Origin of the sequence: Bacillus cereus group sp. BfR-BA-01347, from assembly GCF_022663835.1 — a bacterium.
GTDB classification, from domain to species: domain Bacteria; phylum Bacillota; class Bacilli; order Bacillales; family Bacillaceae_G; genus Bacillus_A; species Bacillus_A thuringiensis_K.
This window is the reverse complement of sequence record NZ_JAKUGG010000001.1, coordinates 461,373-519,043: the sequence shown is the minus strand read 5'-3', so window position 1 is coordinate 519,043 and position 57,671 is coordinate 461,373. Positions and strand designations below refer to the sequence as shown.

Here is a 57,671-nt window from a genome sequence, read left to right as displayed (position 1 = left end):
TATACTTCGGTTTAACCACCTTACTGCATCTAAAACGACTACAATTGATTTCACTTCCAGAAAAGGAGCTAAAATTGGCGAGACACACGCGTCTAACACTTCAATTGGATGTGCAACACCTGTCGTTTCTATATAAATCACATCTGGTCTTTCTTGTTGGTATAACGAATGTAATTGTATTTCAAGCTCTTCTTTTAACGTACAACAAATACAGCCTTTAAGAAGTTCTCTTAAAACATTCTCTTTTCCAATAATATCTGTATCTACCGAGTATTCACCAATTTCATTCATTAATACTGCAACTTTTCTATTCTTCTTTTTCTCTGCTAACAATAAATTTTGTAATAATGTTGATTTTCCACTACCTAAAAAACCACCTAATATATGAATCTCCACTTTATTCATTCAACCGACCATCCATTTCTTTACTTCAAATGTATTCAAAGCGTAATAATTACGATTTATATTTATCATTTTATTAAAAGAATGACCATTTGTAAATATAAGAGATTCACTGTTCATTTACTTCATATGCAACTCTTACTCCAGACTCAATTGCCCCTTGCATCCATCCATGTGTTAATGTCGTATGCTCTCCTGCAAAATGTACTTTTCCAGATGGTGGTGTAATATACGGAAATAACTCGAGCTCTTGGCCTGGTTCGAAAGCTGTAAATGCACCGCAAGAATACGGATTTTTACTCCAGCTAAAAGATGTTCCAGTGACAAACTCACTATAGACGATGTCACCGTATATTTCTGCTAAATTTTTTAATGCGTAACGAATGCGTTCCCTATTCGGTAAACTATCCCATGTTAACGCCTCATCTGCCCACGTATAACTCGCTAAAACGGTAGCTGCTCCTGGTGTCTGAATGCCATAACTCGGATAATATGTAAACCGTATCGGTAAATCGGTAATAGATTTACCGCCACACTGTCCCGCTTTCTCCCAAAATCTACTTTTAAACTCTATCGCAATTTTCGTTGCAGCAATATAATTTAATTCACGAATTGCTCGTCTTTTATAATAAGAAAATAGATTGTAAGGCTGAATTTCAACAAAACGTAAAGCTGAAAATGGGATAGTAACAATTGCAACATCACCTGTAACCATGAATCTCTCTATAGTTTGTTCATGGTTTACTTGCATCATCACTTTGCTATTTTCTTGTATAATTTTTTCAACCTTATACCGCATAAATATATTCTCATTTAACTGCGATAAAAATGCTTTTGGTAATGCATCCATCCCGCCCGTTATCTCATAATATTTCGTCGTTGAAGTAAAGAAGACCATTTCTCGTAATACTTCAATTAAAGACATTCCCATATACGCTTCCATATCAAGAAGTACACCGATCATATCTATTGCACCGTCTGAATAATATTCAGTTAAAAATGTGCCGAGCGAATATGCTTTATACTTTTTCTCAACAATACTCCAATTCTTATTAGGATCTTTCTTAATATAATTTAGAATCGGCTCTAATACATCTAACATTAACTCTTCTGCCGTTTTACTTTTTTCGCTCTCTAAAATAGGATATCTAAGTATACTTGGATTTTTTTCGAATATGCTCAATCTCGTTTTAATATTATTCGTATAAATAATATCTGAAACGGTTTTATTTATAAAAAGATTTAACGGCAATTTGAATTTACGAATGTAAGCTAAAGTTAACTTGTGTGTATCAGGAATCCGCATTGGTCCTGCATTAAAATATAAACCTCTGCTAAACGGTTCACGGATCGTATATATTCTTCCGCCTATTCGATTATTCGCTTCTAAAATTGTTACTTTATGCCCTGCTTCTTTCAATAACGATGCTGCAACTAAACCTGAAATTCCTGCACCAACAATAATAATCTGCTTTGGATTCTTCGTTTTAACGAGCCCCACATTAATAATATGAAGCATTCTTTCCATCGTTAATGGCTGCATCATGGTCTTTTCCCCTTCAATAAAGGATTTTATTGCATTATATTCGGTTAACTTACTTCCTATGTTTCATGCAAGAAACTACACGGATACATTTTCAAATACTTGAATATCTTTTATAAAATGTAATAAACTAGATATGACTCTATAGAAGTAAGACGTATTATCTTACATAATAAAATCAATGAAATTGCGAGGAATTTTGAAATGAAAAAAGGTATTAACCGTGTTGTATTAGTAGGAACAGGAGCAGTTGGATGTAGTTATGCTTACTGCATGATTAACCAGGCCGTAGCTGAAGAATTTGTTTTAGTCGATGTAAATGAGGCAAAAGCTGAAGGGGAAGCAATGGATTTAAGTCATGCTGTTCCATTCGCCCCAGCTCCAACTAGGGTATGGAAAGGCAGCTACGAAGATTGTAAAGATGCTGACCTTGTAGTTATTACAGCTGGATTACCACAAAAGCCAGGCGAAACACGTTTAGATTTAGTTGAGAAAAATGCCAAAATCTTCAAACAAATCGTTCGCAGTATTATGGATAGCGGATTTGATGGCATCTTCTTAATCGCAACAAACCCTGTAGATATTTTAACTTACGTAACTTGGAAAGAATCTGGTTTACCGAAAGAACGTGTAATCGGTTCTGGTACAACGCTTGATTCTGCTCGTTTCCGCTATATGTTAGGTGAGTACTTCGATATTGGTCCACACAACATTCACGCTTATATTATCGGAGAACACGGCGATACTGAACTTCCCGTTTGGAGCCATGTTTCCGTTGGTATCCAAAAACTACAAACACTGCTTGAAAAAGACAACACGTATAATCAAGAAGATTTAGACAAAATTTTCATAAACGTCCGTGATGCTGCTTACCATATTATTGAGCGTAAAGGTGCAACTTACTATGGTATCGGTATGTCGCTTCTACGTGTTACAAAAGCAATTTTAAATGATGAAAATAGTGTATTAACTGTATCGGCTTACTTAGAAGGTCAATACGGTCAAAAAGATGTGTATATCGGGGTACCTGCTGTTTTAAATCGCGGCGGTGTTCGTGAAATTTTAGAGGTTGAATTAAGTGAAGACGAAGAATTAAAATTCGATCACTCTGTTCAAGTATTGAAAGAAACAATGGCTCCGGTTCTTTAATGAAAATAAAAAAGCAATCCAATTTATTTTGGATTGCTTTTTATTTTCATTATCTCCTATGACTTTTTAGTGATTTTCTATCATTTCTTATTTTTTAATCGCATCCTCATTATTTATATCAAGTACATCTAATAAAAAGATAAAGATTGGTATCCCGATAATAAGCCCCCATATTCCGAGGAAATGCTCTGAGAAGATGAGAATCATAAATGTATAAAAGATTGGTAAATTTGTTTTTGCAGACATAAACTTCGGATTTAAAAAATAACTTTCAAGAGCATGGATGACTGTAATGAACACAAGTATGTATACTACGTACATAACTCCACCTACGTTGTAAGCAATGATACAAAGTGGAAACAAAGAAATAATCACACCTGCAACAGGAATCAATCCTAGTAGAAAAATCATAACAGCTAATACAAGAAGCTGCGGAAATCCTAAAACAATTAATGCAATGACAGTAAGAATACAATTTACAACCGCAATTAAAAACTGTGCTTCAATTACTTTGCCGAACGATCTTGCAAATCTTTCACCAAAATATGCAATTTCCTCATAAAACATTTTTAACTTACTATCTTTAAACTTAGATGTAAATGTAATAATACGCTCTTTTTCTAATAAGAAAAATAAGCTTAAAATTAGAGATAATAATATTTGTAAACTTACCTTCCCTATATTTGCTATCGATTGATAGATGACATCTACACCTTGTTCTATATATTTTGATACTTCCATCCCATTAATTGTCGAAAGTGCATATTTAACGATTTCATTATCAGGTGGATTTTGAAAAAATAGTTTAAATTGGTAAATTAATTGTGAAATTTGTATCGTTAGCACAGGTAAATATTTATACAATGTCGTGCCAATAAAGGAAACTAATATGATATACAAACAGGCAATAACAATTTTCCGGTCCACTTTCAATTTCTTTGAAATAAAACGTTGGAATCGATCCATTAAAAATGTCAGTATAAACGTAATTAATATTAAGTTGATCATACTTTTTAATCCATATAATACTAACGCTAATATTATTAAAACGAGAAACCGTTGAAACCCTCTACTTCGAAAGAAATTTTTCACTTCATTCATTAAGATTTAACCTCCCCCTTCAATGGATGGAAATTGAATATATTACATTTTATGAACTTCTATAGACAATCTTTCTTACTAATTAAGAAGAATCCTTTTTTTATTCTTATATTGTTAGATTCTATTTATATTAGCCCGCTTACTTACTTCAGTTGAGCTCTTTTTTTCGTTTAACCTTTTACAATTTAGGTGCTTTTCTATTTTTAGACTGCTGTTCATACGCATATCCAATATTGAAAAGCTCTTTTTCACCAAACTGTTTCCCTACAAACACTACACCGATTGGTTCTCCATTTTTATCATATCCAGCAGGAACCGCTAATTCCGGATAACCAGCTACAGCTGATAGAAGAACTTCATCGTTATTAATCATAACTAGAGCATCCAAACCTTTTTCTACTAAATACCTATCTAGCTCTTTTCTTGCATTTTCTTGACTCGTTTGCACTACGTTTTCAAACTCTTCTTTCGTTATAACAGATTTTTCAGACCCTTCAATTAATGTTTGTCCGTATTTTATTCGTCCTTTACTATCCTTTTTATTAAACGCTATAATCTCTTCTAACGATTTTACCGGTACATTCTTTTGCTGTGAAAGATAGTCGTTTACATTATGCTTGAACTCATATTCTAATGTTTGCAAATTATCTACACCCTCAGCACTTAACTGGATATTATCAGTTAATATCGCACCTGCATCTTGAAGGTCTTTTCTAATTTTTTCTGCTACTGCTTTTCTATTTTCATCTTGTTGGTGTACAGAAAAAAGAAGCCCTATCTTTTTCCCTTTTAATCCATCTATCGATAAATCCTTTGTATAATCAATTCTTTCTTTATCTTTCATTTTTTCTGTCATAACATCTTTTTCGTCATAACCTATCATTGCATTAAATAACGTTGCTGCATCTTTTACCGTTCTTGCCATAGGTCCTGCTGTATCAAGAGTTTCAGCTAACGGAATAATTCCTGTTCTGCTTACCATACCTAAAGATGGACGTAACCCAACTACTGATTGCTGCGCCGCGGGTGCAACAATCGATCCCGTCGTTTCTGTTCCAATTGCAAGCGGCGCAAAATCTGCTGCAACTACTGTAGCAGATCCTGAACTTGATCCTGAAGTATCGAATGTAATCGGACCGTACGGGTTTAAATTTTGTCCTTTCTTCCCGCTATACCCGCTTGGCATTGTAAAAGATAAATAGTTCGCCCACTCAGACATATTCGCTTTTCCTAAAACAAATGCTCCTTCTTCTTTCAACTGCTTCACAATTGTTGCGTCTTGATCTGCAATCCAATCTTTTAATACATAAGTTCCTGCACTAGTCGGCATCACTTTTTCCGTCTGTACATTATCTTTTACAACGACAGGAATACCATATAAATTCGAATTTTTGTTTCTACCCCGCTCTTGATCTAACTTTCTTGCTTCTTCCATCGCATTAGGATTTATCTCTGTAACAGAATTTAATGTTATTCCATTTTGATCATGTTCTTGTATTCTAAAGAGATAAATACTCGTTAATTCTTCATATGACAACTTTCCATCATCAATCATTTTTTGAAGCTCATCTACAGTCGCATTTACGACTTCTTTTTCTTTTATCTTTACATTTTCTATATTGATTCCTTTAAGCTGATTATGTATCGGTTGTAGCACTCTTTCTTTATCATATACAATACGCTCAGGTTCCTTTGGAAAATAATTTTTATACACGTAATATCCACCGGCACACGCTAATAAGACAATGCCTCCAGTGATAGACAGCGTTACCTTTACCCATTTCTTCATGTTGCTTCCTCCACTCTATAAGATGCTTAGCTATACAAAAAAGAGAGTTACCTTTTACTTAACTCTCTCCAATCAAAATGCTAAATGAAAAAATGAAAGATTTCAATCTAATTACTTCTTTTTTTGCATTTGCTTTGCTAACATTTCTTTCACTTGATTATACGTTAATCCTGAATTTTTATTTAAACGCTTTACTTCCTCAACATCAGTACCTACCACTGTATATTTTTTCTCATCATTCATTTTTCTAATTCCCTTCTCACCGTATTATTTCTTATATTTCTTCCCTAAATGCGCATAAATTAACACCACTACAAAAAAGAAAGCTGTTTTTAAGTACAGCTTCCTTCTCGTTACATATTGTATTTCTTAATAAAATTTCACTACATCTTCAGTAGGCAAGAACGTTCTTTCTGCTGGTTGTTCGTTTGGTTCACCAAATGGCATTTGACCTACTAAGCTCCACTCTGCCGGAATGTTCCAAGTTTCTTTCACTTCAGCATCTACGATTGGGTTGTAATGTTGTAATGACGCCCCAATTCCTTCAGCAGATAATAGCATCCACACAGTATGTTGTAACATCGCATTTCCTTGATGAGACCAGAATGGGAACTGATCTTTATATAATGGTGCATTTTCTTGCATTTTTTCTACAGTTGCTTGATCTTCAAAGAATAGAACTGTTCCTACACCTGCATGAAAACCTTTTAGTCTTTCTACAGTCGCTTCAAAGTTTTCTGCTGGTACACGGGCTCTTAGTGTTTCTTTAACGATATCCCAAAACTTTTCATGCTCTCCATCCATTAATACAACCATACGACCACTTTGCATATTGAAAGATGTTGGTGCGTGTAAAGCTGTTTTTAACACTTCTTCAATTCTTTCTTTCGTAATTGCATCGTTTTTTGCTACTTTACGAATTGAACGGCGGTTCACGATTGCTTCTTTTAAGTTTGTTGTAGTTGCTGACATTTTAATTCCTCCAAATGTTTGTTTTATAATTTATTTTGTTATTTCATAACAAGCGAATTAGCAATATCCATCGGTATTACATTGCATACCTTCAAATGAATTTGTTTTATCCTTTTCAATTTCTTTATCAATGACCCTTTCTAGTGTTTCTTTACTAGCAAGCCCTTGAATGACTTCATCTCCAATCATGACAGTTGGAACGGCCATAATATTCGCTTCATCATATGCGTGTTGAATTGCTTCTTGATGCTTTTCTTTATATTTACGAGTTACTAAAGCATCTTTAAATTCCGCCTCAGGAAGTCCTACTTCTACCGCTAATTTTGTTAACACATCAATATCTTCAATGTTTTGCTCTTCTTGGAAAAATGCTGTGAATACGCGGTGATGATACTCATTACCTAGTCCACGTTCTTTCGCAAATTGACATCCTTCGAAAGCTAAATGTGTATATGGATGTGGTGAAACACGTGGCAAGCGCATATCAATTCCTAACTTCTTCGCTGTCGGAAGAATGAAAGCATCCCATGAACCTAATTTTTCTGGTTCATTCCATGGATCTATTTTTGAATATGGACTTGGACGTAATTCAAATGGCATCCATTCAATCTCTACATCTTTCTCTTTCGCTACCTCATCTAATGGACCTTTTGCTAAAAAACAAAACGGACATATAAAATCTGAGTATACTTTCATTTTTACAGTCATAACTTTTACACCTTTCCTTTATAGTTGTAATCAAATCAGTTACATTAATGATAAAAAAATATAAATATGATTTAAGCATTCATTTTTTCTTGCAAAGTTTCAAACAACTGCCCCATCGTAATATTTCTCAAAACTTCTTCCATCGCGGATTGTGCTTGAATTAAAATAATTTCTAACACCGCTTGAATATTCGCCCCAATTGGACAATCTGGATTCGGTTGCTCGTGAATATGAAATAGCTTGTCTTCTTCGACTACGTTCACTGCATGATACACATTTAACAATGTGATTTCATGTAAATCCTTTAGTAATCCCGCGCCACCCGGTCCACGATTTACGTAAACAAAGCCAGCTTGTTTCAAGTACGACATGATTTTACGAATGACTACTGGATTTGTATTGACACTCTCAGCCATATAGTCTGAAGTACAAAGTGAAGATGGATTGTTTTTCAAAATAGATAAAATATGAACAGCTATGGAAAAGCGGCTACTAATTTTCATCGTAATCACCACCTCGATGTAATCATTATAGTTACAACTGAAAAATAAGTCAATCCTTTTCATAGATTTTTTATAAGTAAATTAAAAAGTGTCCCATTATGATATATGAGACACCTCTTTTTATTCTGCAAATAGCGATTGAAATTCTTCAATAAATAGCTGCACAGCGATTGAAGAATCCTTTAATGAAGGAACAGCTAATGCAATTTCTCTCCATACTTGTGGTTCCAATTCTCTCGTTTGCACATTTTTTGGTAAATTCGTTAAAGATAATTCAGCTAATATTGCAATGCCCAATCCTTCTTGAATCATATTTAAAGCTGTAGTAACTGTCGAAATTACATATTCAGCCCGAAGTGGTACGTTTGCTTGTTTAAACATATCAATAATGGGTGGTTCATACCCACCCTTACATAATATGATCGGTTCATTCTCTAAATCACAAATTGTAAGAGCGTCCTTCTTACAGAGAGGATGATCCTCTCTTAAGATAGCAACCATTTTCCCCTTCGTTAATAGAACAATCTCCATATCTTTATTAGGCAAAATAACAATCCCTATATCAATAACCCTCGATACTAACCAATCTTCAACTTCTTTAATCGTTCCTTCACAAAGAACTACTTCTAAGTTCGGATACTTCTCCTTAAAAAGGTTTATCATTTTGGGTAAGAAATGTGCAGAAGCACTCGGAAAACTACCAATTCGAATCGTTCCAACTTCGTGTCCTTTCTCCATCGCAACTTCTTGTTCAATCTTCTCTACACCGTTCAAAATCTCTCTAATATGTACAAGAATCCTGTTTCCTACATCCGTAACGAGGAGCCCTTTTCGTTTATCACGTATAAGAATCGTAACTCCTAACTCTGACTCAATACTTGAAATGGCATGACTTACAGCTGGCTGCGTCATATTTAACACCCTAGCAGCCTTCGTAAAACTACCTAACTCAACAGTTTTTATTAATACTTGCAGTTGTGTAATGGTCATAACTAATCACTTATACTCCTCATAAAAAAGATTCATTTTATTTATTACAGTCGATATCATATCATAGTGAAATGAATAACAACAAGGAGGTCTTACCGTGACACAGCTTTCTCGAACTAAGACGGCCATAATCCTTACCTTTCTCGTTTTCATGTGGGGAATCAATTGGCCTTTATCTAAGTTTGCCCTGCATTATACACCACCTGTTTTATTTGCAGGCGTTCGAACTTTAATTGGAGGATTCATTTTACTCCTGTTCGCATTACCGAAATACAAAGAGTTACATTTAAAAGAAACGTGGCATTTATACGTTATTTCTTCCTTACTTAACATCATTATATTTTATGGATTACAAACTGTCGGCCTTCAATATATGCCTGCTGGGTTATTTTCCGCCATTGTATTTCTACAGCCAGTCTTACTCGGTATTTTCTCGTGGATATGGCTTGAAGAATCAATGTACGGCTTAAAAATTTTCGGGCTTGTTCTCGGATTTATTGGTGTAGGTGTTATTAGCTCTAGCAGTTTAACTGGACATATTTCTATTATTGGAATCCTTCTCGCGTTAGGATGCGCTATTGGCTGGGCACTTGGCACAGTATTCATTAAGAAGACTGGTCACCGTGTTAATGCCATTTGGATGGTAACACTTCAGCTTATTATTGGTGGCCTTTGCTTAATTGGATTTGGTTCAGAGTTTGAAAGCTGGTCTAGTATCGCTTGGAGTATGCCATTTGTTAGCGTACTTCTCTTTATTTCATTCTTTGTTATTGCAATGGGGTGGCTTGCATACTTCACACTTGTTGGAGCTGGTGAAGCAAGTAAAGTTGGGGCTTATACATTCCTCATTCCACTAATCGCTATTATTGTAAGTTCAATTTTCTTACATGAGGCTATTACCATTAGCTTATTCATCGGACTATTATTTATTGTTGTGAGTATTTGTTTTGTAAATATGAAACCGAAAACACTTGCTGTAAGGCAGCAAGTTGAATTGAAATAAACGTAAGAAAGAGCCTACTGTTTGTAGGCTCTTTCTTACGTCTTACTTTTTACGACGTACTACAAAAACACACGCACTTACCGACGATACAATCGCCAAAATAGACAAGACAATTGCTATTACTTGCATATTACTAGTGCCTTCATTCTTTTCTACACTAGACACTTCACCATGTTCTCCTGTTAATGACGTACCTTTTGCAATTGTAGTAAGTGAATGTGGTTTTTCAGCTTTTTCATCGCCTGTCCATTCAACAATTTCTCCGTCTTTATATTGTTGATATGCATCCCAAGCTATTTTTTGTTCTTTATCCGGATTTTTAGCGACGAAAGTAAATCGCTGGAACTGACCGGGTAAAATCCCTTCTCCTGTTGCTTCCCATACTACATTTTTAACTTTTCCGGCTGTATCTTTTTGCTCCTCAACTTTCCATCCTGGCACTGGTTCATACTGTTGGAACTCCACTTCAGACGGTATTTTCAGTGTAACTTTTGTCGTTGCTACATTTTTTTCAACTGGTACTTTTATCGTATAAGTCTCCCAAGAACCAATGTCAGAAGTTGCTGGTTTTACCGTGACGTGCGCACTAACAGGTAACGAAAACATTCCCATTGCAATAATTGTTGCGATCATTGTTGTTCCTAATTTTTTTATACGTTTCATTTTCTATTTACTCCTTTTCATCTATAACATCTGTTTATCATGCTGCTCGCTAGCAGCATGATTGGTACAATTTTATCTGCCACCTACAATAAATTTAAAATCTGTATCGAAACTATCAAGAGATTTTGTTAATCCATGAACATGTATATTCCAGTTTCCTGTCATGTTAATATACATACCTTCTGCTTCATATTCTCCCGGTGAAACTACTGAAACTTTAAATGAACCTTTTCCCATGTTCATATCTAATGATTGAGTCGTCAATATCATTTGTTCCATATCAGTAACAGGCTGTCCCTTTTCATCCTTTAGTTTAATATGGAATTTATTTTGTCCTACCTTATTCGGACTTACATTTAGCGTAAGTTCATATCCATTATCTAATTGCTTACTCTCTGTAAATGGTCCAGTAGGAGGCATCGGTGGTGTCTGTACGTTTGTCATAAAAGCTACGATTACGAAAATGATAATTCCAATGACAAACTCTACTTTCACCGTAGCTCCTAATCCTTGCTGCGCTCTTATTCTCCCTTTCACATATTGAATAATTCCCAATATCCCCATGAAAATAAATAATAGTATCTTTGCTAATAAAGCCAATCCATACTTCGTATCAAATAATGAGTGGATTGTTGGAATAAAAAATGTACTGTTAAAAAGGCCTGTTATTAAAATCACGATGACAGCACCTGTTGCCCACGGTGAAAAACGCTTAATCATATCCCAATACATATGCCACTTGTTATCCTCTTTACGTAAAAGAAGAATAATAGATGATAAACCACCAACCCATAATGAAGCTGCTAATAAATGTAGAAAATCCATAACGACAGCAATGTCTTTAAACTTTAAACCGTATGCGTGACTATTAAAGGCCTTCATAACAAGTAACCCTATAAACAATAGTATTGGAATACTCCATACTTTAAACGACGAAAACTTCTCATGCTTCACCGCAAAATACGTAACAATTATAAGCGTACTAATGAGAACCATTTGAGTAATCCATACATAACCAAAAACAGAAAGCTGTAATGTTTCTTTTAATAGTAAAGGATTGAATGCTTCTAGCCATGAAACATCAGCATTTATTTTCGCTTGCAGTGGTAGAGTGAATAACAAGCTAATCAATATCCCAAATAAAGAGATCCATATTATGTTCTTACTCCTTGATCGAACCGAGGTTGCATTGCCTTTATACATAATAAGATTAAAGAATAGCACTCCTATAAATAGTGAGAAACTTGTATATAAAATTCCACGTTCCATAATCATATCGATTTGCGGAACATACCCCATCTCTTCCACTTGTACATCGTCTGTTTCCGCTTCCGCTAATCCAATACGGAATGGAATAACCCCTTGAATTGGATGTCCATCAGCTGAAATAGCTTTCCACTGAATAGAGTAGAGACCATTTTTGAGGTTTTCTTTTAATCCGGCTTCTAATAGTTTTTTATTTTTTTTATCAATATGAGCATCTTTTAAATCGACTCTTTTACCTGATGTATCTCTCACGTACAATGTATTAAAATGTGAAACTTGTATGTCCTCATCGAATTCAATTTTTACAACAGATGGTGCTTTCTTCCATGTTTCATTTTCAGTAGGATTTGATTTCACAACGTACGCATGAGCAGATGTACTTTGCGGTATCAATATGATAAGCACACACACAAGTAATAGCCATGTCCCTAATCTTCTCATTACTTTCACACTCATTTCACTTCTTTCTTCCTCATCGATCTATTTTCATTACTTTAACTTCCGAAGTTTGATTCTCGGGCGAAATATTAACCTGATTAAATATAAACTTCTATAAAGTATAACTCTTATTTCTCTTCCACCTCTAAACTTCTAATATAATAGTAACTATCACTATAGATACAACTTACATTTTTAAAGTCGATTGTTATTATATCATAAAATATATTTATGTAAGTTATCAAAGAAGAAAAGTTATCGTGAATCATTTGTGAAGAAAATGTGAAATGCATAAATAAAAAGGTGTTACGTAATAACGTAACACCTTTTTAAAAATATCCTTCTTCTATTTCTCTTCCGGATAATCACAATACTCGATAATCGTTCCTTCTGTATCCGCTGGGTTAAGATATATTAATCTTCTACCGTGCTTATTAATCCGAAGTGTATGCTCTAATGTCCGAATACCTTGTTCTTTTAACTCTTCTAGAGCCACATCTAAATCATCGACACGATACGCAACGTGATGAACACCTTTACCTTTTTGTTTAATAAAACGGGCAATTGGAGATGTCGTATTATTCGTCGGTGCAAGTAATTCAATTCTATCTCCATCCACTTCAAGAATGGCTACTTCGCTTTCCACACCAGGAGCTTCACTTACGTAACGATCTATTAATTCTCCTGATAGAACCTGTTCATAAAAACGTATCGTACTATCTATATCACGAACTGCGATTCCGATATGATCAATTGTTTTTTTCATTTTATTTCCCCTACTACTTTATTTTTTCTCATTATTAATAGTAACAAAAAAAGCTATAGAAACAAGTCTATAACTTTTTTTATTTAACCTATTTTCTTATCCGCTCTAGTTGCTGGTTGAACTTGATTTTTCACTTTTAAAATGCTAATGCCATATCCGATAAATCCACCGATAATCGCTGGGAAGATCCAGCCTAATCCTACTTCCTGCATCGGAAGGAATTTAGTGAACACTTGGCTTACTACTTCAATGTTAACTCCAGCTGCACTTAATCCATCAAATAAGCTGATGATAAATGTTACGATTAAGCTTACTTGATAAACTTCAGCTCTTCCTTTAAATAATGAATGGAAGAATGTTAAGAAAATCAATACGATTGCTAGTGGATAAATTGCTGTTAATACTGGAACAGAAACTGCGATCAATTGTGTTAATCCTACGTTTGCAACAATTGCACTAAATACACATAGCGTAATTGCAATTGCTTTGTAAGGAACATTTGGGAATAACTTATGGAAGAATGAAGAACATGCTGATACAAGTCCCACACTAGTTGTTAAACAAGCTACTGTAATCATTAATCCTAATAATACTCCGCCATATGATCCGAAATAGTAGTTAGAAACTTTCGCTAATACTTCTCCGCCGTTCTCTAAATGTCCAAGCTTTGCAACACTTGAAGCACCCATATAAGAAAGTGCTGTATAGATAATTGCTAAAATAGATGCTGCAATAATTGTCGCTTTTGCACAAACGACCATAATTTGTGTTTTCGTTTTCGCACCTTTTTCTTTAATAGCATTGATGATGATAATCCCGAATACGAATGATGCGAGCGTATCCATCGTTAAGTATCCTTCTTGGAATCCTTTAAAGAATGCATGTGATGTATAAGCTTCCACTGGTGCTTGCATATCTCCAATCGGATGTATAAAAGCAACGATTACTAAAATACCGATGAAAGTCAACTTAATTGGCGTTAAGATTTTTCCAACAATATCGACAATTTTCGCGGGATTTAGCGAAAAAAAACAAGTGATACTAAAGAATATAATTGTGAAAAGAATTAAAGGTGTAGAACCTACTCCTTCTGGCATAAACGGCTTAAGACCAATTTCATAAGAAACATTTCCTGTTCTTGGTATTGCAAATAACGGACCAATCGCTAAGTATAAAACTGTCGTAAACACAATCCCAAACACTGGGTGAGCACGACTAGCTAACGACTGCAAATCATCTTTACCTGAAAAACCAAATGCTAGTACACCTAGTAATGGTAATCCAACACCAGTTACTAAAAATCCAGCGTTAGCAATCCATACATTCTCTCCAGCTGATTGACCAAGCATCGCTGGAAAAATTAAATTTCCCGCTCCAAAAAATAGTGCAAATAACATTAATCCAATAACTACTATGAACGAAAACGGTACTTTATTCGCCATAATATAACCCCCATTCAAGTTTCCTTATCTCATTTTCCAATTTTAACTAATTGAATTTTCTGAATATTTAATTTAAGTATCAACTATTCTTGAATTCATTATAGTTTGCTATATAATATTTTGCAATACTATTTTCGAACTTTTCTTTTATTTTATAAATATACATTTTTTAACATGAAAAATAGACTAAAAAACCAACATGGTCATCCATGTTGGTTTTTCCATTTACTATCATGAATTAAAATTTTGCTGCTACTTTTTTAACGTTTTCTAGACCTTCTTCAACAATTTGTTGTGAACGATCTGGATATTGATTGTGTCCTTCAATTACAACTGTCTCTGGATTTGTAATTCCCCAGAATCCAAGTACAGTTGTTACGTAATTAACTGCCATTTCCATAGGAGCCATTTGTTCTGAAGAGTAATCTGAACCACGAGCACCTAACACAACTACTTTCTTACCACCAACTAAACCTTCTGGGCCATTTGCTGTATATTTAAACGTTTTTCCAGCTTGAGATAAGTATGAAATATATGTGATTAATGGTGCTGGTACTGTAAAGTTCCATAATGGGAATGCAAATACAACCTTATCAGCTTCTAAAAACTGATTTAAATATTGATCTACTGTAGCAACTGCCTTCTCCTCTTCAGCTGTTAACTCCATACCTTGGCTACGTTTATATCCACCTGAAATCGCAATATTTCCGTAATAAGGAAGATCTAATGCAAATAAATCTAATTCCGTAATTTCTGTATTTGGATTTGCTTCTTTATAAGTACTTACAAATGTTTCATACATTTTTGAACTAACTGCTTGCTCCGCTGGACGATCGTTTGCTTTTACAAATAATACTTTCGACATTTTTTTATTCCCCTCTACAGTCGTATTTTCTTCTTTTTTACCAAATAATGAGCTAAATAGTCCCATTTTCTTCACCTAATCTTTCTTTTCATATTCATTATTCATCATCATAAAAATTCTTATTCTAAGAAAAAGTTCCAATAGATACCTTAAGTTACACTATTGTACTTTTTGTTATTTAATTACTTTATATAAGTTATTTTAATATAGTTACTAACTTTAGTCAATTAACTTTTAATAAAAAATAAAATCTCAACTTAAAAACATTAAGTGAAATACAATTGAACACCAAATACATCTTTATTACTTGTATAATAAACTTAGAGAGGAAAATTCATAGATAGAAAGGATTTATTCATGAGCACTATAGAAAAGATTCAAACTTTTATTATTCTTTTTGCTGTTACATGCGGCATCGTACTCGGACAATTTAATATGATACATACGTATTCAGACAAGTTTATTGTTCCCTTCTTATTCTTCATGCTATATGGATTATTCCTCAGCATCCCATTAAAAGAAATAAAAAACGGATTTCGCAATTTAAAATTTGCTGGAACAAGTCTTACTATTAACTTCTTATGGACCCCTTTACTCGCTTGGGGATTAGGAGCACTATTTCTTTCAGATCATCCAGCACTTTGGGTTGGATTTATAATGTTAATGGTTACTCCATGCACAGATTGGTACTTAATCTTTACTGAAATAGCGAAAGGAAATGTAGCACTTTCTACTGCAATTTTACCTGTAAATTTAATTTTGCAAGTACTACTCCTTCCAATTTATTTATTTTTATTTGCTGGTGTCATGAAAACTGTAGCGGTTTCTGTTTTAGTAGAAAGTATTGTTATCGTAATCGTCTTACCATTTATACTTGCACACGCTACAAAATTCATTATGAATAAAATGAAAAAAGCTGAAACTCTCGAGAATAAACTCATTCCGTTTTTCAGCTCTGCTCAAATTGTATTTTTAAGTTTAGCAATAGTAGCGATGTTTGCATCACAAGGTAAATATTTACTGAAAAATATGAATGTCGTTTTATTATTACTCGTTCCTGTTCTATTGTTCTTCATCATTAATTTTTTACTAGGACAATTTATCGGACGCATGATGCATTTATCTTACAAAGATACAGTAAGTCTAAGCTTAACAACGTTAGCAAGAAACTCACCTGTTGCACTCGCTATCGCTGTGACAGCTTTTCCAGACGAGCCTCTTATCGCACTTGCACTCGTTATTGGACCGTTGATTGAGTTACCGGTACTAGCTTGTGTGTCACAAGTTTTGTTGCTTATTAAGAGAAAACGGCAATACGCATAATAAAAAACGTCCCATTTTGGGACGTTTTTTATTATGGAAAGATTACATACAACACTTATTTCTTATTTATCATTACAAATGAAATTACCGAAACTACAAACATAATACTACCAATTATAAATCGATGGGCTCTAAAAATTTTATATGTTATAGAGAATTAACTTTTCGTTACATTAACAGATCCTTTCTAATTAAAAATGATAGGAAACGTAAATATAACGAAAGCTGCCCAAAGTCCGTAGATTGGCAAATACTTCGTAATGGCATCTTGGATAGCTGTCGGTCCTGATTTGTTTTGCAAGAAACGCATATAGGAAAACATAATCCAAATTAGATTTGCCCAGATCAATATGTTTACACCTAAAACAGCTAGTCTATTAGGTGTAATCCCGTAAGATGAAAGTCTAAATACGATGGCTGACAATGCAACAGTGTCAATAATAAGTGCCAGAACAATTAAGGAAAAATTTATATAATCTGAAATGTTCTTTTTCTCGTCCGAGTCACTTTCAACGATAGAAAATATGGTAACAGCCAATACACCAAGGAGTATTCCGTTGAAAGCCATTAGGAAATTGCGATCCAAGAACGGATTTTTCCCGACCCAAATTACCGTTATAAGATAGATAAGCAACGTGATCAGGACGAGAGGACTAAAAATTTTAGATATGTATGGTGTAATATTTTTAGCAAGCTTAAGATTCATTGATACTAAGTATGCAGCCACAATAGCGAGAGCCGCTGCTCCAAATAAAACAACATTACTAAAATAGAATTCTCCTATATCTAAGTCAACAAAGCTAAATAAACGCATGGTGAATATTGCTAGTATCATTCCGCTCACTGCCATGCTCCCGTAGAGAAGACAATATTCTAAATTAAATTTTATATAGGCTAATCTTGTACCGCCTTTTGAATATTCATTTCCTGTAAACGCAAGCCCTACTAAGACCCATAAAAATATAGGAAGATGTAAATACGCAAGTATGGTACTGTCTTTATAATTTATTGGCAACGTATTAAGATACACCCCGGAAACTAGGAATAACGCTATAAGGGAATAAATAATACTTTTTTTCGGCTTATTATTGTAAACAAAATAAGCAGCAATAAAGGGAATTACACCAAAAGCCAAATTAATTGGAGCAATTGCTTCCTGCTCAACAAAGTGGGAAATGATTCTAGTGCTTATGCCGGCCAGAATAGCTAAAAGGCCCATGAATAAGAAACCTTTTTGAAACAAAGATGTTTTTTCTTTATTTACCTTCTCCTTGAAATGCAACCTTTCATACCAAGCACCTAGAATTTGAGAATCAGGGTTTTGGTCCCATGCTTGTGAGAATGCTTTTTTAAAAGCTTTCGGATCTTTTCTATACATCTTCTCCAACTCATGGGGGTTATCCATATGTTTAACAATCAAATTGTTAATGTTCATAGTTATACCTCCTCTAATTTTAAAAATAAGGTTGTTACCTTTTAACAAAAGCACCTCACTCATTTATTATGATTTTGATTTTAATACAAAATTTATCGTTTTACAATAAAAAATTATTATTTAAAGGATTTTTTTTATCGTTAAATTTTATATAAAAGAAAAAACAAAAGAGCATGACAGTTTTATGTCATGCTCTTTTAACAAATTAATTCTCAAATACAAAATTAATCTTATTATCTTTCCACTCTAATTTCGCATCAAACGTTTTCTCGCCCTTTTTAAAGCCTTTAATTAAATCAGTCTTTTCACCTTTTAAGAGCTTTGTCATATTCTTTTGCGAAATTGTTTTACTTAATATCTTCTTTGAAATGGTGAAATCACATTGCGTTGTATTATAGTTAGAACAACCGTAAAACGTTGACTTATCAATTACATCGCCATCACATTTTTTACAGCTACCAACCTTTTTACCCGTTGTAAATTTCGATCCTTTTCGTTCAATCGATTCAACATGTAGTCCCGTGAAATCCCACTTCTCAGACATTTCCACTGCGTCTTCAATAATTTTAGCTGATAGCTTTTTCGTCTGTTCCATAAATGTAGCTGGTGAAGCTGTACCTTCACCAATTTCCGCAAGACGTTGTTCCCATTTCGCAGTCATTTCCGGTGAAGCTAGTATTTTGTCACCAATTGCGGTAATTAATACTTTTCCTTTATCAGTCGCATACACTTGGTTTTTCTTTACATCTATATATTTACGGTCTTTCAGCATCGTAATAATACCCGCGCGGGTCGCTTCCGTACCTAAACCTTCTGTTTTCTTCAATACCTTCTCTAGCTCTTCATTCTCTAAATACTTACCGGCTGTTTTCATTAACGTAATAAGTTGTCCTTCTGTATAACGCTTCGGTGGCTGTGTTTTTCCTTCTTTCACTTTCACCTTTACAACTTTTCCTTCTTCACCTTCAGCTACAATTGGAAGAATGGTTTCGTCATCTTTATCGTCTTGGAAAATAACTTTACGCCAACCTTCTTGAATTTGCTGTTTTCCTTTTGAAATGAATTCAGCGCGTTCATCTACAAGCGTAATGATTGTAGTATAGTCAAAGATTGCAACTTCATAATGAGCTGCAATAAGCCTTCTTACGATCATATCGTATATTTTCTTTTCATCACCTGATAGTCTGCTTGGGTTTGTAACTTGCTCTGTCGGAATAATCGCGTAGTGATCTGTTACTTTCTTTTCATTTACATAACGCTTATTGTTCATAATGGATTCAACCGGAGCCAGTAATAAACCTTTATATTCATCAAACTGACTTAACTTCTGTAAAATATCAGGGAATGTTGCCGCTTCACCTTCTGTAACATAGTTAGAATCTGAACGTGGATAAGAAACAATCCCTTTTTGATAGAGTGCTTGCGTTATATCAAGCGTCTTTTTCGGTGAAAACTTAAAGGCTTTATTTGCCGTTGCTTGCAGTGATGATAAGTTGAATAAAAGCGGCGGCTGAAACTCTTTACGCTCCGTTTTCATTTCCTTCACAACAGCCGGTTTCCCTTGGCAAAATGCCGCAATTTTATTCGCCATATCAGGGTCTTTTAAGCGGGATTCATTATCCTTCTCCCATTTCCCGTCATATTTCTTTCCTTCTATATTAAAGGTTGCAAACACTTCCCAGAAAGGCTCTGACTTAAAGTTTTCAATTTCTTTCTCACGCTTTACAATCAATGCTAACGTTGGTGTTTGGACACGACCAGCAGAAAATACATCATTCATTCCTTTTTTCTTTAGCAAAATACTAAACACACGTGATGCATTCATACCAACAACCCAGTCAGCACAAGATCTTGTGTATGCTTCGTAATACGTATTAATTGTATCTGATTCGTCAAGTAAATTTTTAAACCCTTGATAAATAGCTTGCTTCGTTAAAGACGAAATCCATAGACGCTTCATCGGCTTTTGCACGTTACAAAGATTAATAATATTTCGTACGATCAGTTCCCCTTCACGCCCAGCATCTCCTGCGTGAATAATTTCTGTTACCTGTGGATTATGTAACAGCTGTTTCACAACGTTAAATTGCTTATACTTTGACTTTGTTACTTCAAATTGAAAACGCTCTGGAATCATCGGTAATGTATTAAGTGACCATTTTTTCCACTCTGCGTGATAATGCTCTGGATTACATAACTGCGTCAAATGACCAATTGCCCATGTACAGTACGCTCCATTTGGAAATAACTCATTCGCTTCTACTTCTAAATATCCATCTTTCCGGCGATATTTAAACTGTGAAACAAGAGCCAAACCTTGATCTGGTTTCTCGGCAATAATTAATTTCATTTTATAACTCCCTATCTGTATTCCAGTGTTACTTTCATTGTCTATATGTTTAGAAGCGATGATAAAACAACAATCTTATTTATCATTCGCGGTTTGTCTCGCAAATGTGAGACCTATAATATTATACGCTTATTCTTTATGGCTTCACAATAGAAACTCTTCATTTAACTCTTACATTCACATGCTCATAATTAAAAAGCCGTCCCCAAAAAATCACAAGCCTTCTTGCTTACATCTATGAAATTGTGCAGATAATATGCAGATATAAATTATCATAAGTACACATATGATGAAATGAACGATAGGACAAGGAGGTATCATAATGTTTGCTTATACGTTAACTGCCCTAACACTTTGCTGTACCTCAATTCTTATTGCATCCAATATTTCTAAACGCAAGGGTACCCTAATGGAGTATATGGTATTTATTATGTCTTTTAGTATGAGTATCGGTTTAAGTATTGGTTTTTATTTAGGCATTCTCTTTAAGGGGGAATTACTATATTCTACTTTACTTGCTATTTTAATTAGTGGTTTTATCGGTTTTTTAGTGGGTCTACGTTTTCACCTATATACTGCTTTAGAAGGAATGTTCTCTGGATTAATGGCAAGTATGATGGGAGCAATGATTACAGAAATGTTAAATGCTCAACAAGCTCATAGTATACTGTTCATTAGTCTCTTACTTACTATAACGATTACTATGTCATGTATAATTCAATTGTTATCAGAGAACTTGTCTACTTTTATCCAACGGCGTTTTTTGTTATTCCTTTCAATTAGTGTAATAATTATCGTTGCCGTATTCGTGACATTTCCAGATCATACTCCCTCACCTTCACCTGGGCATAATCAACATATACATTAGTACTTGCAACAAAAATAAATAAGCAGCTATCCATAGGATAACTGCTTCCTATTATTCTGGCTTATTAGGAATGTTTTGGTTTGGAGCATAGTCAGATTTATAATCTGTATAGTTCACTTCCGTTACCATCCCTGCTGAAGCATGATGTAGGTCGTGACAGTGGAACATCCACTCACCGGGATTGTCTGCTACAAAGGCTACTTCATATTCTTCACCTGGTTTTAAGTTCAATGTATCTTTTACAATTGGAGAACCTTCTATCGGTTTTCCATCTTTACTCAACACCTGGAAGAAGTGCCCGTGTAAATGCATTGGGTGATCATCCATTTTAGAACGATTTACCAACTTCACTTTTACTAAATCACCCTTTTTCACTTGAATTGGGTCAATATCCGGAAATACCTTTCCGTTAATTGTATATACCATTTCATTTTCATTCATTTGCGTATTTAAGTCCATATTATATGTGGCAGTATACTCTTGATTTAACGTGAAACTTCCTAATTTTTTAGTACCATATTTCATTATATCTACTTTCGGTAATTTTTCTTTTTCGTCTGCTTTATCTTTCATCTCTTTACTGCCATCATATTCAATAACAGCTTTCATTCCTTTTGCACCTTTATTTTTCGAATGGTCTTCAACATACCATTTCCCAGTTTTATTAGCAGTAAATTCAATATCATAACGTTCACCCGGTGCGATTGAAATTACTTTATCCTTCATAACTTTTGGATCGTTTATTGGTTGACCATCTGTCGCAATTACTTTTATATCATGACCGTGAACATGTATATCATGTGATAGATAACCAGCATTAACAAGTCGAAGACGAACTTTATCTCCCTTATTCACTTTCAATAGCACTACTAAATCACCGCTTTTTCCATTGATTGTGAATAAATCATACATACTCATATCATGACCTTCCATCTTCATATTTCCATGGTCCATTCCTGCCATATTGCCAGAGTCTTTTTGATCACTGCCCATGTCCATACCAGAATGATCCATGCCGTTCTTATCATCATTCTTTTTCGTATTTTCATCACCTTTAGATTTATTACCTATTTGCCCTTTTGTCATTTCTTTTAACTGCTTTTTAATTTCTTCTTTATCTGTAACCCATTCATCCAACATTAATGTGTAATCTTTATCATATTTTTCCTTTGTATCTTCTACAATGAGCGCTCCATACAAACCTCTATCTAATTGATTTACAGAATCTTGATGCGAGTGATACCAGTACGTTCCTGGTACGTTCGCTTCAAATTCGTAAGTGAAACTTTTTCCTGGTTCAACTGCATCTTGTGTCACGCCTGGAATTCCATCCATGTTATTTGGGACAGGATATCCATGCCAATGAATAGATACTGGTGCAGATAATTCATTTTTTAATGTCACTTTCACCTTTTCACCTTTTTTCACCCGAATTTCTGGACCAGGAGATGAGCCATTAAATGTCCAGACTGGAACAATAACACCGTTACTTAACTTTTGCTTTTCTTCTTTCGCTATTAAAGTAACTTGTGGTCCTTTTTCAACTTTCAATGGTTTTGTAGCTGTTTCAGTCTGTAGTGTTTTTTTATCTTTCATATTTTTATGATCATTTGTTGTATTTGTCGTCACAGAACAGGCAGCAATTAAAAATATTACAGAGACTGTAACGGCTGTTAATACAAATCGCTTCATGGAAAATCCCTCCTTTTTCTTTTTCAAAATCATTATAGAAGTTAATTTCCAAGAAAATAAGGAGATGTAATTAGATCTTACGTAAGCTAATTGGAAGATTACTAAAAGCGGAGACATTACAAGAGGCAAATATTTTAGAAATACAAAATATTTTCCTTGTAGCGACTATACTAGCCGTTCTCGTATTTGTTTTGACGTTATTTCTTAAGAAACAATAACACTACTATTATTAAATAAGAAAAATGTAGCTAAAATGCTCTTCACAAAAGAACTTACATTTTTGTATAATAAGAACTAATGTTCCTTACAAGAAGACAATAGACTCAAATTACACAAATATATCAAATAGAAGAGGATTGATATACGATGAAAATTGATAGACCAAAAATTTCACCAGAGTTATCTTCAAAGAATTTTCAAGATATTTTTTATGAAGAAGATCCAACATTAGAAGTGTGTGAAATTATAGACTCCACTTTCGAAAATGAATCTGTAGATAGAGTGCGATTGTATGATGCAGTGATAAAGAATTGTAAATTCACTAATACAGACTTTAGCAATATTGATATTACAGATGTTTGTTTTGAAAACTGCGATTTATCAAATGTTAATTTAAGCAATTCTTCTGTTCATAGAGTCGAATTTAAAAACAGTAAATTAATCGGGGTTAATTTTGCAGAATCTAGCTTAGGAAATGTTAAATTTGAGAATTCAATTTTGAATTTAGCGGCATTTGGAAATTCTAAACTAGAAAAAATTATATTTAATGAAACTTCATTAAATAATGCAGATTTTTTTGACTGTAAACTTAAAAAAGTTGAATTCCAATTATGTAGTCTTGATGAAGCTAATTTTGATCAGACATCACTGAAGGGGATAGATATTAGTTCTTCTACCTTTGATACACTTACAGTTTCAGTGAACGATTTAAGAGGATGTAAAGTATCAACATATCAAGCTGTTCAGTTTGCTACTTTATTAGGATTAATAATTAAAGATTAGTATTTCGAAGAAAAGAACCCTATCCCGAATCATGGATTTTTTAATTGTCCACGATTCGAGATAAAGTTCAAATAAATTAGTGATGACTTTTTTATTATTTAACTACAGCTTGGTTTCCTTTTACATGTTCATTATTTACACTCATAAATTCTTCAATTTCTTCAACTTCTCTAATGATATCTTTTGACAAGTTTTCATACCCGTCTTTCGTTACAAGAATGTCATCTTCAATACGAATTCCAATTGATTCTTCTTCAATATAAAGACCAGGTTCAATTGTTATAACCATACCTTCTTCTAACATTCTATCTTTATATGTTCCTACATCATGTGTATCTAAACCAAGGAAATGGCTGACACCATGATAATAGTATTTTGATAACTCTTCATCTTCTTGAATTAAACCAATTGCTTTACACTCTTCTGCCAGTACCTTTTTTGTATGCTCATTTAATGCAGCGAACTTTAATCCCGGCTTAATAATCTCTGTTGTTTCTTTTAATGCTTTTAATACAATATTATAAATTTGTTTTTGACGACTAGAGAATATTCCATTTGCCGGGAATGTATAACTAATATCAGCGTTATAGTAGTCTTTTTGAGCACCTAAATCTAGTAATACTAAGTCACCATTTTGAATTTGTGCATCATTATCTTCATAATGAAGAACTGTAGCATTTTTACCGCTTGCCAAAATTGTATTGAACGCATGATGCTTAATGCCAGATGATTTCAGTGTAAAATCAAATTGAGCTTCTAATTCATACTCCATCATGTCTGCTTTTGCATGCTTAAGTACGTTGTAAATACCGTCTTTCGTTATAGCAATCGCTTCTTTAATAATTTCAATTTCTTCCTCTGTTTTAAATACTCGTAATTCACAAATGTTCGGATATACATTACTAATTGTTACGTGTGGATATTTTTCTCTTACATGTTTAGCAAATGCTAATGTTTTTGTCTCCGTACCATTCCACTCACGACGTTCTATATCTAAATATAGATGCTTCGCATTTTCTGTAAAAAGTATATTTGACATTGTCTTTTCAAAGCTATCTAAATATACAACTTTCTTTATACCTGAAATTTTCTCTGCTTCTTCGTTAGAAACTGTTTTACCGACCCATTTTTCCATTACTGGATCTGACTTTTCAATGAAAAGTGTTTCTTCAACACTACTTCCAACCTTTTTCAGCATAAAAATAACATTTGGTTCATCGATTCCCGTTAAGTAGTAAAAATTACGATTCGGTACAAATTTATAATGTGCATCAGCTGACATATGCGGTGCTTGTCCCGCAAATAAAATCGTAATAGATCCCTCTGGTAATGTGTTTGCTAATCGTTCTCTATTTTGAGCAAAAAATGTTGATTTCATAATAATCCTCCTAGTGTTCTATGTATGCTTGTGAAACTAATCATCAATACAATTCATTCTATTATTGTTATAATTTTTCGTCAATTTTTAACTTAATTTTAGATAGTATTGACACAAACAACTAAACAAGTTACAATAACTATAAATTAGTAAGCTGCTAATTTATTTTAAAATAAGAGGTGAACAAAATGCAAAACATTTTATTCCGTATTAATGAATTATCAAAAAAAGAAAGAACATCTGGATTAACAGTTGATGAAAAACAAGAACAACAAATGTTGCGTCAAAACTATACACAAACATTTCGTGGAAGCCTAGATTCTATTTTATTAAATACAAAAATTGTTGATCCGAATGGTCTTAACGTTACACCAGTTGCATTACAAGATGCTCAAATACGTTTCAAATTAAGCAAATGAGTTCCGCGCTAAAGAATTTCAATAAAACATAAACAGAGCTGGATTTGCTATATAGAAATTCCAGCTCTGTTTATTGTCTTTTCTAATTTAGTAAACGAGCGATACATCGCAATTCTCCACGACACAATCATCGCAAATGCAAGTAAGAAAAACATTCCGCTTAACTCTGCCAAATCAATTGATTGGCTTAAATATGACTTTAATGCCACGCGTACAGCTAATAAGCCTACTAAAATGAATATGAATGCTTTTGAAGGTTTCATAAATATATGTTCGCCTTTTATTTCGAACTCAGTTGTTTTAATAAGAAAAATAGAGAAAATAAGCCCTATACTAATTGCCTCGACTATTTCTAACGATGTTAATCGAAACTCTGGTAAAAAGTACATCATCGCTCCTGTACTCATAAAAATTGGTGGCAATATAATTTTCTTTTTCGTTACCGGCTTTTTCGCTGCTTTAAAACGTAGAAACATTACCCCAACAGCCATACAAACTGCTACGACACTTGATAAAAGTGCTATCATACTTTCCACTCCTATCTATTTAAATGACTTTTTTAGCAAAATCATAAACCAAATGAGCCCTACACTTATAATAACGTGACCTACCCCAGCCATATGGCTTAAACCGTTAAAGTCAGTTCCGTTTACTTGTAATAGACCTCTAAATATAATTGTTGCAATATTAAAAATTAATCCTACATTATAAACAATAAACCATGCACGAAAGCTCTTTGTTTCTTGTACATGAAACACTTTACATAAAGCGAAAGCAATTAAAAAAAATAAGAAACCAAGCACTAGTACATGTGTATGTACTAATTGCAACATTGTGGATCCTTTAATTCCTTGTGCTTTCGAATACTCTCTTGCAAATACTCCTGATAGTAAACCGATAATTAAGTAAATGAATGATGCATTATATAAATTCTTCATTTTATTCCTCCTATTGTAAACTTTCCATATTCGCTACAATCATTTTACGGAAAGTTTATGAACGGAATATGAATAAAATATTACATCCTATTTTCAAATAAAAAGCCATTTTGTTTATATTGGTTTACCCATTTCAAAATTACGGTGTCTCTTATACCAATAGCTTTACTAATTTCTCGGTAACTTTCATTTCCGTTCAAATAACGTTGAACGATGTATATTTTTTCATCAGTTGTGAATTTAACCATAGAAAAACTGCACCTCCAATTGTTAGACTGTGTCTAACAATTGGGGTGCAGTTCAGTTTTTAATGGTGGGATGCTCTTTTATAATTTATTCATTATTGATTATTTTCCATCCTGTAAGTTTCTAGTTTAATTTAAACCATTGCTTCAGTTTCTATAATTACTAAAATTACCCTTTTCTCATAACCGTCTAATATTCCTAGAATTTCCGGGATTTTTGAGTTCATGCGGTTAAGCCCTCTCAATTATTTTAGAACTTAACTAATCTTAGTTTGTAACTCCATTCCAAACATCGACATCATTATCATCTAAAATGGCTTTGATTTTATCTTTCTCAAAAACTACCAGATATTCATAAGGTAAGGCTAAAACTTGAATAATTGAAGGTCTAATTTTTAGTAGCTGATATGCGTAATATGCTTCTAATTCACCGTCAGTTTCTTCTGTTTCATCGACAGGACCGATATACCAACCAGAATCACCTTTGTCACAATCCCTAGCTCTTTGTAAATAAACCTCATCTAGTTGTAACACATTTTTTGAAGTCACTATTTTATCGCTAAACTTTATTGTTTCACCGTCAATATTTAACTGACGTAAACAATGTACTTGTTCTAATTGCACCCATAAAGCAATTGTTAGATCATCTGTAGTATCCTTAAATGGATTTTTTGTATAATCTGGGGCAATAATATGATACCCATCTTCACGTTTGGATAGAACAAAAATAGACCAACCAACTTGCATAGAAAATCTATCAACTAATTTGTTATCTTCTACTTTAGTTAGCAAATACAATAACTTTTCTATCTGGGGGCCTAAATGTTCTTCTGCTGTAGCTATTATCTTTTTACCACCTATATTTTTAACTATTGTTTTCAATGGATTGTAACCTCTCTTTTATTAATTTTTTCAAAGCTTCTCTAGCCACTGCTTCACGTTCTAACATTTCTAGTCTTATAATTTCCGGAACCTTACCGTATTTAGGGTGCCCCGGCCATGTACTCCAATCTTTTGCATTCTTAGAAGCATTTGTTGGTTTTCCAAGTCCAACAAAGTTTACATCCATATTAAGCACTTCTATTTGTTGTTCTCTCGGTAATAGGTCAAAACCTTCCATGTCCGTTATTTCTTTCATTGAAACAATGTGGTCAGCTTCAAGTTTTTCCACTTCATAACCATATACAGGATCAATTTTGGGTACATCTGTATTTACGCTTTTTCTTATCCTATTATTGGGTGTTCTCTTCCTTAAATCTTTATATTCCTCTTTTGAAACCGCAAATTGATTTAATAAGTCTTTCGCTTCTTGGTATGCCCCACCAAGTTCATATTTTATAGAAATTCCTCCAACATCAGCATAAGCCAAACGGTTTCCAGTGTTCAACTTAAAATCAGTTAATACATTTCTATATGTAGCAGAATTAGTCATAAACGACTTTCCTTTTGCTAGGTTGCCAGCGATTGCTAACTTCCCTGCTTGTCCTGCTTTACTAAGACCTTTATCACCAATAAAACCTGTTAATAATGATGCTACACCATAGGCAGCATAGTGCTCTCTACTTTCCATATCTCCGTTCCAGAAATCATTAATGAATGAATCTGATAAAGTATTCCATGCAGCAGGAAGTGTTTCTTTATAATTAATAATTGCATCTCGCATGTTTAACCACGTTTCTTTATCGCCTAAAGCTACGAATCCTTCCCATGCATCTACAGCACCATCTACAAAACCTGTAGCAATACTAGTAGCTAATTGAATTGCTGTAGCATAGTTATTGCTAGACGTTTGATTAAATTCATGTAGATGGTCTAACTTTTCTTGAAGTTTTTTCCTCATGACAGTAAAAAGATTTGCCATAGCGTCTATACCTGGTATTGGCATAGTTTGAGTGATGGCTTCCATACTTGCTTTCATTCGGTCAATCTCTCGAATTTGTTCTAATATTTCTTGTTCAATTACATCTGCCTGAGCTACTTGTGATTGAAATTGACTTGGAAATGCATCGTTCTGACGGATTAATTCTTCACATAAGTATATGATTCCTTGTGCTAAAGGGCGAAAGGTTTCTGCGAAAAATGCTTTTGCACTATCGTAAGTTTGCCCTTGTAGAACGGTATCACTTGTAAAAGCATCAATCGATTGAATGGCTTGTTCCATACCTTGAATGGTAGCTGTACATACAGCATTCATGCATGAGTTTAAATATGTACTTCTCCCAAATACATATTTAAACTCATGCATTGACCTCCCTTGCTAATTGTTGTTGCTGGTAGGATAGGTCGTTTTCTGAATCACTAAGGTCTCGTCTTTCTTTAAGTAATGTTTCTTTTTGATTTTCTAATTCAAATGTAAGTTTTCGCTCAATGTGTTGTGCTTCTTGACGGATATTTATAAAGAAATGAGATAACTCTTTATCGTTGTGCCAAGTTTCTAAAATACGGTTAAATAAGCGGTTGCTTCGATTTTTCAATTCGTGAAAATCAGCTTCCGCTTGTTCCTGAGTTCGAAGCGCGGATTGATTTCGGTCCTGTTCTTCAAATACACTTCGTAATTTTTGATTTAACTGTTTAATTTGGTTTTTGATATCTCGATCCATTTTTTTCCTCCTAAAGTTTTATCTTTACGAAGGTGGTCATATTAGCGGAAAGTATTGTGAAGCTCGTGATCCATTCTCTCAAACTCTTTGGCTACCGAATGAATATTATCGACCGCGTGTTGAAAGGCGGTGGAAAATTGTTTCGTCAAATCTAAAACTTGTTGGTTCGCTTCTTGTGCTTTTGAATTAACTGAAAGCGTAGTACGTGTCGCCTTTTTTATAGAACGATTTGTTGCGCTTTGGATTGTATCTGAAGCTGCCCTCATTTGCGTTGCGATTTGTGTAGCGCTTTGAAAATTACTTTGAAATTGTCCCATCGTATAAACCCCTTCTATACTTAATAGAGCATGAAAATTATACCATATTAGTATAGATTTTTATATTGATAGAGAACCTTTGTTGGTAGGGTGTTTTTTAGAGTACGAAAGGTAATTCAATTATAAAAATAGCCTATCATCTTTTAATATTAATTGGGAATTTATATTGTACTTACACTACATTAATATTTAATTTTTAAAATTTCACATGTGGTAAAATAATAAATTGATGAAAAAGGGGACGAAATATCAGTAAATAATTCACCTCAATATAAAGTAAAAAACTGCACCTCCAATTGTTATGCGTGTCTAACAACTGGAGGTGCAGTTCACTTTTCAACTTATTTTAGATTTTCTATTGTGAAAGCACCTGGAAGTAATTGCTCAACAGTCACTTCTTTTTCATCACCTTTTACATTCGTTAATAATACAGGCATTTTCGGATCACAGAATTCAGCAATTACTTGTCTACACGCACCACATAGTGAAATCGGGCCATCAGTTTCTCCTGTAATAACTAAGTAACTAAAATCGCGCTCACCTTCTGATACTGCTTTAAATATTGCTGTTCTTTCTGCACAGTTACATAAACCGTAAGAAGCATTTTCTATATTACAACCAGTATAGATTTTCCCTTCTTTCGTAACTAACGCTGCGCCAACAGGAAATTTAGAATACGGAATATACGCTTTCGATAACATCTTGTTTGCTTCTTCAATATATTTTTTCTTATCCATATTATTTCCCCCTCAAAGTAAATGAAATGATGATTAGTCAGTAATAACTGTATGCACTAATTTAGGAGCCACTGCTGTTTCAGCGATAGAGATGTTCTCATAAATTTTTGCTTTTACATCTTCTACATTTTCACGATTTGCGTAGATTGTTACGAATGGCTCGCCTTCTTTTACTGCATCGCCAACTTTTTTACGTAACATTAATCCTACTGCTAAATCGATTTCATCTTCCTTCGTTGCACGACCTGCACCAAGTAACATAGCTGCAATACCAATCTCATCTGCAACAATGTTAGAAATAACACCTGAAGTTTTTGCAGGTACATCAATTACATACTTAGCTTGTGGCATTTTTTCTGGATTGTCTACAATTGAGCTATCTCCGCCTTGATTGCTTAAGAACTCTTTAAATTTCGCAGTTGCTTTTCCGTTTTTCATCACTTCAATTAGCATTTCACGAGCTTCTTCTAACGTATTTGCTTTTTTCGCAAGTACGACCATTTGACTTCCTAATACAAGTACTAATTCTGTTAAATCTTCTGGACCTTCACCTTTTAACGTATCAATCGCTTCTTTCACTTCTAGAGCATTACCAATCGCAAATCCAAGAGGTTGTGACATATCTGAAATAACTGCCATTGTTTGACGTCCTACATTATTTCCGATACGTACCATTGCATGTGCTAATTCTTTTGCATCTTCTTCTGTTTTCATAAATGCACCAGCACCTGTTTTTACATCAAGTACGATTGCATCAGCACCAGCTGCAATTTTTTTACTCATAATTGAACTTGCGATTAAAGGAATTGAGTTAACAGTTCCTGTTACGTCACGTAATGCATAAATCTTTTTATCTGCAGGTGTTAAGTTTCCTGTTTGTCCAATAACAGCTACTTTGTCACGATTTACAATATCGATGAATTGTTCTTTCGTAATTTCAACGTGGAATCCTTCTACTGCTTCTAATTTATCAATTGTTCCGCCAGTATGTCCTAAACCACGACCAGACATTTTTGCTACTGGTACATCTAAAGCAGCAACTAATGGTCCTAATACTAAAGTTGTTGTATCACCAACACCGCCAGTTGAATGTTTGTCTACTTTAATTCCTTCAATTGCTGATAAGTCGATCGTTTCTCCAGACTCAACCATCGCCATCGTTAAATCTGCACGTTCGCGATCTGTCATATCTTTAAAGAAGATTGCCATTGCAAGCGCACTCACTTGATAATCAGGAATACTTCCGTCTGTATATCCATTAATAAAGAATTTGATTTCTTCAGTCGTTAATTCTTTGCCGTCACGCTTTTTTGCAATAATATCTACCATTCTCATTACAATCACCATTCCTTTTTATATTATATAAATCTATTAAAATAATAAGCCAACGATTGTTGCTGATAAGAAACTTACTAACGTTGCACCGAATAGTAATTTCAAACCAAATCTTGCGACTACATTCCCTTGCTTTTCATTTAAGCTCTTAACTGCTCCTGCAATAATCCCAATTGAAGAGAAGTTTGCAAATGAAACTAAGAATACAGAGATAATCGCTGTCGTTCTATCTGAGAAATTAAAGTTTCCTTGTGCTAAATCTGTCATAGCAACAAATTCATTTGATACTAATTTTGTTGCCATAATATTTCCGGCATTAACTGCTTCATGCCATGGAACACCCATAATAAATGCAAATGGTGCAAATACATAACCAAGAATTTCTTGGAATGAAATACCGATTATACCTTTAAATACTGCATTAATGAATGCGATAAGAGCTACGAAACCAATTAACATAGCTGCTACTGTAATCGCAACTTTAAATCCATCAATAATGTATTCCCCTAATACTTCAAAGAAGGTCTTCTTCTCTTCTTCTTGTACTTCTAACATATCTTCTTCCTCAGTAACTTCATATGGGTTAATGATAGAAGCAATGATGAAGCCACCGAATAAGTTAAGCACTAAAGCGGTTACAACATATTGTGGTTTTAATAACACCATATATGATCCAACGATAGACATAGAAACTGTAGACATTGCTGATGCACATAATGTATACATTCTTTTCTCTGGCAATAACCCTAGTTGTTTCTTAACTGAAATAAATACTTCAGATTGTCCTAAAATCGCAGATGCAACAGCGTTATATGATTCTAGTTTCCCCATTCCATTTACTTTACTTAATGCTAGACCGATAGATTTCACAATAATAGGTAATACTTTAATATGTTGCAAAATACCTATTAAGGCTGATATAAATACGATTGGCATTAATACACTTAAAAAGAACGAAAACTCTTTTTGATTTACTAATCCACCAAATACGAAATTCACACCGTCAGCAGCATATTTTAATAGCTCTCCAAAACCATCTGCTATTCCGCTAATTAATATATTCCCTACACTTGTATTTAATAATAAAAACCCCAAAATGAATTGTAATATAACCATCGTTATGATTGGGCGATATTTGACTTTCTTTCTATCATTACTAGCAAGCCAAGCGATACCTAAAATCAATACGAGGCCAAAAACACCGATTAAGTATTTCATAAGCCGTTTCCTCCCATTCGTATCCGCTTACATTTTTTTCAATTATTAAAGCAATAGATATACTCTAAACGTATATCTATTGCTTTAACCTTTTATCAATTAGTAGTTATCTGTAGCACCTTTTGCATCATTTAATACGATTGCAACACTAGCACTTGCTCCAACGCGAGAAGCTCCAGCAGCTACCATTTTGTCTGCATCTTCACGTGTACGAACACCGCCAGATGCTTTTACACCAACGTTTGGTCCTACTGTTTTACGCATTAATGCGATATCTTCAGCAGTTGCTCCGCCAGTTGAGAATCCAGTTGAAGTTTTTACGAAATCAGCACCAGCTTTTACTGATAATTCACAAGCGCGTACTTTTTCTTCATCTGTTAATAGGCAAGTTTCAATGATTACTTTTACAAGAGCTTTTCCTTTTGCTGCTTGTACTACTTCATAAATATCTTTTTCAACAAGTTCGTTGTCGCCATCTTTTAAAGCACCTACGTTGATTACCATATCAACTTCAGTTGCACCTTTTGCGATAGCATCTTTTGTTTCAAATGCTTTTGTTTCAGTCGTGCTTGCTCCTAATGGGAAACCGATTACAGTACAAACGTCTACATCATGTCCAGCTAGTTCATCAGTCGCTAATTTTACCCATGTTGGGTTAATACAAACAGAAGCGAATTTATATTCCTTTGCTTCTTCGATTACTTTCATAACATCTTCTTTAGTAGTATTAGCTTTTAAAATTGTATGGTCAATTAACTTTGCAATGTTCATTATCTTCACTCCTCATATCTTTTAACAACTTCATTCTAACTCTTAGTTGAACAAATGTAAATATACTTTTGAAATTTTGTTCATTCTTTTTTAAAAGGAATTTTCTTGTAGTAAGTAAAGCTCATTCTAACTAAGAAACAATTCTCATTTAAAATCAAAACTTTTATATTAACAATGGTAGTATGTATCTCTATATCCATAATTATTTTTAAAGAGGCAATTTGTGTTCAAAAGAACACCTATCATTCATACATAACAAAATAAAAGGCGTTCTCAAAATTAACATTTTGAGAACGCCTTTTATTTCTAATCTTTTTGATAATGTAACAATTCTTTTGCTGTATGCTGATCGATAATTAATACATTTGCATACCCGCCACGTAACGCACCATCAATTGCTTTTATTTTTCTATTACCACCTGCAACTAAAATAGAGCGTTTCTTTAATTTCAGTTCCTCTAACTCAATTCCAATGGTACGCTTATTGATTTCTTCGCTACTAATATTTCCGTCTCCATCAAAGAAACGTGAACAAATGTCACCGACCGATTGTTTTTTGAGTAAACTTGTTTCCTCCTTATCGAAATAACCTAATCGGAATAATAGCGCTTCGTCTCGCACTGTTCCTACAGTAAAAATTGCAATATTCGCTTGCTTCCCGATTTCGATAATGTGATGAATATGTCGATCCTGCTCTACTAATTCTTTTGTCACTGCATTATCAAATATAACTGGAAGAGGTAGATTTCTTGGCGTCGTTTGAAAAGCATCTGCAAATAAAGCTATTGTTTCATTCGCATATGTATTTACACTTGAATGACTAATACCACCTTTTAGCTGGACAACCTCTACCCCTTTTACATGTTGCGGTACGATTTTTCTAGCGATTTCATACATAGTCATTCCCCAGCTCACACCAACAATATCACCGTTTTTAACCGTCTTTTCCATATACTCAGCAGCATATTTACTAATATACTCTGTAATCGTTGCATATTCCGGCACTGGAGAAAATACAACATGTGCCTCTAACAAGTTGTACTTTTCTTTCAGTAAATTCCCAACGTTATCTAAATCCGCAAATGGATCAGCGATGCTAATTTGAACAAACCCTTTTTCTTTCGCGTACTTTAACAATCTAGAAATCGTCGGTCTTGAAATATTTAATTTGTTAGCAATTTCTTGCTGACTATAATCTGATTGATAATATAATCTTGCAACTTCAACGCTTAATTGTTGTTTATCTTTTTCCATAGTAACTCATTACAAATCCCTTCCTGTATTTCCCTTTCGTTACAAGCATTATACAGCTTTATGCAAAAAAATTCGACTACCGAATTTTATCTAACTGAACTTCTATTCCACTTAATATATATAATGAAAACTTATTGTGTAGATTTACAAACTCAATATAGATACGCTTGAAACATGTAAATCGATTAACATTTAATTCACATTTTTTCTGCAGTAACAATAACAAGGCCGTTCAAGTTGTATATGAGGCTTAGGATATCAAAGACTATTTTTTCTCCTATCTATGGCATTTTCGCCCTTTTTTCTATAATGGATTGAACTGATGAAGTAATAATTCGATTATCTAGAATACAAATGCTCTACAGAACAAAGAATATAGATTATGTATCCATGGAGATATAATCCCAATCTTCATTTTTATAATTGATTAGCCAAAACAAGCCTCTTCGTCTTTCAATAACAATACTTTCATGCATACCTGCAGTTGCTTCTCTCGCATTAATTCTATCATGTACACAAGCCCAATGAAGCCGATAAATAAGGTCGGCCTCGTCCAAAATTTCTTCTGCATTTCGCAATTTTGTTTTTTGATAAAATTCATTAAAAGAACTACAATCAGAAACAAGTTTAATTGCATAATGACAGTCACAGATTTCTTTTGGGAATTTCAGTGTATTCACGAGGCCTATTGACCAAAGCAAAACCCATTGAGCTTCATACTGCCATGCAATCTGTATCGCTTCTTTCTCGTCAGGTTCCTCTGAATTCAGAAAATTCCTTTCCTGCATCGTTAATGATTCAACCACATCAAATTGATTTAGCAGCTCCATGACGAACTCTTTGGAAGTTTTCAAATCTCCTTCTTGGGCAACATCACAAGCATATTGTATGACAATCAACAAAGCTACTGCTCTCTTCGTAATCTCTTCTCGGCTTCTTAACTGAATACTTGTCAAAGGAGGCAATTGAGGCAATCCTTCTATATATGGAATCCCTTTATCTTGCAGATAGCTTATCGATTTCTGTTTTCTTTTCTCCCCATCGGTAGAAGTACTATTCTGTCCCCTTATTTTGTTCGTACATACTTGAGGAGTAAATTCTGAAGGACCAGAGGATCCATCCGGAAATACAATTACTTTTCCATCCTTCCCGATGAGAGTTCGATCAGGGATAAAACCAATACCGTTTACCCCATTAAGTAATTTAAGAAACAGCTCCACGTATTCATCACTATAATCCTTCTTCGTCTCTATAGCGATTATGGTATTAATTACAGAAATCTGTGCCAAAACCATCTTCTTAAGATGTTCTTCTTGAAATTCGATTTGATCGTACATGTGCATCATTCCAGGAATATTATTGAAAAAATAATCAGGAGATGATTCTTCAGAATCCACCCGAATAATAATTTTATTTTTGCCAAATAGTCTTTTCGATTGAATGGTATATTCATTTTTATTGCGTTCAACCTTAAACCCATTTTGAAAAACTTGAGTAATGAAACCTTCTATATCACTTGTATCATTCCTTGATGCAAATATCGTAAAAAATTTCAATTTTCCCCCTCCTCTAATTCTTATATTCTTCTTAGCTATAAACTTAGAAAAACAAAATAACATAAGTTTTTTAACATATGATACATAATTAGTATATTAAAACAGCTTTTTCATTATGGCGTGCTCTTCAACTAAAGTTCGTATTAGTGAAATAATCCAAACAACGTGTAAAAAGCTCCCTTTGTTAAAGTCTATTCAAATACCCCTCATAAACAAAAGATACTGTTCATAAGGGGTATGTATTCAATTTAAGTTTATAAAAATCGGATGGAAACACTGCAAGTTCTCACTTATTTAGAATAGGAGAAAAGATGATGTTTTATTTGTTCAATAAAATAATGATGGTGTATATTATCGTTAGATACTCGACTTGCCATAATAGCCCCCTCCATTGAAGATGCAAGAAAGGAAGCAAGTGATATAACCTCTATATCTTCTTTAAGTTCTTGTTTCTCTATTCCTTCTTTTATGAGAGAAGCCATTAACATTACTGTATCATCATAACCTTTTGCTGCTGCTTTTTGTAATTCTGGAAATACTCCAGTACTTTCGATTGCGCTATTAAGTAATGGACAGCCTCCAGCAATAGGAGGGTTATTAGCTGCATCTTGATATACAAGGAATATTGCAAGGATTTTATCAATTGCATTCTTTTTATTTTCCATCGCTTTATGAAAATGACTCCACATAATCTCACCACTTTTGTCGTAGGCAGCAAGGACAATTTCTTCTTTACTTTTGAATCTACGATAAATAGATCCTTTAGGTAGTTCAGTAGCTGTCATTATATCCTGGATGGATGTGCGAGTTATCCCATTAGTATTAAATAAATATAAAGATGTTTCAATAATTTTTTCTTTAACCTTATCAACTTTAGTCATACTTTGTAATCCTCCTAATAAAAACGAGCTTAATATTCCAGGTGATATTTACCATCTATTTTCTTGAATTTTTTTGTAAGTATAAAGAAGTTTGGAGCGAAAATATCTTATCAACCCCTATATTATGTGAACCTCAAACAATACAGTTTGAAAAGAGATTAATCAAATTGTATTATCTATATCATTCAAATGAATTTTCTGTCAAAATTAACATGACCAATTATTTAATTCAGTCATGTTATACAACTAATTTCACCTAACTTCGTAGTAGGTGTAAAAATATATAGTTAATTTTAATGTATAGACATATGATTATTATATATAATTTTTATTAATATGTTTAGCTAAAGTGTTTGAACTACTCCCACTTTCACTTCATTCTATAAAAGATTAACCATTAATGATTACTGGAATTAAATTGTAACAAAGCAACTGAAATATAAATATATTTGCTTTTTTCCATTTTGATTTTGTTAATACTTTATAAAAAGGGTTTAAAAAACTAGAAACTTGTAGTATCATTAGATTTCGATTCGGACCGAACCGTCCGGTTTAGAATCTTATATAAATATATTTAGAAGGAGATCGTTATGCAGAAAGAAAAATCAAAAATTATAGGTAATTTAATTATGGGGGCAATACAGTGAACTTTATAAAAATGAATAAAAAAGAAATCATTATGCTAATAATCTTTACACTGTTTGTACCATTTCAAATTGGCTTGTACATACTATTTGGCATATCACTTTTAGCTAATGTCAATTTAGTTGAATCAGAATTTGTTCTTAGTGCCATCGGTTTTACTGTACCTGCTATTGTAGGAATCATTTGCTTTAGGAAAGAAATTATTGAAAGTTTTACTTATTTTAAAGAGAAGACAATTTTGAAAATAGTAAGTATTCCTATGGTAGTTTTATTTACGTTAATTGTGGAACAGTGTGTTATGCATTTTCTAGCAACTGGTCAACCAGAGAACCAAGAGCAGCTCCTTGAAACGGGTGCAGAGGTACCTCTTGTATTTACATTGCTTGTATTTGGTATTCTGGGTCCAATACTTGAAGAAATTGTGTTTCGTCACATATTAATAAATCGTTTTTCTTACCATATTGGTACTACTATTGCATCTATCATTTCGATTATGATTTTTACACTTCTTCATACGAACCAACTTGCGGATATTGCTATTTATTTACCTGGATCGTTGATACTTACTGCGGCTTATCTTATTTCTAAAAGATCCATTGCATATGTTATAGCGATACATATGTTAAACAATTGCCTTGGTTTCATTCTGTAAGAAACCAGACTTGTTTCTGATGCCAAAAATATTCTATGTTTCTATCAAGCATTTTTGGCACCAGAACTACTTTTTCTATGACATAAGAAAGCTAATCAAAAATTATAAGATATTAGGAGAGTGTCAGTCATGATTGTAACAACAACTTCTGGAATTCAAGGTAAAGAGATTATTGAGTATATTGATATTGTAAATGGTGAAGCTATTATGGGTGCAAATATTGTCCGCGATGTATTCGCTTCCGTTCGTGATGTTGTCGGTGGCCGTGTTGGTGCTTATGAAAGTAAACTAAAAGACGCTCGTGATATTGCAATGGGCGAAATGAAAGAACTTGCAAAAGAAAAAGGTGCGAACGCTATCGTTGGTATTGACGTAGATTACGAAGTTGTTCGTGATGGAATGTTAATGGTTGCTGTCAGTGGTACAGCTGTACGTATATAAGTAAATAAAAAACGGTTCCTCCCTTGGAATTTATACTTTGATGGGAGATCCTGGTTCTGTTGCAGATTTTAAAGAATAAAACGAGAAATAATCAACTTTTTTATTTCTCGTTTTATCTACATATTTATTTTTGGAAAAACAATCTAACTCCAAATACTAATAATATGGCGCCTGTAATACCCTCTATTGTACGGTTCACTCTTTCTTTTCTTAAAAAAGTTCTTAATTGACGTATGAGTGAGATGTAAAGTAAATACCATATTGCTGTCAAAGTCGTAAATGTGACTCCTAATAAAAGAAATTGGAAGAAATGATTTTGATTACTCACAATAAATTGGGGTAAAAAACTAAGGAAAAATACAGCGGTTTTTGGATTTAAAATTGCCGTAGTAAATCCTTGTCTAAAGCTTTTAATTGCCCCAATATCCTTAGAGTCCATTTCTGCTGAACCTGACATATCTTCTTTTTTATGTAAGGCACTTTTAATTGACTTTACAGCTAAATAAATTAAATAAACAGCCCCAGCATATTTTATAAATGTAAATAACATAGCAAATTTCATTAAGATAGCAGAAAGTCCTAACGTAGCCATTATTGTATGAATCATCATTCCAGATATCGTTCCTAAAACAGTCTTTATCCCGCCATTTTTACCATGCGAGATAGTATTTTTTGTAACTAGTGCAAAACCAGGACCAGGCATCATTATGATTAGCATTGCTGTAAGGATAAATAATAGATAATTTTCCATGTTGTAGTATTTCCTCTCCAATTTTTAGTTTTGCTTACAGTATAGCTTTTTTCATTAAAACATTACATATAAAAGACTTGATCAGAAATTTATTTAGGTTATTCGTATCAATTTGATTAAATATTACCCAATAGCCACATTGATAAAACACATGAAAACTTATATATAAAATTACAAGTTCAACTCTCACAAAAAAAACGGAATAAAAAATAAACAGCGGAACTAGCCCACTGTTTACTTTGCCACACCTTCATGTAATTTTTCTGTATAATCCTTTACATCTTTCCAGCTATCTTTCGCTGTATGTAAATCTTCTTTTATAAACGTAAACTCTTCCGGACTAATTCCTTTTACATTTTGTAGTAAATTATTATATTTTGCACCTACTGTATACCATTGATTTGATATGTTTTGTAGTGCTGTAATTGCTGCATCAATTGTTTCCGTCATGTTTGTTGTTTTATTTTTTACATCAGTCAAAATTACGATTTCTGCTTGTGCTCCTGAAATTCTATCTTTTAAATTAGCTATCTCTCTTTCTGCATTTGCGATATCTTTTTTTGCAACCGCAATCATCGGCCCGCCAGCAAGACATGTTATTAGCGCTACGCAAAGTACGCCACCAGCAATGACCATATCATTACTCTTTTTAATCGAATCGTTATATGTATTGATTTGTTGCTCTAGAGCTGGAATGCCAGCATTCGTACTTGCCAATATCGCTGTTAATTGATTTGTATCCTCTTTAAAACTATTTGTATCTTTCGCCATTCTATCGCGAAAGGCTTTCAAATCTCCTAATAATACATCTACCTCATTTTGATTCTTTACAATATCCGCATACAACTTTTCTAAATCAGCTTTTAATTTTCCGCTATCCTTTTGATCAATCGCTATTAACATGTCATTATAATACGATTGAAACGTATTATTGTAATTAATAATATTTTGATCCGTTTTCATAATTTGAGGCTTCATATTATTTAACCAATATGCCGCATTAATTTTTGCATCTCTTTGATGCTGAATCATATTCCCTTTAAATTCACTGTTAATCGAACTTATTTTACTTAAATCCGTCTCTTGTTGATTTTGAATTAATTTTGCATATGAATCCATTGCAAATATACTTGATGTCGTTTGTGCCATTACATCTTGGAATCCAGCTGGTCCAAGAGAATAGTTTTTCACATTTTCTTGTAGCACCTTTACATTTTGTTCTGCTGCAAAAGGATGTAAAGGAAATGCGTTACTAGTTGCCACCCCAGCAATCATTACCGCTAAAAGACATTTTTTATAAAATCTTTTCTGCATATTTTTCACCTATTCTCTTTATAAGGATATCAAAAGCTCCTGCTCACAACTGAACAGGAGCTTCAAATCATTCATCAACACTTAACGCTCTAACGATTCGTATTCGATTATGCTTTTTTCGTATCTACTACTTTAATATCTTCAGCATAAATCTTTTCTGCATAGTCTTTAATGTTTTTCCAGCTATCTTTCGCAATATTTAAATCTTCTTTAATGAAAACAAGGTCGTTTGGACTAATTGAATCCACATTTTGAAGTAGAGAATTGTATTTTGATCCCATTGTATACCATTGGTTTGAAATATTTTGTAACGCTGTAATTGCAGTATCAATTGTATTTGTTAAATACTCTGTTTGTGTTTTAATGTTCGTTAATCCAGCTACTTCTAATTGCGCAGTTGTAACTTGTCCTGTTATCTTTTGAATTTCTGCTTGTGCATTATCAAGCTCTTTCTTCGCTAATACAATTCCAGCTGTACCACCGCCTACAGCTGCTGCACCACCTGCAATTAATGCTACTCCTAGCGGAGTTCCTGCGCCCGTAGCAATAACTACTGCACCACCAATAATTGCAATTGGTCCTAGAGCTGTCGCAACAGATGAACCGATAATAATTGCATTATATTTACTAATTGCTTCATTGTACGTTGTAATTTGATTTTGCAGAAGCGGAATTCCTGCATCTTGACTAGCTAATATAGATGTAATTTGATTTGCATCACCCTTGAAGTTTTGCGTATCCGACGTCATTTTATTTCGGAATTTCTTCAAGTCTTCTACTAACTGATCCACTTGCGCTTTATTTTCATTAATACTACTTGATAATCTAGTTAGGCCTTTCGTAAGAGTCGTTTTATCTTTTGCATCAACTGCAGCAACTAAAGTATCATAATAGTTTTGAAATTTCGTATTGTAGTTAATGATGTTTTGATTCGTTGAAATAAGCTGTGGCTTTAATACATCTAACCATTGCTTCGCATTTCCTCTAGCTGTATCTTGGTGCTGAATCACTTTTCCTTTTAAAGCTGCATCAACAGTCGATACATTTCCAAAGTTAACATTACCTTGTTTAATAATTGTTAAAGCATACAGATCCATTACTAAAGCATTTGAACCTGTTCTTTCCATTGCATCTTTCAAGCCTTCTGGTCCTAATGAATATTCTTCATAGTCATTATAAGCTTTTGCTACCGCATGAACTGGAGCTTGTTTCACTGTACTTTCAGCTGCATACGTATGAGCCGGCATAATATTTCCTGCTGCAAATACTGCCATAAGTGCTGATAGAGCCATTACTTTATATGGTTTTTTTGTCATTTTTCTTCTCTCCCTATATCGCTAATTATTTTTCTATTTAATGTACTTCAACGTTTGTAACGTAATCTTCAAATTGATTTGTTTGCTTATTCATTTCATCACTTACTTTTTTAATTTGATTAAAATGTTTTTGAAGTAAACTACTGTCTGTATACGTGCCTTCTTCAACATTTGTTTGAATTTGAATCATATTATTATTTAAAACTTTCCAATCGGTTAATAACGTTTCTAAAGTTGTAATTTGACGATCAATTAATTCTGTAAAGCTATTTACTTGATCTTCAACGAATGTAATTTGAGTCGCCTCTGCTTCAGTTTGTGATAACTTTTGAATAAGTGGCAATAACTCTTTTTGCTTTTGTTGAATGCGAAGAGCTGCTTCCCTCGTTTGACTATCTGCAGCATTTACAATTTCATTACTTAAAGTACCAATAGAAACAAAATCGATTGTTTTCGTTTGTGCAGTTTGATTTGTGATTGTAAATACTTGTTTACCGATATTAATAGAACCTTTAATGATTTCTTGAGGTCTATTCAAAATAGTAGTTAGTTCAGCTTGAATTTCCCCTTGAATTCTTTTAATATCTTCTCTTAATTTCACAATATCTCCACTTGATCCTTGCAGTGTTTTTATTGCTTCATCGGCTTTAATTGATAAGTTGTTACTATCTTTGTCTAATACTGTTTTAAATCGATTTAACTCTAATAAATCTTGCTCCATACTCTCTTGGATGCTCTGTACTTGCAATTGTAATTTTCCATATGCACTCATAAAATCTACTTTTGCTTGCTGATCTTCATTTACGTTTCCTGCTAGTTCATAGAGCTTACTATAATAGCTATTGAATCTAGTGCTGTATCTCATCATCTCTTGATTTAAGTCAATTAGCTTCGGATTATATTCATCAATCCACTCTCGTACATTCGCCTTTGCAAACTTTTGATGATTCGTTAAGCTACTCATCGCATTCACCTTAATGTCTGGCTGTTGCAAAATAATTAATCCGTATGCTTGAATAAGCGGTGATTGTGATCCTAACATTCTAATTGAATTGGATAATGTATTTGGAGCAATTACATTTTGCGCATATACTGTTTTCACTTCTGTTTGCCCCTCCTTAGCGTAAGCGCTTACAGGAATGAAGCAACTCGTAGATACTGCTGTAACCAATAACCCTGTAATTAAAGTCTTTTTCACTTTAACTCCTCCTATGTATTAGCAACTATTACTATCGCATTTTATTATTCTATTTTCTTGCCCATAATTTGAGATGGTTAAAATAGAGAACGTTCTCAACGTGATCTATGCATGAACCACCTCTCTCGTATTGCTACAGTACTTACTTATCGTCACAAAACATTTTATTATTTTTCATATGTGTTTAGTATGAATAATATTGTATAAATTTTCTATTTCATCGAAATTCCCACATTCACACAGTGAATATATTACATGAAAATATTATTCATTTTAAACTAAACAACATACGTAAATATGAAATTTCATTTTGTTTTCATATAAGTTTTGTACTGTAAGGTCATTTAAACACAGCTGTTTATATATCGTAAAGAAGTATTTTCATTCCCTTTATTTTCAAGCTTTCATGTCCTTATTTCAAAATATAATCCGATTCACTTTATCGATTGAAATATCTACATATCACAACAGAAAACACTACTTTCAAATAACCAATGAAGTTATATTAGTATAATTTTTAATCCCATATGCAATTATGCATAGCATATACACAAAAAGGATAGCTTCATTTTCACAAAGCTATCCTTAAAAATCTTCTTATTTTTTTAAATGATATGGAACTGTCGTAATAACAACATTTCTTTTATAAAGTAAATACGCACGTATGAGTAAACTGGATTGATTATGAAGAATGTTATGCCAACCTTTTTTCGGAATGAACTGTGGTATAACGACCGTAACGCGGTAATTCGATTCACTTGCCTTATATTGCACTGTATCAATGAACTTTGTTAGCGGCTGAATAATACTTCTATAATGAGAATGTAATGTAACAAGCCTTACTTCAGGTTGCCACTTCTTCCATTTCTCTTCAAATTTCTTTTCCTCTTCTCTGTCAAAAGCAACATATACTGCGATAACTTGATCTGCCGAAAGAGATTTTGCATAGTTCAATGAATTTTCTACTACATGCGTCATACCTGCTACAGGAACGACAATTACATTCCCCTCAATTGGAATAAGAGGTTCGCAAGTTTTTAAACTTAATTGATCACCCACTGCATCATAATGCTTCTTAATTCGATGGAATAAGAAGATAATAACTGGTAAGAAAATAAGAATCGACCAAACTTGTGCAAATTTAGTTAAGAAGAACATGCTCATTACGATAAAACTAATAACTGCACCAATTAAATTAATCGTTAATCTTAAAGCCCATCCTTCAGGCTTTTCGCGAAGCCATTTTAATACCATCCCTGTTTGAGAAAGTGTAAATGGAATAAATACACCTACTGCATATAACGGAATTAAATGTTCTGTTTGTCCTTGGAAAGCTACAATTAAAATAATCGAAGCAACTCCAAGTATAATAATACCGTTTGAATAACCTAGACGGTCTCCTCTAATCGTAAACATTCTCGGTATGAATTTATCTTTTGCAAGGTTAACCGCTAATAAAGGAAATGCAGAATAACCTGTATTAGCAGCGAGAATTAATATTAAAGCTGTTGTACCTTGTATGAAATAGTACATGAAATTACGTCCAAATGTTTGTTCAGCAATTTGAGAAACAACTGTTACTTCTTTACTCGGAGTCACTCCGTAATAATAAGCTAAAAATACAATTCCTGAAAATAACACAGCAAGTAATGCACCCATTGCAAGCAATGTTTTTGCAGCATTGTTTGGCGCAGGATCTTTAAAGTTCGGAATTGCATTTGAAATTGCTTCAACACCTGTTAAAGCCGAACTACCTGATGCAAATGCTCTTAGTAATAAAAACAAACTAATTCCTGCAACTGGTGTACCAATCGGCGCATGTAAAGTGGGTGAAACATGACCAGTTAAAATATTATATATGCCTACACCAATTAATATAAATAGTGCTAAAACGAATAAATAAACAGGATATGCTAAAACGGAAGCTGATTCCGTTACTCCTCTTAAGTTTAATATTGTAATTAATATAACAAATATAACCGCAATAATTACATTGTGTGCATGTAAGCTAGGAAACGCAGACGTAATTGCATCTGTACCAGCGGACACACTTACCGCAACAGTTAAAATATAGTCAACTAATAAAGATCCTCCAGCAATTAAGCCTGGATTCATTCCTAAATTTTCTTTTGATACAACATACGCTCCCCCGCCATGCGGATAAGCAAAAATAATTTGACGATATGATAAAATAAGGGCTGTCAATAGTACTAATACCCCAACAGCGATCGGAATGGAATACCAATAAGCGATCGCTCCAACACCTGCTAAAGCAATTAAAATTTGCTCTGGACCGTAAGCAACTGATGACAATGCGTCAGAAGATAAAATAGCTAAAGCTTTCGTTTTATTAAGCTTTTGTTCTCCAAGCTCTGTTGATTTTAACGGTCTTCCAATTAAAAATCTTTTAATAGATGAAACCAATGCTGTCCACTCTCCAATAATTTTGTACGAACTTTTCTGCTTGTTACAGCCAGTAAACTATTTCTTCAGAAAACAAAAAATGTCTACAAGCCATAGCGAAATAGACTTGTAGACATTATTTTTTTTGTCGCACAAGCTCCACCTTCCTTCTCAATATAACGCTTACGAGGTTAGCTGTCGGATTCGGGCCTATGAGTAGCCCTACCTTTTTCAAGGATTCACCCCATCGGATTATGTACTAATCCGTAAAAACGGGTCCCCCGTACCATGCGGTTTCAGCGATTTAGAAAATTGAAACTGTGGATTATAATACTCCTTTATTTTCAAAAAGTAAACAAAAATTTTTAATAAGAAAAAAATTAAAATGATTGTGCATAATCTACTGAGAAATATACATAATGAATACTAAAAAATTCGCAAAGGAGACCCATATGTCTAAAGAAAAGAAGCCTATTTTTTCCGATTCATATTTAGATGCAGTAGTAAGTGAAATTAATCAGTTATATGGTAAACGTGAACAGGAAATAAATTTGACAGATAGAACGAAAAGAAATAAATAATTTGTCATACAAACAATAAAAAAGATAGCAATACACTTATATATTGCTATCTTTTTTATTTTTCATACATCTAATTCTATTACAGATCTATTAAAGGTCCTCTCTTCATACACCTTTAAATTTTGATATATAGTGCCTAATAATGGTGCCGCTATAGAAAATTGCTCTGCTACATCCAGTAAATATCCTTGCAAGTGCTTCCCTTCAATAAACGAACTCTTTTCCATATCACGTTGCATCGATGACTTCATATCATACGAAATTTTATCAATCGTTTTCATATGTTCCTGGGCAATATTTTCCTTTATTGGAGCTCCTAATACTCTCATGATTTGTACAGATTCCTCAAACACATTACGGATAAAATCACGGCCGCCTTCACTTTCACGGATTGGTCCAATTGGTGCACGCATTAACGTTGTCACACCTGACATTACAGTAATAAATAAATATTTATGCCACATATCCTGCGTAATATTTTCACTTAAAACAAAACTAGATTTCGTACCTGCAAATGCTTTAGAAATATGCTTTACTCTCTCTGAATTTTGAGACTTAATTTCTCCAAACACAAGTCTGTTGGCAGCGCTAGTTTGTACAATTTCTCCTTGATCGTTTAACGTCGTCTCGATAAAGCATAAACCACCAATTACTTTTTCTTCGCCGAATTCTTTTTGTAATAGTGATAAATGAGCGATACCATTTAACAATGGAATGATTACAGTATTTTCGCCAACAAACGGCTTCAAATCTTGAATTGCCTCGTTTAAGTGATACGCTTTTGTTGAAAATAAAATGACATCAAATGGAGAAGTTCTCTCTTTTTTCGTTATTAATTTCGGTTGAAACGAAAAATCCCCGTTAACACTTCGGATTACAAGTCCTCTTTCCTCTAATTGTTTTTTCCGTTTACTACGAACAAGAAATGTAACATCTTCTCCCTTTTCGACTAATCTGCCACCAAAAAATCCTCCGACTCCACCAGCGCCTAATACTAAAATCCTCATACAGCATCCCCCTTTTTAAAATACAATTTTATAACTTTTAGTATACATAACATTATACATGTCCTCTGCTAAATAAGCTGAATTTCCACTCTCAATTGAGTATAAAACAGTGGTTATTTTCAAATAAATTTGGGCATGTTGTTTCTATAGCATATATGGAAAGGAAACAATGTAGATGGAGGCAATACAAGTAATTGAGGAAAAAGATGTAGCAACAGCTATATTTCAATTTATATTCCCGTTTTCGTTTAAAGCTGGATATGAACAAGAGATGTTCCCTTTCTTACAAAAAAACGATTTTCGTCCTTTTCGGCTCGATCATCTCGATGATGAAAATACATATTATGGGGAGTTTAAAGTTTCACATCAAAATATGGAAGCATACTATCTTTCATTTACCAATAAAATTCTCTTTCCTCACTCAGAGCATCAAAAGGGCTTGCAACGTTATTCAAAGGACCTTAACTTAACTGGACATTTAACAACAAACCTTACTTCAATCCAATTTAATATACACTCTATTGATGTAACACTTTGTCCTTATGAACTTGGCTTCTTAACAATTCGAACAGAAGTAAACACTGCTCCAAACATGACTTTATCTGAAGCAATCGAATTCGCTGCCCGCTTCCGTGTACTTGAAACTAAAAATGATACAAATGAGACTATTTGTATTGAATGTAACGGAAAAAAGTATTCCCAAGTTGAAAAATTCATTTTTGGTTATTTATTTCATGGCGTAACTGATTTCTTTGAAAAGAAGAGATTAAGAAGTTCATACTTTCAAACCTTCCCATTCTTTGAAGACCAAAGAATGTACGTTCAAACTTTATTGTCACTAAAAGAAGGTATGGAACTTAATGAAGTGGATGTTTATCGTACTTCTAGTCTTTCCGGATTAACAAGTGATGGTAAGCCATATGTGAGTGCAAATAACCTTCCTTACATTCATGACTATTTAAAAAAACACGCTTACCAGAGGTGGGCTCCAAATCGTTATTTCATAATGGAAGAACACATTTTTACATGTGTAACAAATGAAGGAGAACGCGAAATTGCTAAACTTGCTAGTCAAATGTATGGGGAATTTTATTACGCTTTATTATTAAATCTATTCCATAAAATTGTTTTATTAAAAATGGCAAACGCCTATGCTGAGCTAAATATTGAACAAGATACTAATGAAATAGAGAAATTAATTTATTCGATCAATTCGTTCACTGCTAATTATTTTTCTTTAGAATTAGTATCCCAATCACAGAGTGAAGATATTTTCTTCCGCTTAAGAAAACTTTTTAATATTGAGGTTCTATACTCGAACGCGAAACAAAATCTTGATAGTTTGTTTAAATATCAAGAAAACGTCGCCTCTAAAAAAGATAGCCTTTTATTATTAATTTTAACGCTCTACTCTGTAGTGGGCCAAATGTTAGGGTTTACTATGATTGACCTTTTAAGAAACACCGATTCAAACAAAATATCGTCACCTCTTGAATTTTTCGCTCTATTAATTGCGATTAGCGGTATTGTCATTTCACTTATTTTAGGAGCCCAAAGTTTATACCAATGGGGTCTACAACATAAACGAAGAAAAGCTTGGGTAAAACAAACTGTACTTTCTGCTGTGAGAGAGAAAGACGATAAGAAGTAAAGAAGATTATTTTTAAACTACAAATACGTAGTACAATTCAGTAAGTGAAATTTTTATCAGCGATTTTCAAATTATATCGGCGCAACTCGAAATATATCAGCGATTTTCAAATTATATCGACGCAAATCAAAATATATCAGCGATTATTTAAACATATCGACTTACCGACAAAAAACGACAAAAAAGAATCGAATATGAAAAAGGCTAATCCAAAATAAAATTTAGATTAGCCTTTTTCCTCTTACTTCCCTGCTTCGATTTGCTCTAATGCAGCAGCTACTTGCTCTTCCGTTAATTCATGTTGTATTACGTAGCGGTTACGTGGACTTACACGACATTCATGAGAACATGCACGTAAATATTTCGCTTCGTTTTCTTCAGAACATAAAATTTTCTTATTACATTCTGGATTTGAACAGTTTACATAGCGCTCACAAGGTTCACCTGTAAAGTGGTCTTTACCAACGATAACATGTTCTTTTTGGTTTACTGGTACAGCGATACGCTCATCGAACACGTAACATTGTCCATCCCAAAGCTCACCTTGTACCTCTGGATCTTTTCCGTACGTTACAATTCCGCCGTGAAGCTGACTTACATCTTCATAGCCTTCACGAACTAACCAACCAGAAAACTTCTCACAACGAATTCCGCCTGTACAATAAGTTAAAATCTTTTTACCTTCAAGTACTTCTTTATTTTCACGAATCCAATCTGGTAATTCACGGAATGATTCGATATCAGGTTTAATCGCACCTTTGAAGTGGCCTAAATCAAACTCATAATCATTTCGTGCATCAATGATAACTGTATCTTCTTGTTTCATTGCTTCATAAAAATCTTTTGGCTCTAAATACTTCCCAGTTATTTCGTGTGGGTTAATGTCATCTTCTAGACGAAGTGTAACTAACTCTGGACGAGGACGCACGTGCATTTTCTTGAATGCATGACCATCAGCTTCATCTATTTTAAATACGATACCGTCAAAACGTGGATCATTGTTCATTGCTTCCATGTATTTCTCTGTTTGTTCTACAGTTCCAGAACAAGTTCCGTTAATACCTTCTTTTGCTACAAGAATTCTTCCTTTTAATTCAAGTGAATTACAAAATGCTAAATGCTCTGCCGCGAATTCTTCTGGGTTTTCAATTGTTGTGTACATGTAATATAGTAATACTCTGTATGGTTTTGTAGTTGCCAATGTATTTCTACCACCTATCTAATTTTTAAAATCATGTATAAGTTAACGTTCATATCAAAACATATATAATAAGAAAATGAATCCCATTTTCTTTTCTTTATACTATTTTCTATCAGTTAACAAAAATAAAAAACAAGATTACACATCAAAACACTATGGTTATGTTGTAATCCCAATATATTATATATCATACAAATGCAATTCCATCAATTAATATGCTGGATTATCGGCTTTATGTTCACATAAATTTCAAAATTGACCCTTTAATTTATTATGTTTCCCTACGTCATCACACCATAAACTCCCAATTTATTTTACATTATCACACCATCCATTGCATAAAGGCATATAATTTGCATTAAGGAAACTTTCGTGTTCAAATGAAATTATCACATAACATATTTAAATGTATTGAAATAATGAGTAAGAATACATACAATAATTTCATCAAGTTAACATTTTAAAGGGGAAAACTACTATGAATAAAGATATAACAAAAGATGAACATCTCCCTTCTGAAAGTACAACTGTACAATCAGCTCATTTAGCTTTAAGTGGAGAAACAAAAGGCTGGAAAAGACTGTTACCATTTTTAGGACCCGCTTTTATCGCATCCGTTGCTTATATTGACCCTGGCAACTTTGCTACAAATATCGCAGCTGGTTCACAATATGGATATTTACTATTATGGGTTATACTCGCTTCTAACTTAATGGCTGTATTAATCCAAACTTTATCAGCTAAATTAGGAATTGCTACAGGAAACAATTTACCCGAAATAGCTCGTGAAAACTTTCCAAAGCCTGTGTCTATCGGTTTATGGATACAAGGTGAACTAGTTATTATGGCTACAGATTTAGCGGAATTTATTGGAGCTGCTTTGGGGCTTTACTTACTATTTGGAATCCCGATGCTACCTGCCGCTTTAATTACTGCAGCCGGATCATTTATTATTCTTGAGTTTCAACGTAGAGGATTTCGTCCACTAGAAGCTATTATTACAGGAATGATTTTCATTGTAGTAATCGCTTTTGGAATTCAAGTTTTTTATGCAAAACCAGAATTAAGTCCCCTTCTTTCAGGACTATTTATTCCAAGATTCCAAGGTGTAGATAGTATATTACTTGCAGCAGGGATTTTAGGTGCGACAGTTATGCCGCATGCAATCTATTTACATTCCGCCTTAACGCAGCGGCGCGTAGTCGGAACAAATGATGAACAAAAGAAAAAGATTTTCCGCTTCGAGTTTATCGATATTATTATTGCAATGGTTATTGCTGGAGCAATTAATGCAAGTATGTTAATTGTAGCAGCTGCTCTATTCTTTAAAAACGGCTTGCACGTTGAAGATTTAGATGTTGCTTACACTCAATTTACCAATTTAGTAGGTCCTGTATCGGCTGCATTATTTGGGATTGGACTTTTATCAGCAGGACTATCTAGCTCTTCTGTCGGTACAATGTCGGGTGATATTATTATGCAAGGTTTCATTCGAATGCATATTCCGTTATATTTACGCCGATTTATTACAATGATTCCACCATTAGTTATTATCGCTTTAGGTGTAAATCCAACTTACGCTCTCGTTATGAGCCAAGTCGTCTTATCATTCGGTATTGCATTTGCATTAGTACCACTTATTATGTTTACAAGTAATAAAAAGATTATGGGTGCACTCGTTAACCACCGCATAACAACATTTATCGCATGGATAATTGCTATACTTGTTATCATTTTAAATATTTTCTTACTGTATCAAACTTTTGTAGGGTAATAAGAAAAGGTATTCCAATAAAACTGGAATACCTTTTTCATTACCACCTATGTATGTACCTCTTTCCGGCATTATCACATCTTTTTCAGTTCGAAAGTACAGTGGTAATCCTTCCGAAAGAAATATGCTCACCTTGGATGGATCCTGTCTTTGATGATGAATATGTAAATGCGGCTCACTTGAACTTCCGGAGTTACCGACTTGGGCAAGAACCTCTCCTTCATTTACATGTTGGCCTTCCCTCACTTTAATTGATCCTTTCTTTAAATGGGCCAGAACCATAAATGTCCCTGATTCATCTAGTCGTAAATAAATATGATTACCCGCCATTGACTGAAAATCATCCTCTCCTGGAACTACATCTTTTTCATCATTATTGATAGATACAACTGTTCCAGAAGCTGGTGCCATTACTTCCGCTCCATATATTCCATAATCCTCTAACTTACTACTTTTCACTTCAGCAGGCGGAATAAGAACATCATATGCCCAGCGTTCATTTGGTTTTATAACATGATAGTTCGTTTCTAATCGATCACCACCCCATCCCACTAATGCTCGTTCATTCAAAGGAAAGCGAACTACTGCTTTAGGATTCATAGAATGTACATCTGCTGGATAAGCAAGTCCTCCTATGTTAGCAAACCACCCTAAAGGCCAAGCTCCAATTATAGAGAAAAGAACGATGAAGAGTAGCGCTCTATCTATTCGCTTTCTGAAAATCCCTTTCCACACGAATAGTAAAACTGATTCTATCAAAATAAAGAGTGATACTATGCTAAAGGCTTGTATACTCCACCAAAAAATGACTGATATAACGCCTTTAGCTAAATAAACTACACTCCAACTTATAATTAAAAATGCAACTAAAATTATTAATACATATTTCTTCCACATGTTGTATCCTCACTCTCATATCTTTGTTCTACATAATACGAAGTAAAAATTACGACATATAAAACAAATACTTACGACTTTCTTACTTTTTTATACTGCGGTAATTTTACAGTAAAAACAGTTTCTTTCTCGTTACTGCGCACAGTGATACCCCCTTTATGAAGCTCTGCTATACTTCTCGCAATTGCAAGTCCCATTCCTTTTCCACCCGTATGAGAGCTACGTGATTTTTCACCACGATAAAACTTCTCAAAAACGTAAGGAAGGTTCTCATTCCGAATACATTGTCCAAAATTTTTAATTTCTATTTCAACATTCATGTCTCTTTTAGAAATTTGAACCAAAATCTGTTTTCCGTCTTTCCCGTACATAATACTATTACTAATTACATTTTCGAACAGCCTCACCATAAGCGCTACATCCATTTCCACATGTAACTCCTTATCACCATTAATACAAAAGCTCATATCAGCATCATCTAGTTGTGGTACAAAATCAATCATGATTTGTTCAATGAACGCTTTCATATTTACTACACTTTTATGTAATTCAATCTCTCTATAATTTATTTGACAATATTCTAATAAATCATCTACTTGATTTTTTAATTCATAACTTTTTCGCTTTAATATACTTACATACTGTTCACATTCTTCTCTATTTGAATGAAGCTGATTTCCTAACAGGTCCGCGTAACCGATTAGAGATGTTACAGGTGTTCGTAAGTCATGAGAAATATTGCTAATCATTTCATTTTTCGTTTCCTGTGATTTTTTTTCATTTTCGATAGACTCTTTTAAACTTTTAGCCATTCTATTAACATTCGCTGCTAATTCACCAATCTCGTCATTTTTTGAAATAGGTATATGTATTTCCAAATTACCACTACTTATTTGCTTCACACTCTTGTTAATTTCAGATAATCTTTTCATCATTGTTTTTGTCATGAATGCAAAGTATATTGTAGTAAAAGTTAAAAAAGCTATTACATATAAAAATGAATATTTTTCCTCTAATCCGGTAACTTGACTATATATATTTCCAACTACAATTTGAAACGCTATTATACTTACAGTTGCTAACATAATACTACATATGAATGCGATAAAAAAATTAGCCCTAATGCCTTGTAATGATTTAATCTTCAATTTTATATCCGACTCCCCAAACATTTTGAATAAACTTCGGCTCTTTTGGATTCTCTTCAATTTTATTTCTTAATCTTGCAATATGAACCATTACTGTATTATTACTTTCATAGGCCCTTTCTTTCCAAACGCTCTCATATATTTCTTCAATAGTAAATACACGATTCTTTACAGCGGCCATTAAGTACAAAATATCATATTCAGTTCTCGTAAGATTGATTGTTTCTCCATATAACATTACAGTTCTAGACACTTCATCTATTTCTAAACCTCTAATGTTTATTTTCTTTTCTATTTCTTGGGCAGCATTTTGATTGAAATATGTATACCTTCTTAATTGAGCTTTCACTCTCGCTATAAATTCAATTGTACTGAACGGCTTCACAATATAATCATCTGCTCCAGTACTAAATCCTATTACCTTATCTACGTCCGATGATTTTGCGCTTAAAAACATAATTGGTAAACTATGTTTCTCTCTAATCCTTCTACACAATTCTATTCCATCCATTTGTGGCATCATAATATCCAAAATAGCAAGTTGAATTCTGTTATTATTTATTATTTCTAAAGCCTCTTCTCCATTATGAGCACTAAAAACTTTAAAACCTTCTTGCATTAAATTTACGTTCACAAATCGAACAATATCTTGATCATCATCTACAATTAAAATTGAATTTTTCTCCATATACAAACCTCTTTTTGAAATATATTCCACAATCAATTTTATCATAAATTAAAACCGTACTTCTCACTTGAATAATCTTTATTTTCAGACTAGATTATATAATAAAAACACATTCTAGTTTCAGAAGAAATGGAGTGAAAGCATGTTTCCTATATTGAAAACCGACCGACTCATTTTACGAGAACTTAAAGAAGAAGATGCACCGAGTATACTACAATGCTTTTCTAATACTGACGTACTGCGTTATTATGGCCAAAAACCATTACAGGATCTTGATCAAGTGAGACAAATTATTCATAACTTTAAGCTGAGTTACAATGCAAGAAGCGGTATAAAGTGGGGAATTGAATTAAAAGGCAAGAAAGAACTCATCGGAACAATCGGATTTCACGATTGGTCTTCTGAGCATAAACGAGCCAATATAAGCTATGCCTTCCTCCCTGAACACTGGGGAAAAGGATATGCGACGGAAGCTGTTTCTGAAGTTATATCGTACGGTTTCCACACACTTCATTTAAAACGGATCGGAGCAATTGTATTTCTTGAAAATGAAGCTTCAAATAAGGTGCTATTAAAATTAGGATTTGAAAAAGAAGGAGTTCTAAAAAATTATATGTATCAAGATGATATCCCCTATGACACGAATTTTTATTCTTTATTAAAATCGGTTTAATAGAATTCATGTGTAAAAAACCTTACTTTTAAAAAGTAAGGTTTTTTGTATTTATTCATTAGCAATATAAGCATTCTTATAAGTATAAATACCACCAAATTGGTGCTTCTCAATTCCTTTTACATAATCCTTTTGTACATATGCTGAGCCAATATGATAGAGTGGAGCTACAGCTGAATCTTCTAATAATACCTGCTCAGCTTCTAGCAATGCTCCCCATCGTTTCTCTGGTTCTAGTACAAAATCAGTTTTCGCTTTCTTCATTAATTCATCGTAATGAGAATTAGAGTAATTCATTTTGTTATTTAGATTACCCGTCGTAAATATCTCTAAGTAACTAATTGGGTCTTTATAGTCAGGTCCCCAATTTGCCATAGTTATATCGTAATCACCTGTTTGTTCTAACTGTAATTTTTGCTTAAATGGCTGTTGTTTAATTTGTATCGCGAGTCCTTGCAAATTCTTTTCTAAATCACCTTTTATATATTCTGCCATCCGTTTTGCATTATCTTGTTCAAACGTTAAAAACTCGAGGTTTACTTGCTCTACTCCAAGTTCTTTTTTCGCTTCTTCCCAAAGCTTTTTAGCATTTTGCAAATCATATGAGGAAATATCGCCGTTTTCTTTTCTAAAATCTTTACCAGTCACTTCATTTACATGACCAACTGGTACAAGTCCACTTGCAGGTTTTGCTCCGTTATTAATAAAGTGAGCAACGAAATCATCTTTATTTAACGCTAATGAAATAGATTGACGCACCTTTTTATTTGCTAACGCGGTATTTTTTTCATTAAAACGAAGCATAGCAATTCCAGGATCACTCGACATATGTAATTCCTTATTCCCTTTATACTTGTCTACAACTTGCGAATTAATAGGTACTCGATCCAAATCTCCGGCTTCATATAAATTTACAGCTGTCATTGTATCCTTTACGATATGAAAGTTTATTTCGTCTAATTTCACTTTCTTTCGATCCCAATATGTAGCATTCTTCTTTAATTGAAACTCTTGTTCATGCTTCCATTTCTCTAATACAAATGGACCGTTATATATGAGATTACTAGGTTCCAATGCATAATTGTTTCCTTGTTCTTTCAAAAATGATTCATGCTGTGGTAAGTATATAGGTAGTGCTAACAACTGTAAAAAATACGGAACTGGCTGTTCGAGTTCAACTTCTAACTTATAATCATTTATAACCGTAACTCCAAGTTCATCTAGAGATATTGCTCCCTTATTAATCTCTTTCGCATTTTTCACATAAAAGAGCATAGACGCATATTGAGATGCTGTTTCAGGGTTAATTGCACGTTTCCACGCAAACATAAAATCGTTTGCTGTTACACTGTCTCCATTTGACCATTTTGCATCTTTACGCAAGTCAAATGTATATTTCTTACCATCTTCAC

53 protein-coding genes, 2 pseudogenes and 1 riboswitch (2 of these 56 cut by a window edge) are annotated in these 57,671 nt (G+C 33.6%); of the genes and pseudogenes, 12 read left to right on the top strand and 43 right to left on the bottom strand.

Annotation, left to right across the window (positions count from 1 at the left end; genetic code table 11):
- Positions 1-405: the beginning of a CobW family GTP-binding protein gene (locus MR143_RS02585; protein ID WP_001044945.1), read on the bottom strand. The gene continues 519 nt to the left of window position 1, outside the view; the window shows 405 of its 924 coding nt (coding positions 1-405); it begins with the start codon at positions 403-405; its stop codon lies off the left edge, out of view.
- 106 nt (positions 406-511) lie between these two features.
- Positions 512-1,948 (bottom strand): flavin monoamine oxidase family protein, encoded by a 1,437-nt coding sequence (locus tag MR143_RS02580; protein ID WP_000983558.1) that lies wholly within the window; start codon positions 1,946-1,948, stop codon positions 512-514.
- Between the two features lie 201 nt (positions 1,949-2,149).
- On the opposite strand from MR143_RS02580, the gene MR143_RS02575 reads away from it, so the two are divergent.
- On the top strand, positions 2,150-3,094 hold the full coding sequence (locus MR143_RS02575) for an L-lactate dehydrogenase (RefSeq protein WP_000715321.1): 945 nt from the start codon (positions 2,150-2,152) through the stop codon (positions 3,092-3,094).
- Between the two features lie 87 nt (positions 3,095-3,181).
- On the opposite strand, the gene MR143_RS02570 is transcribed toward MR143_RS02575, so the two are convergent.
- The 7 genes from MR143_RS02570 to MR143_RS02545 form a co-directional block, all read right to left on the bottom strand.
- Positions 3,182-4,195 (bottom strand): AI-2E family transporter, encoded by a 1,014-nt coding sequence (locus MR143_RS02570; RefSeq protein WP_001006570.1) that lies wholly within the window; start codon positions 4,193-4,195, stop codon positions 3,182-3,184.
- Positions 4,196-4,373: 178 nt separating this feature from the next.
- The gene (locus tag MR143_RS02565; RefSeq protein WP_000759471.1) at positions 4,374-5,984 is read right to left on the bottom strand and encodes an amidase family protein; all 1,611 of its coding nucleotides are present in this window, start codon (positions 5,982-5,984) and stop codon (positions 4,374-4,376) included.
- Positions 5,985-6,095: 111 nt separating this feature from the next.
- Complete coding sequence (locus MR143_RS32935; RefSeq protein ID WP_000997344.1) at positions 6,096-6,227, bottom strand: hypothetical protein; 132 nt, start codon at positions 6,225-6,227, stop codon at positions 6,096-6,098.
- Positions 6,228-6,353: 126 nt separating this feature from the next.
- Positions 6,354-6,956: a nitroreductase family protein gene (locus MR143_RS02560; protein ID WP_001277011.1), complete on the bottom strand. Its 603-nt coding sequence runs from the start codon at positions 6,954-6,956 to the stop codon at positions 6,354-6,356.
- A gap of 57 nt (positions 6,957-7,013) precedes the next feature.
- Positions 7,014-7,664, bottom strand: coding sequence for a DsbA family oxidoreductase (locus MR143_RS02555; protein ID WP_000216673.1), 651 nt, complete (start codon positions 7,662-7,664; stop codon positions 7,014-7,016).
- 71 nt (positions 7,665-7,735) lie between these two features.
- Complete coding sequence (locus tag MR143_RS02550) at positions 7,736-8,167, bottom strand: Rrf2 family transcriptional regulator (RefSeq protein WP_000704081.1); 432 nt, start codon at positions 8,165-8,167, stop codon at positions 7,736-7,738.
- A 120-nt stretch (positions 8,168-8,287) separates the two neighbouring features.
- Positions 8,288-9,157 carry a LysR family transcriptional regulator gene (locus MR143_RS02545; protein WP_000156772.1) on the bottom strand — a complete coding sequence of 290 codons (870 nt, stop codon included), beginning with the start codon at positions 9,155-9,157 and terminating at the stop codon, positions 8,288-8,290.
- 97 nt (positions 9,158-9,254) lie between these two features.
- Here MR143_RS02545 and MR143_RS02540 point away from each other — a divergent pair, with 97 nt between their 5' ends.
- Positions 9,255-10,160: a DMT family transporter gene (locus MR143_RS02540; RefSeq protein WP_000192806.1), complete on the top strand. Its 906-nt coding sequence runs from the start codon at positions 9,255-9,257 to the stop codon at positions 10,158-10,160.
- 42 nt (positions 10,161-10,202) lie between these two features.
- Here the strand turns inward: MR143_RS02540 and MR143_RS02535 are convergent, their stop codons facing one another.
- The 5 genes from MR143_RS02535 to MR143_RS02515 all read right to left on the bottom strand — a co-directional run bounded on the left by MR143_RS02535 (position 10,203) and on the right by MR143_RS02515 (position 15,666).
- The gene (locus MR143_RS02535; protein ID WP_000821397.1) at positions 10,203-10,823 is read right to left on the bottom strand and encodes a YcnI family copper-binding membrane protein; all 621 of its coding nucleotides are present in this window, start codon (positions 10,821-10,823) and stop codon (positions 10,203-10,205) included.
- A 72-nt stretch (positions 10,824-10,895) separates the two neighbouring features.
- Positions 10,896-12,545: a copper resistance CopC/CopD family protein gene (locus tag MR143_RS02530; RefSeq protein ID WP_000114340.1), complete on the bottom strand. Its 1,650-nt coding sequence runs from the start codon at positions 12,543-12,545 to the stop codon at positions 10,896-10,898.
- A 328-nt stretch (positions 12,546-12,873) separates the two neighbouring features.
- A complete protein-coding gene (locus MR143_RS02525) occupies positions 12,874-13,293 on the bottom strand; it encodes a VOC family protein (RefSeq protein WP_000750855.1) in 420 nt (139 codons plus the stop codon).
- A gap of 83 nt (positions 13,294-13,376) precedes the next feature.
- Positions 13,377-14,735, bottom strand: a complete 1,359-nt coding sequence (gene brnQ, locus MR143_RS02520; protein WP_001284783.1) for a branched-chain amino acid transport system II carrier protein — start codon at positions 14,733-14,735, stop codon at positions 13,377-13,379.
- A 238-nt stretch (positions 14,736-14,973) separates the two neighbouring features.
- The gene (locus tag MR143_RS02515; protein ID WP_000522529.1) at positions 14,974-15,666 is read right to left on the bottom strand and encodes an FMN-dependent NADH-azoreductase; all 693 of its coding nucleotides are present in this window, start codon (positions 15,664-15,666) and stop codon (positions 14,974-14,976) included.
- A 291-nt stretch (positions 15,667-15,957) separates the two neighbouring features.
- On the opposite strand from MR143_RS02515, the gene MR143_RS02510 reads away from it, so the two are divergent.
- On the top strand, positions 15,958-16,923 hold the full coding sequence (locus MR143_RS02510) for an arsenic resistance protein (protein WP_000103815.1): 966 nt from the start codon (positions 15,958-15,960) through the stop codon (positions 16,921-16,923).
- A gap of 187 nt (positions 16,924-17,110) precedes the next feature.
- Here MR143_RS02510 and MR143_RS02505 read toward each other — a convergent pair whose 3' ends face one another.
- Positions 17,111-18,358 (bottom strand): DUF4153 domain-containing protein, encoded by a 1,248-nt coding sequence (locus MR143_RS02505; RefSeq protein ID WP_242280607.1) that lies wholly within the window; start codon positions 18,356-18,358, stop codon positions 17,111-17,113.
- A gap of 205 nt (positions 18,359-18,563) precedes the next feature.
- Positions 18,564-20,708, bottom strand: coding sequence for a DNA topoisomerase III (gene topB / locus MR143_RS02500; protein WP_000766762.1), 2,145 nt, complete (start codon positions 20,706-20,708; stop codon positions 18,564-18,566).
- A 322-nt stretch (positions 20,709-21,030) separates the two neighbouring features.
- Here topB and MR143_RS02495 point away from each other — a divergent pair, with 322 nt between their 5' ends.
- Entirely contained in the window at positions 21,031-21,576 is a 546-nt protein-coding gene (locus MR143_RS02495) for a hypothetical protein (RefSeq protein WP_000458519.1), read from the top strand.
- Between the two features lie 51 nt (positions 21,577-21,627).
- Here the strand turns inward: MR143_RS02495 and MR143_RS02490 are convergent, their stop codons facing one another.
- Positions 21,628-23,268 (bottom strand): multicopper oxidase family protein, encoded by a 1,641-nt coding sequence (locus MR143_RS02490; protein ID WP_199717535.1) that lies wholly within the window; start codon positions 23,266-23,268, stop codon positions 21,628-21,630.
- Positions 23,269-23,634: 366 nt separating this feature from the next.
- Here MR143_RS02490 and MR143_RS02485 point away from each other — a divergent pair, with 366 nt between their 5' ends.
- A complete protein-coding gene (locus MR143_RS02485; protein WP_000687268.1) occupies positions 23,635-24,270 on the top strand; it encodes a pentapeptide repeat-containing protein in 636 nt (211 codons plus the stop codon).
- A 94-nt stretch (positions 24,271-24,364) separates the two neighbouring features.
- Here MR143_RS02485 and MR143_RS02480 read toward each other — a convergent pair whose 3' ends face one another.
- Entirely contained in the window at positions 24,365-25,648 is a 1,284-nt protein-coding gene (locus MR143_RS02480; RefSeq protein WP_000842972.1) for an aminopeptidase P family protein, read from the bottom strand.
- 188 nt (positions 25,649-25,836) lie between these two features.
- Here MR143_RS02480 and MR143_RS02475 point away from each other — a divergent pair, with 188 nt between their 5' ends.
- Positions 25,837-26,067: a DUF896 domain-containing protein gene (locus MR143_RS02475; RefSeq protein ID WP_001179620.1), complete on the top strand. Its 231-nt coding sequence runs from the start codon at positions 25,837-25,839 to the stop codon at positions 26,065-26,067.
- A gap of 47 nt (positions 26,068-26,114) precedes the next feature.
- Here the strand turns inward: MR143_RS02475 and MR143_RS02470 are convergent, their stop codons facing one another.
- The 14 genes and pseudogenes from MR143_RS02470 to MR143_RS02405 form a co-directional block, all read right to left on the bottom strand.
- Positions 26,115-26,594 (bottom strand): CcdC family protein, encoded by a 480-nt coding sequence (locus MR143_RS02470; RefSeq protein WP_000561073.1) that lies wholly within the window; start codon positions 26,592-26,594, stop codon positions 26,115-26,117.
- 15 nt (positions 26,595-26,609) lie between these two features.
- Positions 26,610-27,005: a DUF2871 domain-containing protein gene (locus tag MR143_RS02465; protein ID WP_000794055.1), complete on the bottom strand. Its 396-nt coding sequence runs from the start codon at positions 27,003-27,005 to the stop codon at positions 26,610-26,612.
- A gap of 104 nt (positions 27,006-27,109) precedes the next feature.
- A pseudogene (locus tag MR143_RS02460) lies at positions 27,110-27,253 on the bottom strand (transposase); the annotation flags it as partial.
- A gap of 264 nt (positions 27,254-27,517) precedes the next feature.
- The gene (locus tag MR143_RS02455) at positions 27,518-28,132 is read right to left on the bottom strand and encodes an immunity protein Imm33 domain-containing protein (protein ID WP_000849724.1); all 615 of its coding nucleotides are present in this window, start codon (positions 28,130-28,132) and stop codon (positions 27,518-27,520) included.
- Positions 28,116-29,491, bottom strand: a pseudogene (locus tag MR143_RS02450) (T7SS effector LXG polymorphic toxin). Before MR143_RS02450 ends, MR143_RS02455 begins: the two are co-directional and overlap by 17 nt.
- Positions 29,488-29,850, bottom strand: a complete 363-nt coding sequence (locus MR143_RS02445; RefSeq protein WP_000373356.1) for a DUF3958 family protein — start codon at positions 29,848-29,850, stop codon at positions 29,488-29,490. The pseudogene MR143_RS02450 and the gene MR143_RS02445 overlap by 4 nt, the downstream one beginning before the upstream one ends.
- Positions 29,851-29,891: 41 nt before the next feature.
- Positions 29,892-30,167, bottom strand: a complete 276-nt coding sequence (locus MR143_RS02440; protein ID WP_000529648.1) for a TIGR04197 family type VII secretion effector — start codon at positions 30,165-30,167, stop codon at positions 29,892-29,894.
- A 341-nt stretch (positions 30,168-30,508) separates the two neighbouring features.
- The gene (locus tag MR143_RS02435; RefSeq protein ID WP_242280606.1) at positions 30,509-30,904 is read right to left on the bottom strand and encodes a cytidine deaminase; all 396 of its coding nucleotides are present in this window, start codon (positions 30,902-30,904) and stop codon (positions 30,509-30,511) included.
- Positions 30,905-30,937: 33 nt separating this feature from the next.
- Positions 30,938-32,239, bottom strand: coding sequence for a pyrimidine-nucleoside phosphorylase (locus tag MR143_RS02430; RefSeq protein WP_002093946.1), 1,302 nt, complete (start codon positions 32,237-32,239; stop codon positions 30,938-30,940).
- Between the two features lie 36 nt (positions 32,240-32,275).
- Positions 32,276-33,457 (bottom strand): NupC/NupG family nucleoside CNT transporter, encoded by a 1,182-nt coding sequence (locus MR143_RS02425; RefSeq protein ID WP_000876185.1) that lies wholly within the window; start codon positions 33,455-33,457, stop codon positions 32,276-32,278.
- A gap of 99 nt (positions 33,458-33,556) precedes the next feature.
- The gene (gene deoC, locus MR143_RS02420) at positions 33,557-34,228 is read right to left on the bottom strand and encodes a deoxyribose-phosphate aldolase (RefSeq protein WP_001017450.1); all 672 of its coding nucleotides are present in this window, start codon (positions 34,226-34,228) and stop codon (positions 33,557-33,559) included.
- Positions 34,229-34,534: 306 nt separating this feature from the next.
- Positions 34,535-35,482: a sugar-binding transcriptional regulator gene (locus MR143_RS02415; RefSeq protein ID WP_199717537.1), complete on the bottom strand. Its 948-nt coding sequence runs from the start codon at positions 35,480-35,482 to the stop codon at positions 34,535-34,537.
- Between the two features lie 380 nt (positions 35,483-35,862).
- Positions 35,863-37,038, bottom strand: coding sequence for a DUF4272 domain-containing protein (locus tag MR143_RS02410; RefSeq protein WP_000668093.1), 1,176 nt, complete (start codon positions 37,036-37,038; stop codon positions 35,863-35,865).
- 290 nt (positions 37,039-37,328) lie between these two features.
- Positions 37,329-37,919, bottom strand: coding sequence for a TetR/AcrR family transcriptional regulator (locus MR143_RS02405; RefSeq protein WP_000169645.1), 591 nt, complete (start codon positions 37,917-37,919; stop codon positions 37,329-37,331).
- A 643-nt stretch (positions 37,920-38,562) separates the two neighbouring features.
- On the opposite strand from MR143_RS02405, the gene MR143_RS02400 reads away from it, so the two are divergent.
- Together MR143_RS02400 and MR143_RS02395 are read left to right on the top strand one after the other, a co-directional pair.
- A complete protein-coding gene (locus MR143_RS02400) occupies positions 38,563-39,216 on the top strand; it encodes a CPBP family intramembrane glutamic endopeptidase (RefSeq protein WP_001009294.1) in 654 nt (217 codons plus the stop codon).
- Between the two features lie 129 nt (positions 39,217-39,345).
- Positions 39,346-39,657: a heavy metal-binding domain-containing protein gene (locus MR143_RS02395; protein ID WP_000637518.1), complete on the top strand. Its 312-nt coding sequence runs from the start codon at positions 39,346-39,348 to the stop codon at positions 39,655-39,657.
- A 124-nt stretch (positions 39,658-39,781) separates the two neighbouring features.
- On the opposite strand, the gene MR143_RS02390 is transcribed toward MR143_RS02395, so the two are convergent.
- The 5 genes from MR143_RS02390 to MR143_RS02370 all read right to left on the bottom strand — a co-directional run bounded on the left by MR143_RS02390 (position 39,782) and on the right by MR143_RS02370 (position 46,660).
- On the bottom strand, positions 39,782-40,408 hold the full coding sequence (locus MR143_RS02390; protein ID WP_242280605.1) for a LysE family translocator: 627 nt from the start codon (positions 40,406-40,408) through the stop codon (positions 39,782-39,784).
- A 234-nt stretch (positions 40,409-40,642) separates the two neighbouring features.
- Positions 40,643-41,722: a non-hemolytic enterotoxin NHE subunit C gene (gene nheC / locus MR143_RS02385; protein WP_001171983.1), complete on the bottom strand. Its 1,080-nt coding sequence runs from the start codon at positions 41,720-41,722 to the stop codon at positions 40,643-40,645.
- Positions 41,723-41,829: 107 nt separating this feature from the next.
- Positions 41,830-43,038: a non-hemolytic enterotoxin NHE subunit B gene (gene nheB, locus MR143_RS02380; RefSeq protein WP_000162982.1), complete on the bottom strand. Its 1,209-nt coding sequence runs from the start codon at positions 43,036-43,038 to the stop codon at positions 41,830-41,832.
- Between the two features lie 37 nt (positions 43,039-43,075).
- Positions 43,076-44,236, bottom strand: a complete 1,161-nt coding sequence (nheA, locus tag MR143_RS02375; protein WP_061884005.1) for a non-hemolytic enterotoxin NHE subunit A — start codon at positions 44,234-44,236, stop codon at positions 43,076-43,078.
- A gap of 597 nt (positions 44,237-44,833) precedes the next feature.
- The gene (locus tag MR143_RS02370) at positions 44,834-46,660 is read right to left on the bottom strand and encodes an APC family permease (RefSeq protein WP_000254884.1); all 1,827 of its coding nucleotides are present in this window, start codon (positions 46,658-46,660) and stop codon (positions 44,834-44,836) included.
- A gap of 144 nt (positions 46,661-46,804) precedes the next feature.
- Positions 46,805-46,951: riboswitch (cyclic di-AMP (ydaO/yuaA leader) on the bottom strand.
- A gap of 140 nt (positions 46,952-47,091) precedes the next feature.
- Between MR143_RS02370 and MR143_RS32930 the strand changes: the two genes are divergently transcribed.
- Positions 47,092-47,220, top strand: a complete 129-nt coding sequence (locus tag MR143_RS32930; protein WP_000031874.1) for a hypothetical protein — start codon at positions 47,092-47,094, stop codon at positions 47,218-47,220.
- Positions 47,221-47,282: 62 nt separating this feature from the next.
- Here MR143_RS32930 and panE read toward each other — a convergent pair whose 3' ends face one another.
- Positions 47,283-48,227 carry a 2-dehydropantoate 2-reductase gene (panE, locus tag MR143_RS02365; RefSeq protein ID WP_001221909.1) on the bottom strand — a complete coding sequence of 315 codons (945 nt, stop codon included), beginning with the start codon at positions 48,225-48,227 and terminating at the stop codon, positions 47,283-47,285.
- A gap of 175 nt (positions 48,228-48,402) precedes the next feature.
- Here panE and MR143_RS02360 point away from each other — a divergent pair, with 175 nt between their 5' ends.
- Positions 48,403-49,878, top strand: a complete 1,476-nt coding sequence (locus MR143_RS02360; RefSeq protein WP_000387463.1) for a hypothetical protein — start codon at positions 48,403-48,405, stop codon at positions 49,876-49,878.
- A 241-nt stretch (positions 49,879-50,119) separates the two neighbouring features.
- Here the strand turns inward: MR143_RS02360 and trhO are convergent, their stop codons facing one another.
- Positions 50,120-51,079 carry an oxygen-dependent tRNA uridine(34) hydroxylase TrhO gene (gene trhO / locus MR143_RS02355; protein ID WP_000246214.1) on the bottom strand — a complete coding sequence of 320 codons (960 nt, stop codon included), beginning with the start codon at positions 51,077-51,079 and terminating at the stop codon, positions 50,120-50,122.
- A gap of 478 nt (positions 51,080-51,557) precedes the next feature.
- Here trhO and MR143_RS02350 point away from each other — a divergent pair, with 478 nt between their 5' ends.
- Positions 51,558-52,853, top strand: a complete 1,296-nt coding sequence (locus tag MR143_RS02350) for an Nramp family divalent metal transporter (protein ID WP_001030680.1) — start codon at positions 51,558-51,560, stop codon at positions 52,851-52,853.
- On the opposite strand, the gene MR143_RS02345 is transcribed toward MR143_RS02350, so the two are convergent.
- The 3 genes from MR143_RS02345 to MR143_RS02335 all read right to left on the bottom strand — a co-directional run bounded on the left by MR143_RS02345 (position 52,827) and on the right by MR143_RS02335 (position 55,586).
- Positions 52,827-53,750, bottom strand: a complete 924-nt coding sequence (locus MR143_RS02345) for a M23 family metallopeptidase (protein WP_242280604.1) — start codon at positions 53,748-53,750, stop codon at positions 52,827-52,829. The two genes, MR143_RS02350 and MR143_RS02345, sit on opposite strands and share 27 nt — an antisense overlap.
- A gap of 71 nt (positions 53,751-53,821) precedes the next feature.
- Positions 53,822-54,898 carry a sensor histidine kinase gene (locus tag MR143_RS02340; protein WP_000695287.1) on the bottom strand — a complete coding sequence of 359 codons (1,077 nt, stop codon included), beginning with the start codon at positions 54,896-54,898 and terminating at the stop codon, positions 53,822-53,824.
- Positions 54,888-55,586: a response regulator transcription factor gene (locus tag MR143_RS02335; protein ID WP_000414553.1), complete on the bottom strand. Its 699-nt coding sequence runs from the start codon at positions 55,584-55,586 to the stop codon at positions 54,888-54,890. Before MR143_RS02335 ends, MR143_RS02340 begins: the two co-directional genes overlap by 11 nt.
- Before the next feature lie 142 nt (positions 55,587-55,728).
- On the opposite strand from MR143_RS02335, the gene MR143_RS02330 reads away from it, so the two are divergent.
- Positions 55,729-56,259: a GNAT family N-acetyltransferase gene (locus MR143_RS02330; protein ID WP_000483962.1), complete on the top strand. Its 531-nt coding sequence runs from the start codon at positions 55,729-55,731 to the stop codon at positions 56,257-56,259.
- Between the two features lie 51 nt (positions 56,260-56,310).
- Here the strand turns inward: MR143_RS02330 and MR143_RS02325 are convergent, their stop codons facing one another.
- Positions 56,311-57,671 carry the 3' portion of a peptide ABC transporter substrate-binding protein gene (locus MR143_RS02325; protein ID WP_000823518.1) on the bottom strand. 268 nt of this gene lie beyond the right edge of the window, so 1,361 of the gene's 1,629 nt are visible here — the last part of the coding sequence; its start codon lies beyond the right edge, outside the window; the stop codon is at positions 56,311-56,313.

Coding starts and splice junctions, on each gene's coding strand:
- MR143_RS02580 (WP_000983558.1), bottom strand. CDS start 1,948: ATGATGCAGCCATTAACGATGGAAAGAATGCTTCATATTATTAATGTG.
- MR143_RS02575 (WP_000715321.1), top strand. CDS start 2,150: ATGAAAAAAGGTATTAACCGTGTTGTATTAGTAGGAACAGGAGCAGTT.
- MR143_RS02570 (WP_001006570.1), bottom strand. CDS start 4,195: ATGAATGAAGTGAAAAATTTCTTTCGAAGTAGAGGGTTTCAACGGTTT.
- MR143_RS02565 (WP_000759471.1), bottom strand. CDS start 5,984: ATGAAGAAATGGGTAAAGGTAACGCTGTCTATCACTGGAGGCATTGTC.
- MR143_RS32935 (WP_000997344.1), bottom strand. CDS start 6,227: ATGAATGATGAGAAAAAATATACAGTGGTAGGTACTGATGTTGAGGAA.
- MR143_RS02560 (WP_001277011.1), bottom strand. CDS start 6,956: ATGTCAGCAACTACAACAAACTTAAAAGAAGCAATCGTGAACCGCCGT.
- MR143_RS02555 (WP_000216673.1), bottom strand. CDS start 7,664: ATGACTGTAAAAATGAAAGTATACTCAGATTTTATATGTCCGTTTTGT.
- MR143_RS02550 (WP_000704081.1), bottom strand. CDS start 8,167: ATGAAAATTAGTAGCCGCTTTTCCATAGCTGTTCATATTTTATCTATT.
- MR143_RS02545 (WP_000156772.1), bottom strand. CDS start 9,157: ATGACCATTACACAACTGCAAGTATTAATAAAAACTGTTGAGTTAGGT.
- MR143_RS02535 (WP_000821397.1), bottom strand. CDS start 10,823: ATGAAACGTATAAAAAAATTAGGAACAACAATGATCGCAACAATTATT.
- MR143_RS02530 (WP_000114340.1), bottom strand. CDS start 12,545: ATGAGTGTGAAAGTAATGAGAAGATTAGGGACATGGCTATTACTTGTG.
- MR143_RS02525 (WP_000750855.1), bottom strand. CDS start 13,293: ATGAAAAAAACAATTGATCATATCGGAATCGCAGTTCGTGATATAGAT.
- brnQ (WP_001284783.1), bottom strand. CDS start 14,735: ATGGCGAATAAAGTACCGTTTTCGTTCATAGTAGTTATTGGATTAATG.
- MR143_RS02515 (WP_000522529.1), bottom strand. CDS start 15,666: ATGGGACTATTTAGCTCATTATTTGGTAAAAAAGAAGAAAATACGACT.
- MR143_RS02510 (WP_000103815.1), top strand. CDS start 15,958: ATGAGCACTATAGAAAAGATTCAAACTTTTATTATTCTTTTTGCTGTT.
- MR143_RS02505 (WP_242280607.1), bottom strand. CDS start 18,358: ATGAACATTAACAATTTGATTGTTAAACATATGGATAACCCCCATGAG.
- topB (WP_000766762.1), bottom strand. CDS start 20,708: ATGAAATTAATTATTGCCGAGAAACCAGATCAAGGTTTGGCTCTTGTT.
- MR143_RS02495 (WP_000458519.1), top strand. CDS start 21,031: ATGTTTGCTTATACGTTAACTGCCCTAACACTTTGCTGTACCTCAATT.
- MR143_RS02490 (WP_199717535.1), bottom strand. CDS start 23,268: ATGAAGCGATTTGTATTAACAGCCGTTACAGTCTCTGTAATATTTTTA.
- MR143_RS02485 (WP_000687268.1), top strand. CDS start 23,635: ATGAAAATTGATAGACCAAAAATTTCACCAGAGTTATCTTCAAAGAAT.
- MR143_RS02480 (WP_000842972.1), bottom strand. CDS start 25,648: ATGAAATCAACATTTTTTGCTCAAAATAGAGAACGATTAGCAAACACA.
- MR143_RS02475 (WP_001179620.1), top strand. CDS start 25,837: ATGCAAAACATTTTATTCCGTATTAATGAATTATCAAAAAAAGAAAGA.
- MR143_RS02470 (WP_000561073.1), bottom strand. CDS start 26,594: ATGATAGCACTTTTATCAAGTGTCGTAGCAGTTTGTATGGCTGTTGGG.
- MR143_RS02465 (WP_000794055.1), bottom strand. CDS start 27,005: ATGAAGAATTTATATAATGCATCATTCATTTACTTAATTATCGGTTTA.
- MR143_RS02445 (WP_000373356.1), bottom strand. CDS start 29,850: ATGGATCGAGATATCAAAAACCAAATTAAACAGTTAAATCAAAAATTA.
- MR143_RS02440 (WP_000529648.1), bottom strand. CDS start 30,167: ATGGGACAATTTCAAAGTAATTTTCAAAGCGCTACACAAATCGCAACG.
- MR143_RS02435 (WP_242280606.1), bottom strand. CDS start 30,904: ATGGATAAGAAAAAATATATTGAAGAAGCAAACAAGATGTTATCGAAA.
- MR143_RS02430 (WP_002093946.1), bottom strand. CDS start 32,239: ATGAGAATGGTAGATATTATTGCAAAAAAGCGTGACGGCAAAGAATTA.
- MR143_RS02425 (WP_000876185.1), bottom strand. CDS start 33,457: ATGAAATACTTAATCGGTGTTTTTGGCCTCGTATTGATTTTAGGTATC.
- deoC (WP_001017450.1), bottom strand. CDS start 34,228: ATGAACATTGCAAAGTTAATTGACCATACAATTTTAAAAGCTAATACT.
- MR143_RS02415 (WP_199717537.1), bottom strand. CDS start 35,482: ATGGAAAAAGATAAACAACAATTAAGCGTTGAAGTTGCAAGATTATAT.
- MR143_RS02405 (WP_000169645.1), bottom strand. CDS start 37,919: ATGACTAAAGTTGATAAGGTTAAAGAAAAAATTATTGAAACATCTTTA.
- MR143_RS02395 (WP_000637518.1), top strand. CDS start 39,346: ATGATTGTAACAACAACTTCTGGAATTCAAGGTAAAGAGATTATTGAG.
- MR143_RS02390 (WP_242280605.1), bottom strand. CDS start 40,408: ATGGAAAATTATCTATTATTTATCCTTACAGCAATGCTAATCATAATG.
- nheC (WP_001171983.1), bottom strand. CDS start 41,722: ATGCAGAAAAGATTTTATAAAAAATGTCTTTTAGCGGTAATGATTGCT.
- nheB (WP_000162982.1), bottom strand. CDS start 43,038: ATGACAAAAAAACCATATAAAGTAATGGCTCTATCAGCACTTATGGCA.
- MR143_RS32930 (WP_000031874.1), top strand. CDS start 47,092: ATGTCTAAAGAAAAGAAGCCTATTTTTTCCGATTCATATTTAGATGCA.
- panE (WP_001221909.1), bottom strand. CDS start 48,227: ATGAGGATTTTAGTATTAGGCGCTGGTGGAGTCGGAGGATTTTTTGGT.
- MR143_RS02360 (WP_000387463.1), top strand. CDS start 48,403: ATGGAGGCAATACAAGTAATTGAGGAAAAAGATGTAGCAACAGCTATA.
- MR143_RS02350 (WP_001030680.1), top strand. CDS start 51,558: ATGAATAAAGATATAACAAAAGATGAACATCTCCCTTCTGAAAGTACA.
- MR143_RS02345 (WP_242280604.1), bottom strand. CDS start 53,750: ATGTGGAAGAAATATGTATTAATAATTTTAGTTGCATTTTTAATTATA.
- MR143_RS02335 (WP_000414553.1), bottom strand. CDS start 55,586: ATGGAGAAAAATTCAATTTTAATTGTAGATGATGATCAAGATATTGTT.
- MR143_RS02330 (WP_000483962.1), top strand. CDS start 55,729: ATGTTTCCTATATTGAAAACCGACCGACTCATTTTACGAGAACTTAAA.